Below are 56861 nucleotides of genomic sequence, written 5' to 3'. Positions count from 1 at the left end.
TGAGGTCCTCGACCAGGCCGTAGAGCTGGCGGATGCGCCGCGCATGCAGGCGCAGCATGGCTTCCGAGAACTCCACATGCATGGACAGGATTTTCTTGAAGTCGGTCTTGGACACGCACAGCAGCGTGGTCTCGCCGTGCGCATAGGCATCGTGCGTGCGCTTGTCCCCGTCCAGGATGGCCACGTCGCCGAACCAGATGCCCGGCTCCACATAGTCCAGCGTGATCTGCTTGCCCGTGATCGAGGTGGAGCTCACGCGCACCGCACCCCGGGCGCAGGCGATCCATTCCTCGGGCGGTTCTCCGCGTGCGCAGATGAGCGTGCCATCTTTGAACCGTTTGACGTAAGCGCATCGAAGAATGTCGTGCCGAAGCGATGGAGAAAGTGATGAAAACCAGCGACCGGAATTGATCGCTTCACGTTCTTCGATGGTAAGAATCGGGTCGTCCATGGCCTGTCTTTTGCGTGACTGATGACGGTCACATTGTCGCGTGTGGGACCGCCGCGGCGCAGCATGCCGCCGGCGGGCCTGTCACTTCGGTGTCTGGGCCTGCCGAAAACGGGGCAGGGCGGCGAAAAAAAGGCGACCCGTCGTGCATCGGGTCGCCGGCTTTGCAGGGCTTATGGCTCCTCGTGCGTGAGGCTCAGCCCCAGCGCGCCACGGCGGCGCAGCCAGGGGCTGGGGCGGTAGCGCGGATCGCCGTAGACGGTCTGCAGGTTGAACAGAACCTCCAGCATGTTGGTGGGGCCCCAGCGGTCGCCCATGGCCAGCGGGCCCATGGGATAGCCCAGGCCCAGGGTCACGGCCTTTTCCAGGTCGGCCGGGCTGCCGATGCCCTGCTGGCAGATGTCGCTGGCGATGTTGACGATGGAGCCCACCACGCGCTGCGTGACAAAGCCGCCGCTGTCGCGGATCACGCTCACGGCCTTGCCGTCGCTGGCAAAAAGCGCATGGGCGGCATCGCGCATGTCGGTGCGCGTGGCCGGCGTGGTGGCCAGCACGCGGCGGCGCGTGTCGGCGTCGGCCAGCAGCATGTCGATGCCCATGGTGCGCGTGCAGTCCAGCCGCTCCACGGCAGCCACCGTGGTCACGTCCAGGCCCAGCGGCGCCACCAGGATCAAGGCCTGCTCGGTCGGTGCCTGCGCGGTTTCAATGCGCGCGCCCAGGCTCTTGAGCAACTGGTAGATCTCGTTGCGCCGGGCCGCGCGTGCCGACACCCAGACCGGTGGCAGCGTCTGCACCTGCGGCACGGCAGGCTCGGCAGGCTGCTCGGCGCGGCCTTCGGCATAGCGGTAAAAGCCCTGGCCGGTCTTGCGGCCCAGCAGGCCGGCCGCCACGCGCTGCGCGGCAATGGGGCTGGGGCGGTAGCGCGGCTCCTGGTAGTACTGGTGGTAGATGTGCTCCATCACGGCATGGGTGACATCCAGGCCGGTGAGATCCATCAGCTCGAACGGGCCGAGCTTGAAGCCCACCTGCTCGCGCAGGATGCGGTCGATGGTGGCGAAGTCGGCAATGCCTTCCTGCACGATGCGCAGCGCCTCGGTCACATAGCCGCGGCCCAGGTGGTTGACCAGAAAGCCCGGCGTGTCCTGCGCACGCACGGGCGTGTGGCCGAAGCTGCGCGCGAACTGCGCCAGCGTGGCGCAGGTGGCCTCGTCCGTGGCCAGGCCGCGCACGATCTCCACCACCTTCATCAGCGGCGCCGGGTTGAAGAAGTGAAAGCCGGCAAAGCGCTGCGGGTGCTCGAGCGCCGTGGCCAGCGTGGTGATGGACAGGGCCGAGGTATTGCTGGCGATGAGGGTCCCGGGCGCAACGATGGCCTCCAGCTCGCGCAGCAGCGCCTGCTTGGCATCCATGCGCTCGACGATGGCCTCGATCACCAGGTCGCAGTTCCTGAACGCATCGAGACCGTCCGCCACCGTCACCCGGGCCTTGCAATCTGCGGCCTGCTCACTTGTTATTTTTTGTTTCTTCTCAAGCAGGTCCCACAGCGCAAACAGCTGTTGCTGCGCTTGCGCGGCAGCGCCCGGGCGAGCGTCCTGCAGCAGCACGCCGGCGCCTGCCTGGGCGGCCAGCTGGGCAATGCCTTGCCCCATGATGCCTGCGCCTATCAATCCGACGTTCCTGATAGGGGAAATGTTGTTTTGGATCATGTACATAGAGGAGGTGTCCTACAGGTGTCTATGCAAAAATGCAAGCGTTCAAAGAAAGGCTGATGTGAGAATTTGTAGCACCATTCTCGGCGTCGCCCTGTCCTCCATGGCCTGGAACGCGTCCGCATTGTCGTTGGGCAGTCCCCGGGGCAACGTGGTGCTGGGCGCTCCGTTCGACCTGGTGGTGGGCTTGCAGCCCGATAGCGGAAATGACGCCGGCAGCTCCTGCGTGCGCGCCGAGCTGCTGGCCGGTGACAGGCCCATCGAATCCTCGCGTGTGCGCGTCAGCCCGACCACATCGGGCAAGGCCGTTCGTGTGCAGGCCAGCTACACGGTGGACGAGCCCGTGGTGACGCTCAAGCTCTGGGCCGGCTGCGAAGGCGGCGGCATCAGCCGCAGCTATACGCTGCTGGCGCAGCTGCCCGAGTCGGTGGATGCCACGGGCAATCAGCCCATCAATCTGCGGGAACTGGCGGCAGCCCAACCGGCGCTGGCGGCCGTGGGTGCCGGTGCAGCAGGTGCTGCAGGTGCAGCGGGTGCCGCTTCCGACCCATCTTCGACTTCCTCCCGCCCGGCCGCTGGCCGCAGCGCCCGGGCCGATTCCAGGCCCGCAGCGGTGCCCGTTGCCAAGGAACCGAAACCCCAGTCCAAGCCAAAGACACAGCCAAGGCCCCAGGCCAAACCCAAGGCGGCGGCCGAGAAATCGAGGCCGCCCGTGGGCGTGACCGCCCAGGCCCAGGCCGGGCAGTTGCAGGCGGGCCTGCGCATAGAACCGCGCCTGCGCATGGAGCCGGTGGAGGAATGGCTGGGCACGGGCGGCACCCCGGGCGCCGCTGGCGCAGCCGGGACACCCGGGACACCCGAGGGCGCCGCCGCATCTGCGGCTCCCATGTTCGATGCGGGCAGCGAGCAGCTGGCCGAGGCCAACAAGCGCGTGCAGGCGCTGGAGGCCGAAATGGCGGCCTTCAAGAAGCGCGACACCGCCGACCGTGGGCAACTGGCCCAGCTACGGGCCGAACTGGAGGCCATGCGCCAGGAGTCGGGCGGCTCGTCGTGGCTGTTCAATGCGCTGCTGCTGGCGCTGATCGCCGCCGTGGCCGTGATCGCATGGATGGCCTGGAAAATGCGCTCGGGCGCCTCGCTGTTCTCGCGCGAGCCGGATGCCTGGCGGGAATCGGTGGAGCGTTCGTCGCAGGACCCCGTGCCGTCGAGCCCGCCGCATTCGCACGATGACGGGATCAACACCCTGCCGCATTCCCTGGACCCCCATCGGCCCACGCGGCCCATGGCACCCAGCCTGCGTGAACACCGGCCTGCGCCGTCGCCGGATGATCGCCGTGGCCCGGATACCCTGGCCTCGCCCTATGTGCAGCGCGGCGCGCAGATGCGCCCTGGCGTGACGTACGAGCTGCATGAGGACGTGGACCCCGGCGATTTCGGCCCGGCCACCATTCCCGTGCCTGTGTCCGTGCAGGCCGAGCTGCCCGAGCCGGAGGGCGAGAAGACCGCAGCGCGCTCGCCTGCGCCCGAGGCCATCAAGGCCCGGCGCATGGTGCAGCCCGGCGAAATGTTCGACGTGCAGCAGCAGGCGGAATTCTTCATCTCGGTGGGCGAGCACCAGCAGGCCATCGAGCTGCTGCGCTCGCACATCGCCACGCATGAGGATTCCTCGCCGCTGGCCTATCTGGAGCTGCTGCACCTGTACTACACGCTGAGCCGCCGAGACGACTTCGACCAGCTGCGCGCCCGCTTTGCCAAGCATTTCAACGCCCGCGTGCCGGCCATGCCGGGCTTCACCGACAAGGGCAGCAGCCTGCTGCAGGGCTATCCCGAGCAGCTGGCACGCATCGAGGCGCTGTGGCCTGTGGACGAGGTCGAGGACTGCCTGGCGCACTACCTGTTCAAGCAGGACGGTGCACCCGACCCCGATGCGCCAGCCCCCTTCGACCTGGCCGCTTTCGATGACCTGCTGCTGCTGCTGTCCATCGCGCGCACCTCGCCCGCCGGAACGCGCGGCGAGCCCGGCCCGCGCGAGCGCACCACGCCGCGCATGGTGGCGGGCACGGCCGCAGCCGGCGCAGCCACGGCCGGCGCAGCCGTCCTCGCATCGGCCGCGGAACCCGCTCCCGCACCGGCCGCCGCTGCCGCCTTCATGGATGTGGATTGGATGGCCGAGCTGCAACCGCCTCCGGTAGAGGCCGCGCCGCAGCAGGCTGCCTCTTCCCTGTCGCCGCAGGATCCGGGCCTGGAGTTCACGCCCATGGACACGCAGGCGCTGTCCGTGGTCTCCGGTACAGCCGGTGAGAAGGCTGCCGACAGCCGCGCGCCGGACTCCCTGTCCGCGCCGCTGCAGTTTGAAATGCAGCCGCTGGACTTCGACCTGGATCAGGCAGGCCAGCTGCCTGCCGGCCAGGTGCGTGCCGTTCCGCTGAGCGAGACGCCGTCCTTCATCCACGATGCGGCGGCACCGCTGCTGGACATAGACCTCACCGCGCTGGGCGAGGATGAACTGCCCACGGTGGACGTGCCTTCGCGCTTTCCGCCCGTGGTGCTGTCGGCGCCCGGCTCAGGCCCCGTGGGCTTCAGCGAGCACAATCTCAAGGCGCCGCTGAGCATGGATCTGGCGCTGGAGAACTGGGAACTGCAACCGCCCGAAACCCTTCGCGATCACCGCGGCCTGGACGAGCCCTTGAGCCGCTCTGTGGACATGCTGCTGTCGCGCGAGACCGACCCGGCCTTTCGGACCACGCCACAGGCTCCGTCGCCGCAGGGTGACGGCAAGGAGCCGTCCAAGGACTGAGCCAGGTGCACATGCAAGAAAGGGAGCAGATGCTCCCTTTTTTGATGTGTGGTCCCGCAAAGGCTCAGTTCGCAGCCTGCATGCTGGCAAGCAACTGCTGCGCCGCCGCTTCCGGGTCCTCGGCATTGACCAGTGCCCGCACCACGGCCACCGAGCCCACGCCAGTGGCGCGCACGGCCGGGAACTGGTCGGCCGAGATGCCGCCGATGGCCACCAGCGGATAGCGCTGCATCAGGCGCACATAGGCACCCAGGCGCGCCAGGCCCTGCGGAGCCGTGGCCATTTTCTTGAGCGTGGTGGGGAAGACGGCGCCCAGCGCGATGTAGCTGGGCTGCACGGCATGGGCGCGCACCATTTCGGCATAGCCATGCGTGCTCACGCCCAGGCGCAGGCCCGAGGCGTGGATGGCCTGCAAGTCGGCGCCGGCCAGCGCGTCCAGGTCCTCCTGGCCCACGTGCACGCCATAGGCGCCGGCATCGATGGCCTCGCGCCAGTGGTCGTTGATGAAGAGCAGGGCGCCCGTGCCTTCCACGGCGGCCACGGCGGCGCGCACTTCGCGCGCGATGGCGTCGCGGTCCTCGGACTTGAAGCGCAGCTGCACGGTGGGCACACCGGCGCGGGCCATGCGGCCCACCCATTGCGCGTCGGGCAGCACGCCGTACAGGCCCAGGGACCTTGGGCACTCCGGGAAGGCCAGTGCGGGATCGGCGCCCTCCAGGCCGAAGTCGCGCGGATCGTCGGGCCATAGCGAGGCCTCGAAGCGGCCCCTGCGCAGCGTCTGCGCCTGCCAGGCACAGGCCAGCGTCTCGGCGTCGATGGCGATGAAGCCCAGGGCGCTGCAGGCCTGCAGCGCCGCAAGATAGGCCGGCTCCTGGCGCTGTGCCTGCGGCACGGGCTGCGAGGGCAGGGCGGAGCCTTCAGGGGCAAAGGTGGCGCCGTGCAGGCGCACGATGGCATCTGCCCAGGACTGGATGGAGTCGTTGCTCATGGCCGGTCTCCTCAGCCGTGGTGCCAGAACGGCGTGCCCAGCACGGGCGTGCTGGGCTGGGCGGCCGATTGCTCGGCCATGGCGCCGGCGCGGTGGGCGGCGTGGCCGGCATTCACGGCATCGGCAAAGGCGCCGGCCATGGCGACGGGATCTTCGGACAAGGCCACGGCCGTGTTCAGCAGCACGGCGTCATAGCCCCATTCCATGACCTGGCAGGCGTGCGAGGGGCGGCCCAGGCCCGCATCCACGATCAGCGGCACCTTCAGGCGCTCGCGCAGTGTCTGCATGGCATAGGGGTTGACGGGGCCGCGGCCCGTGCCGATGGGCGCCGCCCAGGGCATGACGGCCTGGCAGCCCACATCCACCAGGCGCTGGCACAGCACCAGGTCCTCGGTGGTGTAGGGCAGGACCTGGAAGCCGTCCTTGATGAGGATGGAGGCGGCCTCGACCAGGTTCAGCGTGTCGGGCTGCAGGGTGTAGTCGTCGCCGATCAGCTCCAGCTTGATCCAGGGGGTCTCGAAGACTTCGCGTGCCATCTGGGCCGTGGTCACGGCTTCCTGCACGGTCATGCAGCCGGCCGTGTTGGGCAGCACGGGCACGGCCAGCTTCTTGAGCAATTCCCAGAAGCTGGCACCGGTCTCGGCGGCATTGCTGCCCTGGCGGCGCAGCGAGGCCGTGACCATGGCGGGGCGGGCACGCTGCACGGCAGCTTCCAGCACGGCGGGCGAGGGGTAGCGGGAGGTGCCCAGCAGCAGGCGGCTGTCAAAGCGCTGGCCGTACAGGACCAGGCTGTCGTCGGAGGAAGGGGCGGAAGTCGTCATGGCGTGAGGCAATGGGAGAGTCGGATGGGGCATCAGCCGCCGGTCACCGGCGAGATCACTTCGAGGCGGTCGCCGTCGTTCAGCGCCTGTTCGGCATAGCGGGCCTTGGGCACGAAGACGGTGTTGATGGCCACGGCAAAGGGCGGGCGCGGCGCAAGCTGGGCCAGCGCGTCGGCCACGGTGGCTCCGTCGCTCAGTTCGGTCGCTTGCTGGTTGATGGTGATGTTCATGGCGGCTGAGGGGAAACGAAAGGCGGGTACGGGGGCTTGTTCGATCTTAGGCAGGGCCGGGGCTGGCGGCCCTGCATGCATGTCCGGTCTGTTGTGCGTGAAAGTGTCGTGCGTGCCGTTCAGGCGGCTGCCTTGTGCTGCGATGGCGCATGCTCGACGGCAACATCGAAGCGGCGGGCCAGTTCGGAATCACCGCTGTCGAGCAGCTCCAGCACCACGTCCAGCATGGCCGGCGCGATCATGAAGCCATGGCGGTACAGGCCGTTGACCTCCATCACGCGCGGCGCGCTCCAGCGCACGGCCGGCAGATTGTCGGGCAGGGTGGGGCGGCACTGGGTAGCGATCTCGACGATGCGGCCCTCGGCAAAACCCGGATGCACGGTGTAGGCGGCGCTCAGCAGCTCCAGCGTGGAGCGCACGCTGGCCGGCGACATGTCGTCGGACTCGATCTCGGTGGCGCCGATGACGAAGAGGTGGTCCTCCTTGGGCGCAATGTAGATCGGGTAGCGCGGATGGATCAGGCGCGTGGGCCGCTGCAGCGTGACCTCGGGCGCATGGATGCGAACCACCTCGCCGCGCACGCCGCGCAGCGCAGGCCACTGGCCGCGTGCGCCCAGGCCCCGGCAGTCCAGCACCCAGTCGGGCTGGCCCGGCGTGCCGGGACGGAAGTCGGCCAGGTCGCGCGGCTGGTTCCAGTGCTGCTCCACGCCCAGGCGGGTCAGCGTGGCGTGGAGCGCGGCCAGCAGCTGGCGGTTGTCCAGCTGGCCCTCGCCCTGCAGGTACATGGCCTGGGCAAATCGCCGCTCAAGCGCGGGCTCGCAGTCGTGCAGGGCCTGGTCGGCCAGCGGCTGCAGCGCGGGAAGGCTGGGGTTGATGCGGCGGTTTTTCTCCAGCAGGCCGAAAAAGCGCTGGGCATCGCCCGCGTCCTGGCGGTGCCAGAGGATGAGGGTGCCGTTTTGCTGGAAGAACACGGGCGCATCGAGCTGGGCCAGCAGTTCGGGCCAGCGTGTCAGGCCGTGCTGGCCCATGCGCACCACGCCGGGCTCGGTGATGGCCGATTCGGCCAGGGGCGCGAGCATGGCGGCGGCCACGCGGGCCGCTGCGCCATCGCCTTCGGGGCCGTGGGCGTCATATACGGCAATGCCGTGGCCGCGACGGGCCAGCGCCAATGCCAGCAGCCGGCCCATGAGGCCGCCGCCCAGAATGGCGATGCGGGAAGAAGCTTGTAGAACGGACATGTGCATCTGGTGGTCAAGTGCGCCCATGCCCGTGGGACTGCCGGCCGGCTGTCCGCGCACAGGGCATGTGCTGGACAAAACGCGGCGTACCACCCCGATTGATTGAAACTCCCCACGCCAGCATGACCTGGATCGGGTGCAGGGGCGCTGCGCGGCAAGGTGCCTGTGGTGCAGGCTTGTGCGGCAGGGGGCTGGTCGCCCCGGGGCCCCAGGGTGTTTCTCAGTCACGCATCGGCGAGGCGGGCCAGGCCCTGTTTCACCGACGGGACACCCCTGTTTCGTCCGTCAGCAGGCATTACAGCACATCCCGCAGCTGCCGGTATTGACCATGCGCATGGGTGATAATTTTCGCCCATGACTGCCGACCACTCCCCTTCGACCGCCGCATCCACCGAACCGGCTCCCGCCGCGCGCAAGCGCTATGCACGCGTGCTCATCATCGCGGGCTCCGACAGCGGCGGCGGCGCCGGCATACAGGCCGACCTCAAGACCTGCAGCGCCCTGGGCTGCTACGGCATGACGGCCATCACGGCCATCACCGTGCAGAACACGCTGGGCGTCAGCGGCATCCACGGCATTCCCGTGGACATACTGCGCGGCCAGATCGATGCCGTGGTCGAGGACATCGGCGCCGACGCCGTCAAGATCGGCATGCTGGCCACGCCCGAGGTGGTGCAGGTGGTGGCCGATGCCATCCGCCGCCACCAGCTGCGCAACGTGGTGCTGGACCCCGTGATGGTGGCCACCAGCGGCGACCGGCTGATTGCCCCGGAAACCGCCTCCGTGCTGGTGCGCGAACTGTTCCCCCTGGCCACCGTGGTCACGCCCAATCTGGACGAGGCAGCGCTGCTGCTGGGCCACTCCATTGACGGCATAGACGCACTGGACGGCGCCGTGCAGGAACTGCTGGCGCTGGGCGCGCGGGCCGCATTGCTCAAGGGCGGGCACTTGTCGGGCGATCTGGTGGTGGACCTGCTGGGCCATGGCAACGGCCAGCGGCTGCGCCTGCAGTCGCAGCGCATTGCCACGCACAACGGACACGGCACGGGCTGCACGCTGTCTTCGGCGATTGCCTCGCACCTGGCGCTGGGCCTGCCGCTGGAGGCGGCCGTGGCCCAGGCGCGCGAGTACATCCTGGGCGCGATTGCGGCCGGTGCCGATGTGTTCACGGGCGCCGGCCACGGTCCGCTGAACCACGGCTATGCGCCGCACGCGCAGGTCGTGGTCAACGGCTGAACGTGCGGCGCAGCGCCTGGTTCACCAGCCCCAGGTCAGGCTGCGCGCCACCCAGCCCTTTTGGCCGTTGTCGCGCTGGACATGGGCCCAGGAGCCCTGCTTCTTGAGCGTGCGCACCACCTCCAGCTCAGCCAGCTTGCCCACCACGCGGTGTTTCTGGCCCGGGCCTGCGCGCAGATTGGCGGTGCGCCCGGTCACCACCATGTGCGGGGTCTTGCCGGTCAGCGGCGCATGCACCCAGCCCAGCGTGCTCTCGTTGTCCCTGACGCGCAGCCACTGGCCCTTGCGCTGCACCACCTGCAGCGGATAGCCCTTGCCCAGTTCCCACAGCGTGGCCGAGCGCGTGGTGGGCTGCTGCCGCACATTGACGCTGGATCCCTTGACGCTGACGAACTCGCGCGCATGGGCGGCGGCCGGGGCCAGGGTGGTTGTGAGGACGGCGAGGGCGGTGGCGGCTGTGGCCAGCCAGCGGGCGGCATGGCTTTTGTTGCAAGACACGGGAACAGGTCTCCTTTCGTTTGAGAAAGGCTGGCGCGCGGAGACTTTCCGGCGCGAGCCCGGGGAAAGCGCGTGGGATCAGGCGATGTAGCTATAGTTCCTGAATGAAACTGACGTGCGACGCCCCGGCTTCATGCGCAACCGGGCAAGCTTGCCTTACGCTTGCCGCACAACCGTGTTTTCCAGGAGGGCTTGTATGCACCATGCTGTTTCCCGATCCGGCGCCCATGTCCGGCACGCTGCAATCCTGACGGCCTGTCTTGCCGCGGGACTGGCGGATGCGCAGGGACAAGAGACGCAGGCGCAGGAGGCGCAGGCTGTGGCCACAGCCGCCGAGGGCCGCGATGCGGCCAGGGCGCAGGAGGGTGCGGTGAATCGCCCGGAATTCGGTCCCGCGCTGCTGGCGGCCGCCCAGGCCGGCGAAGCGCTGCAGGTACGCGACTGGCTCAAGCGCGGCGCACCTGTCGATGTGCGTGACCGGCAGGGCAATACGCCGCTGCTGCTGGCCGTGCGCGGCAACCATGTGGAAGTCGCGCGCTCGCTGCTGGTCCATGGGGCCAACCCCAATCTCAAGAATGACCTGCAGGACAGTGCCTATCTGCTGGCCGGTGCCCTGGGCCGCCTGGAGATACTGCGCATGACGCTGTCGTACGGCGCCGATCTGCAAAGCACCAACCGCTACGGCGGCACGGCGCTGATCCCGGCCTGCGAGCGCGGCCACGTCGATACCGTGCAGGCCTTGCTGGCTGCCGGTGTACGGGCCGACCATGTGAACCGGCTGGGCTGGACCTGCCTGCTCGAAGCCGTTTTACTGGGCGACGGAGGCCCGCGCTACCAGGACATCGTCCGCCAGCTGATCGCGGCCAGGGCCGATCTCAATCTGCCCGACAAGGATGGCGCGACCGCCGTCGTCCACGCCCGCCAGCGCAGCCAGCATGAGGTGGAGCGCCTGCTGCAGGAGGCGGGAGCGCGCTGATCGGCGCAAGTGAAAACAAGTGAAAACGCCTGAAACCAGGGGTGATGCGCCAGATTCAGACGGGTCTGATTGCTTTGGAAAGGCTGCGTTGCAAATGATTCCCATTTTCAACGTGGATCTTTGCCATGCGCACAGCACATTTGCAATCTCGACCCTTCGTCTCCGGCCCCCAGTCGTGCCTTTTTTCGGTGTTCGCTGCGGCGCTGGTCACGCCCGCTTATGCGCAGGACGCCACTGCCGATGAGCGTCAGGTGCAGTTGGCGCCCTTGACCGTCTCCGGGCAGCGCTCCACCGGCTCGCGCACCGAGGCATCCGAATCGGCCAAGTACGCCAAGCCGCTGCTGGATGTGCCGCAGACCATCACCGTGGTGCCCGGGCAGGTGCTGCAGGAGCAAAACGCCCTGAGCCTGCAGCAGGCGCTGTCCAATGTGTCCGGCATTACCTTCAATGCGGGCGAGGGCGGTGCAGGCTCGGGCGACAGCATCAACATCCGCGGCTTCAGCGCCAACGCCAACCTGCAGATCGACGGGCTGCGCGACAGCGGGCAGAAGAGCCGAAGCGATCTCTTCAACACGGAATCCGTCGAGGTCATCAAGGGACCCAACTCGGTCTTCGGCGGCGCGGGCACCTCGGGCGGCAGCATCAACATGATCAGCAAGCAGCCCAAGGCCCATGACTTCACCGAGGCCGACGCTGGCCTGGGCACGGCCAGCTACCGGCGCCTCACGCTCGACACCAACAGGGTGCTGGCTGGCGGCAAGGCTGCCATGCGCCTGAACCTCATGGGCCATGACAGCGACGTGGCGGGGCGCGACACCATCTTCAAGCGGCGCTGGGGTGTGGCGCCCTCGCTGGCTCTGGGATTGAATTCGCCCACGCGCGTGACTCTCAGCTTCTTTCACCAGAACGATGACAATCTTCCCGACTATGGCGTGCCGGCCTTTCGCGGCAAGATGCTCGAAGGCGTCTCGCGCAATGCCTATTTCGGCTGGCGCAACCTTGATCGGGAAAAGATCGGCCAGGATGCCCTGACCGCGAAGATCGAGCATGACTTCGCCTCGGGCGCCAAGCTGCAGAACCTCTCGCGCTACTCGCGGCTGAGCCGCGATACCGTGATCTCGGCCTCGCATGTCGATCTGAGGGGCATGCAGCCTGGCTACTACCGGCCCGCAGGTCCGCAGGCCTATGGCCGCGATGCGGCCACCACCTTGTGGATCAACCAGACCAACCTGACCCAGCGCTTCGACACAGGCGTGCTGGGGCATACGCTGGTCACGGGCTTCGAGATCGCACGCGAGACCTATGACCGCACCACCTCTTCCTACAACATCAACCGGCAGTTCCCGGCCGGCGGCTATCCGCTGGCCCGCCCGCCCGGATACTGGACGGGCACCACGGACTTGCAAAACAGCGGAAGGAACGAAACCAGCCTGGACACCCGCGCGCTGTATGCCACCGACTCCATTGCGCTGGGTCCGCGCTGGGATCTGAACCTGGGCCTGCGCTATGACTGGATCGACGGGCGCTCCAACGCCACAACGGCCGCTGGCGTGCGCACCTCGGTGGACAGTTCCGACGGCCGGCTCAGCGGCCGCACCGCCCTGAGCTTCAAGCCCGCCGACAACGGCCGCATCTACCTGGCCTATGGCACGGCTTTCAACCCCTCCGCGGAATTCCTGGTCTCCAATGGTTTCGGCCTGGATGCGGCCACGGCCTCGCTGGCGCCCGAGAAGAACACCAGCCTGGAGCTGGGAACCAAGTGGGATGTGCGAGACCGCCAGCTGGCGCTGACAGCCGCGCTGTTCCAGGTGGACAAGACCAATGCCCGAGAGCAGATGGCCGATGGCAGCTATCTGCTGGCCGGTGAGCAGCGCGTGCGCGGGCTGGAGCTCGGTGCCGCAGGCAAGGTGACTCCGCAATGGGACCTCTTCGCCAACTACACCTTCATGGCCAGCAAGACCCTCAAGTCATTGAACGAGCCTGCGCGTGTGGGCCAGGCGCTGGGCAATACGCCGCGCCATTCGCTGAACCTGTGGACCACCTATGCGTTGCCGCAGGGCTGGACGGTGGGCTATGGCGCGCGCTTCGTCGGCACGCGCAATGTCACCTCGGCCGGCGACGGCAAGCTGTCCGCTTACTGGGTGCACAGCGCCATGGTCGGCTATGAACTCAACCGCCAATGGAAGCTCCGGCTCAATCTCGACAACATCGGCAACAAGGCCTATGTGGCCGGCGTGCGCCAGCGCCTGGGCGAGCAGTCGCGTTCTTCGGCCGTGGAGTACGGAGAGGGTCGCACGGTCAGATTGACCGCGCTCTACCAGTTCTGAGAAGCACGATGGCCTGGTCTCCGGTGCCGTGGGCGCCGGGACAGGATGAATCAGGCTTGAATCGGGCTGCCCCCAGGGGCAGCTTTTTTCTTTGGCGGCCACCTTGCCTGGGGGCAAAAAAAGAGCCCGCACAAGGCGGGCTGGTGATGGTCAGGCCGACGGCAAAAACCGCCGACACGCAAGCATCTTACTGGATCTTGGCCTTTTCGCGCAGCGATTCCTGGAATTGCGCCAGCTTTTGCTGTTGCAGCTGCTGCACGATCTGGGGCTTGACTTCCTCGAACTTGGGCAGTTCTGCCTGGCGCACGTCGTCCTGGCGGATGATGTGGTAGCCGAACTGGCTCTTGACCGGCTCCTGGGTCATGCCGCCCTTTTCGAGCTTGATCAGGGCTTCGGAGAACTCGGGCACGTAGTTGCCGGGGTTGGCCCAGTCGAGGTCACCGCCACGGGCACCGGATCCGGGGTCCTTGGACTCCTTTTTGGCGATGTCTTCGAACTTCTTGCCGGCCTTGATCTCGGCAATGATGGCCTTGGCGCGGTCTTCCGACTCGACCAGGATGTGGCTGGCCTTGTATTCCTTGCCGCTGTTGGCAGCGACGGCCTTGTCGTACTCGGCCTTGGCTTCGGCGTCGGTCACGGGGTTCTTCTTCTGGAAGTCTTCGAACAGCGAGCGGATCAGGATGGTCTGGCGGGCCAGTTCCATCTGCTGCTTGTAGGCTTCGCTGTTGGCCAGGCCGCGCTTGTTGGCTTCCTGCATGAAGATCTCGCGGGCGATGACTTCTTCCTTGATCTGCCCTTCCATCTCGGGCGTGACGGGGCGGCCGCTTTGCTCGATCTGCTGCTTGAGCACTTCGGCGCGTGCCTTGGGCACAGCCTTGCCGTTGACGACGGCGATGTTCTGGGCCGAGGCGGACAGGGCTGCGGTGCTCAGCACGGCGGCAGTCACCAGGCTGGTCAGAAGCTGTTTTTTCATGCGAATTCCAGAGATGAAGGAAAAATTGATTCTATAGCGTGGATACGCAACAGGCTCCGAATCTTCGGAGCCTGTAAAAGTTCAAAGAACCTCGATGGCGATGGCGTGAGCGCCCTGGTCAATGAATTCTTGCAGCGCATCATACACAAGGCGGTGGCGTGCCACGCGCGGCTTGCCTTGAAACAAAGGTGACGCAATGCGCACGCGGAAATGCGTGCCGAAGCCGGTGCCGTTGGCTCCCACATGGCCGGCGTGCTGGTGGCTTTCGTCGATCACTTCCAGGTGATCGGGGGCGAGGCGCTCGCGCAGCACGGCCTGCATGGCTTCGGCGGTGATGGGCAGTGGATGGGCGGGTGCGCTCATGGCTGCTTGTCCTGTTGCACGCCGGACGGGGGCAGGGCGTCGGGCGTGGCGGCGGCTGCCTCGCCCTTGTCTTCCTGCATGAAGCGGCTCATGTAGATGGCCTGTCCGATCACGAAGACCAGCATCAGCCCCATGCCGCCGAACAGCTTGAAGTTGACCCAGGTGTCGGTGTCGAAGCGGTAGGCGATGACCAGGTTGAGCGCGCCCATCACCGCGAAGAAGGCTGCCCAGCTCCAGTTCATGGTGCGCCAGGCGTTGTCCGGCAGTTGCAGTTGCGCGCCCATGACGGAGCGCAGCAGGTTCTTGCGAAATACCAGCTGGCCAATCACCAGGGCGCCGCCCATGAGCCAGTACAGCACCGTGGGCTTCCACTTGATGAAGGTGTCGTTGTGGGCGAGCAAGGTGGCGCCGCCGAACAGCACGATCACGCCCAGGCTGACCCATTGCATGGGCTCGACCTTGCCATGGCGCACGCGCAGGTAGGCGATCTGCGCGATGGTGGCGACGATGGCCACGGCCGTGGCCGTGTAGATGCCCCAGACCTTGAAGGCGACGAAGAACAGGATGATGGGGAAAAAGTCGATCAGTAACTTCATTGGAAGATTTCGATGGGCTTGGAGTCAGGCATGGTGCCTGAGCGCTTGGCAGGCGCATTGTGGCGCAGCCGGCGCGGCCCGGCATCGGTGCAGGGCCGCGCCGGCTGGGGTTTTTGCGGGCCTGGGGCCTAGGCCTTGGGCGGCTCGAATTCCAGCGACGCGGAATTCATGCAGTAGCGCAGCCCTGTGTCGGAGGGACCATCGGGGAATACATGGCCGAGGTGGGCGCCGCACTGGCTGCAGACAGTCTCGGTGCGCACCATGCCATGGCTGCGGTCCACGATTTCGGTGATGGCGCCTGGGATGGCGCGGTCGAAGCTGGGCCAGCCGCAGCCGGCGTCGAACTTGCTATCGGAGTCGAACAGCTTGGCGCCGCAGCAGATGCAGTGGTAGCTGCCATCGGCCCAGAACTGCTCATAGCGGCCTGTGAAGGGGCGCTCGGTGGCCGCGTGGCGCGTCACCTGGAAGGCGGCGGGCTCGGCGCCCTTGGCCTGCAGCTCGGCCTGCCATTCCTGCTCGGTCTTGTGGATGGGAAAGCTCATGATGAACAGCTGATCTCGATGGAGGAAGCCCAGTCGGGCGGGAAGCCTGCCCATTCGGCATGCTCGGCGTGGGGTGCGAACGGGGTCTGCAGCACGGCCAGCAGCTGGCGCACCGCGGTGAAGTCGCCCTGCTTGGCTGCGCGGATGGTGATTTCTCCCAGGTGGTTGCGCAGCACGAAGCGCGGATTCGATTCTTGCATCAGCGCGGCCGCTGCCGTGCCATCCACGGTCGCAAGCTGCCGTACGTAGCCTGCCGCCCAGGCGTCGAAGGCGGGCCGGTCCAGCACCAGGTCGCGCACGGGCTCCAGGTCGGGCTCGGTGCCGCCGGCTGTGGCCACGGCATCGGTCAGGCGGCTGAAGAAGATGGTGTAGTCCACGGCGTTGTCGGCCATGAGCTGCAGCAGCGGGTTCACCAGGGCGGCAAAGCGCGCCTCGGCAGGCGGCGTGCCGGGAGCATCTTCGGGCAGGCCCAGCTTGCGCAGCATGAGAGAGCCATAGGCCTGCGGAAACACCTGCTTGTACGACTCCAGCGCCGCAATGGTCAGCGCCTCTTCGCCGATCAGCGGCAGCAGGGCCTGGCCCAGGCAGTACAGGTTCCAGTACGCGACCTGGGGCTGGCGGTTGAAGGCGTAGCGGCCCTGGGTGTCGCTGTGGTTGCAGATATGGCCGGGGTCGAAGGCGTCGAGGAACTGGAAGGGACCGTAGTCGATGGTCAGGCCCAGGATGCTCATGTTGTCCGTGTTCATCACGCCATGGCAAAAGCCCACCGCCTGCCAGTGCGCCAGCAGCCGCGCCGTGCGCTCGCTCACGGCCTGCAGAAAGTTGGCGTAGGCGTTGCCGGCCAGTGCCTCGGCCGTGCGGCATTCGGGGTAGTAGCGGTCGATCACGTAGTCGGCCAGCTGGCGCAGCGGCGCCATCTGGTCGCGCGCCGCAAAGTGCTCGAAGTGGCCAAAGCGTATGAAGCTGGGCGCCACGCGCGCCACCACGGCGGCGGTCTCGATCTCTTCGCGGCGAATGGGGGCGGGCGATCCGGTCACGCTCAGCGCGCGCGTGGTGGGAATGCCCAGGGCGTGCATGGCTTCGCTGCACAGGAATTCACGGATGGACGAACGCAGCACGGCGCGTCCGTCGCCCATGCGCGAGTAGGGCGTGCGGCCCGCGCCCTTGAGCTGGATTTCCTGGCCCGAGGCGGTCTCGCCCAGCAAGATGGCACGGCCGTCGCCGAGCTGGCCGGCCCAGACACCGAACTGGTGGCCGCTGTAGACGCTGGCCAGCGGATGGCTGCCGGGCAGCACGGCATTGCCGGTGAGCGCCTGCAGGGCCTCATCGCAGGCCAGCCATTGCGGGTCCAGGCCCAGCAGCTCGGCAGTGCCGGTGCTGGTGGCGATCCAGTGCGGCTCGGGTAGCGGCGTGGGGCGCAGATGGGTGAAGAAGTCGGGGCCCAGGGCGGCAAAGCCATCCTGCCAGGAGATGGGAAGGCGCGGGGAGGTCGCCGGAGCCCGGCCTTCGGCGGCAGCGTGCAGGTTCATGCGGGAATTGTCCCCCAGCGCCTATGCCCCGTGGGACGCAAGGTTCATGCGCGCATTCACCGCATGCATTCACGCACGCAGTTGCTGCCGGTACTGGCCCGGCGGCATGCCGAACCATCGGCGGCAGGCGCGAAAGAGGTTGCTCTGGTCCACGAAGCCCAGCAGGTCGGCCACCTCGGCCAGGCTGTGGCGCGGCTCGCCCAGGTACTGCCGGGCCAGCTCGCGGCGGGTGTCATCCAGCAATTGCTGGTAGCTGGTGCTCTCGGCCTGCAGGCGGCGCTGCAAGGTACGGTCGGTCAGGCCCAGCACTGCGGCCACTTCCTCGCGGCGCGGCTCGCCCTGGGGCAGCAGGCGCGCAATCTCATGGCGCACGCGGGCGCCCACGCCGGCCTGGCCCAGCTGGTCCAGCTCGGACTCGACCAGTTTTTCGTGCAGGGCCAGCAGTTCGGGGTTGTGCGTCGGGATGGGCGCGAGCAGGTCGTCTTGCGACAGCAGGAAGCGGTTGGCGCGCTCGCCAAAGCGCGGCAGCAGGCCGAAGGCCTGTCGGTAGCGGGCCTCGTGCAGGGGCGAGGGCGCCTGGGCCATGAATTCCACGGCCAGCGGCTGGACATCGCGCCGCGTCAGCCAGCTGCACAGCACCAGCAGCGTGAGCACGGCGAACTCCACGCGCTGGCGTGGCACGGCGCGCGTGGCGCCGATGTGGTGTATGGACAGCCAGTGGCCGCGCGCATCGCGCTCCAGCGTGAAGGCGGTGGCGTCCGAGATCACGGCCATGTGGCGCTCCAGGTCACGAAAGCCCGCCAGCAGGTGCGGGCTCGAAGCCAGCGAGTAGCCCACCAGGTCGATGTTGCCGTGGCGCGCGGCCAGCTGCCGGTCCAGGCCCAGCGTGGGATTGGCCGACTGCGCCACTGCCAGCTCCCACAGCCGGCTCACGCGGTCCACATCGATGCGGGTCTGCGAATGCTGCAGTGCGGCAAGGTCGATGTTGGCCTCCTCACTCAGCCTTTCCACGGCCAGCCCCTCGGCGGCCATCATGTCCAGGATGCCCCGCACCCATGCGGCGGAGCTGCTGCGCTGCGTTGTCATGGCCGGGTTTTCCTGGGCCGTCCGGGGCGCCTTTTGCGTTCTGAAGTCACTTTTTTGGCTTGGTTGCGATAGCGGCGTGCGGGCGCGCTGTTCCTAGAATTTTTGCAGCGCGGCGAACGACTGCGCAGTGTGGCCCAAGGGCCGGGCACGGCCCATACGGGAAACCCCAAAATCATAGGAGACAAGCATGCGCACAGGACAGCGGTGGATGGCTGGCGGCATACGCCTTGCCGTGGCTTCAATGGCTTTGTGGCTCGCGGCCTGCGGCGGCTCGGGCGGCGGCGGCCCCGAGTTGCGCGAGACGGCCTACGGCCCCTTGCGCGGCGTGGACGACGGCGCCGCCACGGGCACCTATTACTGGAAGGGCGTGCCCTTTGCCCAGGCGCCCGTGGGCGCGCTGCGCTGGCAGCCGCCGGCCGAGCCCAAGGCCTGGGAGGGCGTGCGCGAGGCGCGCCAGTTCGGCAATGCCTGCCTGCAGATCGGGCGCATGTACGGCCCGGGCGCCAACAACCGCTTCGATGACACCATCGCCTCCACCCTGGGCCAGCCCGTGGGCAGCGAGGACTGCCTGACGCTCAACATCTGGCGCCCGGCCAGCGGTGCCGAGAAGCTGCCGGTGCTGGTGTTCATCCACGGCGGCAGCGCCATCTCGGGCTATACGGCCGATCCGCTGTATGACGGCGCGGCCCTGGCACGCGCTGCCAATGCCGTGGTGGTGACGGCCAACTACCGGCTGGACATCCTGGGCTACATGCACATGCCGCAGATGCAGGCCGGCGCGCCGGCCACGGGCAACTTCGCGCTGCTGGACAACCTGCAGGCGTTGCGTTTTGTGCAGCGCAATATCGCGGGCTTTGGCGGCGATCCGGGCAATGTCACGCTCATGGGCCAGTCGGCGGGGGCCACCAATGTGCTGGCGCTGCTGGCGGCCGAGTCGGCGCGCGGCCTGTTCCACAGGCTGGTGCCCATCAGCGGCGGGCTGTCGCTGCCGTCCAACCTGCCGGCCGGCGTGCTGGCCACGCTCAAGCCGGCTTCGGCCTACGCCACCCAGTCCGCGCTGCTGCTGGCCCATCTGATGGTGGCCGATGGGGTGGCTGCCGATGTGGCGGCTGCGGCCACGGTGGCTGCCGGCTGGACACCGGCGCAGATTGCGGCCTACCTGCGCGGCAAGGATGCGCGCGTGCTGCTGCAGACCCTGGTGGCCAAGGGCCTGACGGGCGCGGGGCCGATTCCCGACGGCCTGCTGCTGCCCACCGACCCCATGGCCGCGCTGGCTGCGGGCCGATACAACCGCATGCCCGTGATGGCCGGCTACACGGCCGAGGAGGGCAAGCTGTTCGCGCCCCTGCTGGCTGCGCTGGGCGGCAAGCCGGGCTTCAGGATCGATGATGCGGCGCGCTTTCGCATGATGCAGTCCTTCGACGCGCAGTCGCCCAATGCGCCGGGCCTGGCCGACATCATCGATGCTGCCTACCTGCCCGTCGACACGCCGGTCACCGGCTACAACGCCCGCATGGCGCAATTGACCCATCTGTTCGCCGATCCCAGCCGCGACCAGTTGCTCAATACGCTGCGCACCCGGCAGGCCGAGGTCTGGAGCTACCGCTTCGACTGGGCGCGCCAGCCCGCGCCCTGGAACACGGTCTACGGTGCGGCCCATGCGTTCGATCTGCCGTTTCTCTTCGGCAACTTCGGGCCATCCGTGTTCTCCCGCGTGACCAACAGCACGGCCAATGCACCGGGGCGGCTGGCGCTGTCGAACGCCATGATGGCCAGCCTCAAGGCCTTCATGCAGACGGGTGACCCGCAGAACGCGGCCCTGGGCCAGACATGGAAGCCCTGGCCGTCCAGCCTGGTCTTCGACGCCGAACTGGGCGCGACCAGCATCCGGCTGCAGTGAGCGATCAGGTGAGCGAGTAGATGAGCGAGCAGGGGCTTGCCGCGGCAAGCCCCGAGAGATAGCCAACAACAACGAAGGAGACAGGTACCCATGACAGCCAAGACCGTTTTCACACAGGCCTGGCGCTGGCCGCTGGCGGGGGCCATTGCGGCCGCCGCCGTGGGCCTGGCCGCCTGCGGAGGGGGATCGTCCGGCATGCCCGCGCCCATGGGGCCGGGCCAGCAATCGGGCTACATCACCCTGCCGGACGGCAGCAGGATGCGCTACTCGCTGCTGCTGCCCGAGGGACAGGGTCCGTTCCCGCTGCTGGTCGAGTACGACGGCTATATCTCGGGCTCGTACCCCAACATCAGCAGTCCCTGGACCAAGGAAGGCTATGCGGTCATGGGGCTGAACGTGCCGGGCACGGGCTGCTCCACGGGGGATGACAAGGTGTTTGACGCCAGCGTAGGTGCGGCCGGAGCCTTCGCCATCGAGTGGGCCGGGCGGCAGGCCTGGTCCAACGGCCGCATCGGCATGATCGGCTACTCGTACTCGGGCTACAACCAGCTGTGGGTGGCGGCGCACCGGCCCAAGGGGCTGATGGCCATCACGCCCAGCAAGAATGTGGGCGATCCCTACCGCGACGTGGGCTATCCGGGCGGCATTGCCAACATCGGTTTTCCGGCGCAGTGGTGGAACGGCTTCCCGCGCATTTGGCGCACGGCCGCCGACCTGGCGGCGAAGAACGGCGGCGACACGGAATGCGCCAAGACCGTGGCCGACAACATCGAGAAGATCAAGCGGCCCGAGCTGGATCTGATCAAGTGGCTGGACAACCCCTATGCCGATGGCCTGTACCTGGAGCGCAGCGCCATGCTGCAAAGCGGCAAGATCAATATCCCCACGCTGGGCACGCAGTCCTGGCAGGACGAGCAGATCGGCCCGCGCTCGGGCTACTACGAGGACACCATTGCGCCCGACAGGATGTGGCTGGTCAGCTCCAACGGCGACCACCACACGAACATCACCTCGGACCATATCGACCAGACGCTGAAGCGCTTCCTGGCGCGCTTCGTCAAGGGCGAGGACAACGGCTTCGACAAGGAGCCGCGCGTGCGCCTGCTGCAGGAGATGCAGACCACGGACGCCAAGGCCCCCAATGGCGGCGCCAAGCTCATGCCCACGGGCGAGGCACGGTTTGACCGGCTGCCTGTCCAGGTCAAGCCCCTGCGCCTGTGGATGCAGCCGGGCCAGGCGCTGGGCGACAGCGCACCCGCCTCAGGGACGGCTTCGTCCAGCTACCGCTATCCGGCCCTGAGCCCGCAGGTGAACAACCCGGCGGCCGAAGGCTGGCCCGCCGTGCCCGCTTCGGAAAAGGATGGCCAGCTGGTTTTCACCACGGCGGCCCTGCCGCAGGACCTAAGTTTTTACGGCGAAGGCTCGGCCGACCTGTGGCTCAGCGCCACGGCCGCCAATACCGACATCCAGGTCACCGTGTCCGAGGTGCGGCCGGACGGGCAGGAGATGTTCGTGCAGCGCGGCTGGCTGCGTGCGTCCAAGCGTGCCCTGGACACGGCGCGCTCCACGACGCTGAGGCCGTGGGGCGCGTTCACGCGGGACAAGGACGTGCCCATGGTGTCGGGCAAGCCCGAACTGCTGCGCGTAGAGATCCAGAAATTCGCGCATGTGTTTCGCGCCGGCTCAAGCATTCGCGTGACAGTGGATTCGCCATCGCAGACCGGATACTGGATCTTCGGCAACGACAAGACGCCGTCCACGAACACGCTGTGGCATGACGCGGCGCATGCCTCCAGCATCGTCCTAGGGTATATCCCATACGAGCATGCGAAGACGCTGCCGAGTTGCGACAAGACAATGCGTCAACCATGCCGGAAAAACGATGCGCCTGTCCCTGCGGGGATCGGACCCAGGGCGCCGGCCTGAGTCCACCCTCCATGCGGACAGCGGCATTGCGCACCAGGGCCTTGGCCTCGCGCGGATCCGCGGTCCGCAGTTCACGACGTTCACGAAGTTCAATCACCTTAGGAGCCTATAGATGCTGGGTCTGATGCAAAGCCAACCACTGTTGATCTCGTCGCTGATCGATTTCGCCGACCGCCACCATGGCGATGCGCAGATCGTCTCGCGCAGGGTGGAGGGCGATATCCATCGCTATACGTACCGCGACCTGGCACGGCGCTCGCGCCAGCTGGCGAACACGCTGGACGGCCTGGGCCTGCAGCCTGGCGACCGCGTGGCGTCGCTGGCCTGGAACGGCTACCGCCACATGGAGATGTACTTCGGCGTCAGCGGCTCGGGCCGCGTGCTGCACACGGTCAATCCTCGCCTGCACCCCGACCAGGTGGCGTGGATCATCAATCACGCGGAAGACCGCGTCATGTGCTTTGACCTGACCTTCCTGCCCATCATCCAGGCCGTGCATGCCAAGTGCCCCACCGTGCGCCAGTGGGTGGCGCTGTGCGATGCGGACCGCCTGCCTGCCGACAGCGGCGTTCCGGGCCTGGTCAGCTACGAGGCCTGGATTGCCGGCCAGTCCGACCAGTACCAGTGGCCCGAATTCGACGAGAACACGGCCTCCAGCATGTGCTACACCAGCGGCACCACGGGCAACCCGAAGGCGGTGCTCTACAGCCACCGTTCCACCACGCTGCACGCCTACGCGGCCGCGCTGCCCGATGTGATGTGCATATCGGCGCGTGACTCGGTGCTGCCCGTCGTGCCCATGTTCCACGTCAACGCCTGGGGCATTCCCTACTCGGCCGCGCTCACGGGCTGCAAGCTGGTGTTCCCCGGCCCGGCGCTGGACGGCAAGTCGCTGTACGAGCTGATCGAGGCCGAGGGCGTCACCTACGCGGCCGGCGTGCCCACGGTCTGGCAGATGCTGCTGGGCCACATCAGGCCGGGCGGCCTGCGGTTTTCCACGCTCAAGCGCACGGTCATCGGCGGCTCCGCCTGCCCGCCGGCCATGATCACGGCCTTCCAGGACGAGTTCGGCGTGGAGGTGCTGCATGCCTGGGGCATGACCGAGATGAGCCCGCTGGGCACGCTGTGCACGCTCAAGAACAAGCAGCTGCAGCTGCCCAAGGACGAGCAGATGAAGATCCTGCAAAAGCAGGGCCGCGCCATCTACGGCGTGGACATGCGCATCGTGGGCAGCGATGGAACGGACCAGCCCTGGGACGGCAAGAGCTACGGCGACCTGCTGGTGCGCGGCCCCTGGATCGTGGACAGCTACTTCAAGGGCGAAAGCCCGCTCATCAAGGATGCGCAGGGCCGCGGCTGGTTCCCCACGGGTGACGTGGCCACCATCGACCCGGACGGCTTCATGCAGATCACCGACCGCAGCAAGGACGTGATCAAGTCCGGCGGCGAATGGATCAGCTCCATCGACATCGAGAACATCGCCATGGCCCATCCGGCCGTGGCCATGGCCGCCTGCATCGGCATGCCGCATCCCAAGTGGGACGAGCGCCCCATCGTCGCCGTGGCGAAGAGGCCCGGCGCCGAGGTCACGCGCGAGGAACTGCTCAAGTTCTACGAGGGCAAGACCGCCAAGTGGCAGATCCCCGACGACGTGGTCTTCGTCGATGCCATTCCGCTGGGCGCCACCGGAAAAATGCTCAAGACCCGGTTGCGCGAGCAACTGGCCGGCTACCGGCTGCCGGGGCTGTGAGCCGCTGCGGGCCAGCCGCCGTGCCAGGGCATGCGGGGGCATGTGCTGATAGGGGCGGCCGGTCCGAGTCTCGTCGGCGATAGCCGCTAGGGGCAATCACCGATCGGTGCGGGGCAAGGGGACCATTACCCTGAGCCTCGCCCAGAAACCACCACAAGAGGAGACGCTTCATGAAGTTTGCGATCAAGGCATTGACGGCATCCCTGGCCCTGGCTTGCGCCACGGGCGCCATGGCCCAGAAGGGCGAGACGGTGAAGGTTGCGTGGATCGACCCGCTGTCCGGCCTCATGGCCGCGCTGGGTTCCAACCAGCTCAAGAGCCTGCAGTACATCGCCGAGGAGCTCAACAAGGGCACGGCCTCGGGCGTGAAGTTCGAGATCATCGGCATCGACAACAAACTCAGCCCGCAGGAAACCACGGCAGCCCTGCGCTCGGCCATGGACCAGGGCGTGCGCTACGTCTTCCAGGGCAACGGCTCGGGCCCGGCCCTGGCCATCATGGACGCGCTGGAAAAGCACAACGCGCGCAACAAGGGCAAGGAAGTCGTCTACCTGAACTATGCGGCGGTGGACCCGGACCTGACCAACAGCAAGTGCAGCTACTGGCACTTCCGCCTGGATGCCGACACCTCCATGAAGATGGAGGCCCTGACCACGTACATGAAGGACGTGCCGGAGGTCAAGAAGGTCTACCTGATCAACCAGAACTACTCGCATGGCCAGCAGGTCTCCAAGTACGCCAAGGAGATGCTCAAGCGCAAGCGCCCCGATGTGGAGATCGTGGGCGACGACTTCTCGCCTCTGGCCCAGGTGCGCGACTTCGCCCCCTACATCGCCAAGATCAAGCAATCGGGCGCCGACTCGGTGATCACGGGCAACTGGGGCTCGGACCTGGCGCTGCTGATCAAGGCCGCCAGCGACGCGGGCCTGAACAACGTCAAGTTCTATACCTACTACGCCATTGCCACGGGCGCGCCCACGGCCATGGGCGCGGCCGCCGCCGACAAGGTCTACATGGTGGGCTACGGCCACCTGAACCTGCCCGGCCCGCTGGACCGCATCACCAAGGGCTACAAGGCCAAGTTCAACGACGACATGTACACCGGCTCGCTGTACTCGGGCCTGACCATGCTGGACCAGGCCTTCCTGCGCGCCAAGACCACGGACCCGGCCAAGGTGGCGGCCACCATGGAGGGCATGAAGTTCAACAGCCTCAACGGCGAAGTCGAGATGCGCAAGACCGACCACCAGCTGCAGCAGGGCCTGTTCATCTCGCGCTGGGAAAAGGCCGGGGGCAAGTACCCGATGGACTCGGAGAACACCGGCTACACCTTTGTGCCCGTGAAATATTACGAGCCCTATGTGGCCAGTACCCCCACCTCATGCCAGATGAAGCGTCCTTCATGACGCCCAGGCAGGCTGGCTGACTTCGCAAGGGGCGCGAGGCGCCCCTTTCTTTTGCCTGAAATCGGTCAAAACACGGGTTCATGGGCTGATCGATGGCGATCTGTCGCCAATGTGTCCCGGACTGCGGCGAAGTCGCATGCGCGATAGTTTCTAAGGCATTCCCCGAAGGGAAATTGTCATTCAGGCGTTAGTCTGGCGCCAATACAGATATCCGAATCAACCGGAAAAAGGAGACAGAAAAATGAAGTGGATCGTGCATTCGGTGGCCGCCTCGGCCATGCTGGCCTGTGCCTCGGGCGCCTGGGCGCAAAAGGGCGAGACGGTGAAGATTGGCTGGATCGACCCGCTGTCGGGCCTGATGGCCGCCGTGGGCACGAACCAGCTCAAGACCTTCCAGCTGATGGCCGAGGAGTTCAACAAGAAAAATGCCTCGGGCGTGAAGTTCGAGATCATCCCGCTGGACAACAAGCTCAGCCCGCAGGAGACCACGGCCGTGCTGCGCTCGGCCATGGACCAGGGCGCACGCTACGTGGTGCAGGGCAACGGCTCGGGCCCGGCCCTGGCCATCATGGATGCGCTGGAAAAGCACAACGCGCGCAACAAGGGCAAGGAAGTCGTCTACCTCAACTACGCGGCCGTGGACCCGGACCTGACCAACAGCAAGTGCAGCTACTGGCACTTCCGCCTGGATGCGGACACCTCCATGAAGATGGAAGCGCTGACGACCTATATGAAGGACGTGCCCGAGGTCAAGAAGGTCTACCTGATCAACCAGAACTACTCGCACGGCCAGCAGGTCTCCAAGTACGCCAAGGAAATGCTCAAGGCCAAGCGGCCCGACGTGCAGGTGGTGGGCGATGACTTCGCGCCGCTGGCCCAGGTGCGCGACTTCGCGCCCTACATCGCCAAGATCAAGCAATCGGGCGCCGATACGGTGATCACGGGCAACTGGGGCTCTGACCTGTCGCTGCTGCTCAAGGCGGCCAATGACGCGGGCCTGAACAACGTCAAGTTCTACACCTACTACGCCTTCGGCTCGGGCTCGCCCACGGCCATGGGCGCGGCGTCCGACGGCAAGGTCTACACCGTGGGCTACGGCCACTACAACATGGGGGGGGCCATCCAGCCGCTGATGGCCGAGTTCAAGAAGAAGATGAACGACGACCTCACGCAAAGCTCGATCTACCACGTGTTCGCGCTGCTGGATGCGGCCTTTGCCAAGACCGGCGGCACTGACCCCGTCAAGGTGGCAGCCGCGCTGGAGGGCATGAAGCTCAAGAGCTTCAACGGCGAAGTGGAGATGCGCAAGACCGACCACCAGCTGCAGCAGGGCCTGTACATCACGCGCTGGGAAAAGGCCGGCGGCAAGAACCCCTATGACGCCGAGAACACGGGCTACACCTTCGCCCCGGTGAAGTACTACGAGCCCTACGTGGCCAGCACGCCCACGTCCTGCCAGATGAAGCGTCCGTCCTGAGAGCGGCCCGCACCGCTTCCTGTCCCCAACGCACCGAAACCAAGGCCTTTCGATGACGCTTGAGTTCTTCACCATATCGCTGCTCAACGGCGTGAGCTATGGACTGCTGCTGTTCATGCTCAGCTCGGGGCTGACGCTGATCTTCAGCATGATGGGCGTGCTCAACTTCGCCCACACCAGCTTCTACATGCTGGGCGCGTACTTCGGCTACACGCTCAGCGGCATCATCGGCTTCTGGGGCGCGCTGTTCGTCGCGCCCCTGCTGGTGGGCGCGCTGGGCGCCATGTTCGAGCGCTACAGCCTGCGCCGCGTGCACAAGTACGGCCATGTGCCAGAACTGCTCGTGACCTTCGGCCTGTCCTACCTCATCCTCGAGGTGGTGCAGCTGGTCTGGGGCCGGGGCACCGTGCCCTACGGCCTGCCGCCCGCGCTGCAGGGCCCGCTGTTCACGCTGTACGGCACGCAGTTCCCGCGCTCGCGCTCCTTCGTGATGCTGGTGGCAATGTTGATGCTCGTGGCCGTCTGGCTGCTGCTGACGCGCACGCGCATCGGCCTGGTCATCCAGGCCGCGCTCAAGAACCCCGAGATGGTGGAGGCGCTGGGCCACAACGTGCCGCGCGTGTTCATGATGGTGTTCGGCGGCGGCTGCGCGCTGGCGGGGCTGGCCGGCGTCATCGGCGGCAACACGTATGTGACCGAGCCGGCCATGGCCATGTCGGTCGGCTCCATCATCTTCGTGGTGGTGGTGGTCGGCGGCATGGGCTCGCTGGCGGGGGCCTTCGTGGCCTCGCTGCTGATCGGCGTCGTGCAGACCTTTGCCGTGGCCATCGACTGGTCGCTGGCCAGCCTGCTGACCTCGCTGGGCAGCCCGGTCGGCGAGCAGACCTTCGGCTGGCCGCTGCTCAAGCTCACCATTTCCCAGGTCGCGCCCATCCTGCCCTACCTGTTCCTGGTGCTGATCCTCATCTTCCGGCCCAAGGGCCTCCTGGGCACGCGGGGAGATTGACACCATGTCCTCGATCACCAAAACGACCATGACATCCACTGCCGCAAAAGGCGCTTCGGGCGCTTCAGGGGCTGCGGGCGCGGGGCGCCACTACAGCTTCCAGCCGCTCAACATCGGCCGCATCCTGATCTGGGGCGCCTTCGCCCTGGCGCTGATCGTCGCGCCGCTGGTGTTCACCAGCAGCCTGGCGCTGACCATGCTCAGCCAGATCGGCTATCTCATCATCATCTGCCTGTCCTACAACATCCTGCTGGGGCAGGGCGGCATGCTGAGCTTCGGCCATGCGGTCTACACGGGGCTGGGCTCGTTCATCGCCATCCATGCGATGAACCGGGCCAGCTCCGGCGACTGGGGCATTCCGCTGGTGCTGATTCCCGTCATCGGCGGCCTGGGCGGCATGTTCTTCGCGGCCCTGCTGGGCTATGTGACCACCAAGAAGTCGGGCACCACCTTCGCCATGATCACCATGGGCATCGGCGAGCTGGTGGCGTCCATGGCGCTGATGTTCCCCGAGTTCTTCGGGGGCGAGGGCGGCATCACCACCGACCGCGTCTACGGCAAGCCCTTCTTCGGGCTGACCTTCGGCTCGGGCATGGAGGTGTACTACCTGATCGCCGCCTACTGCTTCGTCTGCACGGCCGCCATGTTCGCCTTCACGGGCACGCCGCTGGGGCGCATGCTCAACGCCGTGCGCGACAACCCCGAGCGCGTGGAGTTCGTGGGCTACAACACGCAGCGCGTGCGCTACTTCGCCTTCATCATCGCGGGCTTCTTCGCGGGCGTGGGCGGGGGGCTTGCGGCCATCAATTTCGAGATCATCACGGCCATGGACAGCGTGAGCGTCATGCGCTCGGGCTCGTACCTGCTGTTCACCTTCCTGGGCGGCGCCACCTTCTTCTTCGGACCCATCATCGGCGCCGTGCTGCTGGTGCTGGCCTCGGTGCTGCTGTCGGAGCTGACCAAGGCCTGGCTGCTGTACCTGGGTCTGGTGTTCCTGCTGATGGTGATGTATGCGCCCGGTGGCGTTGCCAGCCTGATCATGATGAACCTGCGCGTGGCGCGCTTCGGCAAGTGGCGCCGGCTGGCCCAGCCCTACCTGGCCATCGCGGCCAGCGCCCTGGTCATGATCGTGGGCGGCGCGGCCATCGTCGAGATGATCTACCACCTGCAGCTCAATGCGGCCCTGGGTCCCCAGGTCTCGTTCATGGGCGTGCAGCTCGATACCAGCTCGGCCTCCACCTGGACTCTGGCCGTTGCCGTCTTCGTCGTGGGCCTGGGCCTGCTGGAAGTGGCCCGGCGCTGGTGCCTGCGGCGCTGGGAGCGTATCCAGGAAGAGATCGAAGAAGCCATCAAGCGCGGGGAGGGCTGAACCATGTCCAGCATTGCAATCGAACGACCAGGCACTGCCGCCGCTGCCGCGACCGGCGAGGCCACCTACGCGCTGGAGCTGCGCGACCTGTACAAGCGCTTCGGCAAGGCCGAGATCATCCGCGGCGCCCAACTGGCCGTGAAGCCGGGCGAGCGCGTGGCCATCATCGGCCCCAACGGCGCGGGCAAGAGCACGCTGTTCAACCTGATCAGCGGCCGCTTCGAGCCCACCAGCGGCCAGGTGCTGCTCAACGGCCAGCGCATCGACGGCAAGAAGCCCTATGAAATCAACCGCATGGGGCTGTCGCGCAGTTTCCAGATCACCAATATCTTTCCCAAGCTCAGCGTGTTCGAGAACCTGCGCTGCAGCGTGCTGTGGAGCCTGGGCTACCGCTACAGCTGCTGGCGCTTCCTGTCCAAGCTGCGCGATGCCAACGCCCGCGCCGATGAGCTGATGGAGATGATCGGCCTGCACAGAAAGCGCGACACGCTGGCGGTGAACCTCACCTATGCCGAACAGCGCGCGCTGGAGATCGGCATCACCATCGGCGGCGGCGCCGGCGTCATCCTGCTGGACGAACCCACGGCCGGCATGAGCAACAGCGAAACGGCCCACTTCATCCAGCTGATCAAGAAGGTCACCGAAGGCAAGACCCTGCTGACCGTGGAGCACGACATGGGCGTGGTCTTCGGCCTGGCCGACAAGATCGCCGTCGTGGTCTACGGCGAAGTCATCGCCTACGACACGCCCGAGGCCGTGCGTGCCAATCCACGCGTGCAGGAGGCCTATCTGGGCTCGTCCGTGGCGGATCAACAAGCTGGTGCACATTGAGGGAGCGCGGATGCTGAACATCAACAACCTGCATGCCTACTACGGCAAAAGCCATGTGCTGCATGGCGTGGAATTTTCCGTACAGCCCGGCGAGATCGTCGCGCTGCTGGGGCGCAATGGCTCGGGCCGCTCCACCACGGCCAAGGCCATCATGGGACTGGTGCACTGGGAGGGCGCGCTGGAGTGGAAGGGCCAGAGCCTGACTGGCAGAAAGGCCTACGAGATCGCTCACCTGGGCCTGGGCTACGTGCCCGAGAGCCGCGACGTGTTCCCCAATCTCACCGTGCACCAGAACCTGCTGCTGGGACAGAAGGGAAAGGGCCGGGACAGCCGCTGGGGCTTCGACGACATGTACGCCATGTTCCCGCGCCTGAAGGAGCGCCAGCACACCGAGGCCGGCGTGATGTCGGGCGGCGAGCAGCAGATGCTGACCCTGTGCCGCACGCTGATGGGCGACCCCGACCTGATCATCATCGACGAGCCCACCGAGGGCCTGGCTCCCAAGATCGTCGAGCTGGTGGGCGAGTACCTGCAAAAGATCAAGCAGCGCGGCGTGTCCGTGCTGCTGATCGAGCAAAAGCTCACCATTGCCATGAGCATCTCGGACCGGGCCCTGGTCATGGGTCATGGGCGCATCGTCTTCGACGGCACGCCCGACGGGCTGCGCGCCGATCAGAAGGTGCGCAAGGAGTGGCTGGAGGTCTGATGCCGTACAAGGCTGGGCATGCTGCCCGGCAGGCGGCCTGGACCACGGCGCTTGTCCCGCTTGGGACAAACCGCAGTGGCGCCGGCCCGCGTTTTTTTTACAATCAAAATCGCACGATCGTTCTTTTTCTATCGCATAGGGGACAACAGCATGACTGCTGAATACAAAGTGGACGGTGCCATCGCCGTCATCACCTTGAACAATCCGCCGGTCAACGGCCTGGGACTATCCACGCGGCGGGGCATCGTCGAGGGGCTGGACAAGGCGTACGCCGACCCAGCCGTCAAGGCCATCGTCATCACGGGCGCCGGCAAGGCTTTTTCGGGCGGTGCCGATATCAACGAGTTCGGCAAGGAAGAGGCGTATCGCGAGCCGCACCTGGTCTCGCTGATCAACTCCCTGGACCAGGGCAGCAAGCCCGTGGTGGCCGCCATCCATACCGTCTGCATGGGCGGCGGGCTGGAGCTGGCGCTGGGCTGCAACTACCGCGTGGCCGCTCCCGGCACCCTGGTGGCCCTGCCTGAAGTCAAGCTGGGCCTGCTGCCCGGTGCAGGCGGCACGCAGCGCTTGCCGCGCGTGCTGGGCGTGGAGACCGCGCTGAACATGATCGTCAGCGGCGAGCCGGTCAAGAGCGAGCTGCTGGCCTCCATCCCCGGCCAGAAGCTGTTCGACAAGATGGCCGCCTCGCCCGAGTCCCTGCTGGACGAGGCCAAGGCCTTTGCGCTGGAAGTGGCCGACAAGCACGCGGCGGGTGGTCCGCTGCCGCGCGTGCGCGACCTGCCCTGCAAGCATCCCCAGGGCGACGCCTACTTCCAGTTCGCACGCAACATGGTCAAGGGCATGGCCAAGAACTACCCGGCCCCGGCCCGCTGCGTGGACACGGTGGAGAACGCCGCGCGCAAGAAGTTCGACGAGGGCATGGCCCTGGAGCGCGAAGCCTTCATGCAACTGATGTGGTCGCCCGAGTCGCGCGCACTGCGCCACCTGTTCATGGCCGAGCGCGCGGCCTCCAAGATCGCCGACGTGCCCTCGGACACGCCAGTGCGCGAGATCAAGACCGTGGGCGTCATCGGTGCGGGCACCATGGGCGGCGGCATCTCCATGAACTTCCTGAACGCGGGCATCCCCGTGACCATCCTGGAGACCAAGCAGGAAGCGCTGGACCGTGGCGTGGCCACCATCCGCAAGAACTACGAAGCCCAGGTCAAGAAGGGCAAGCTCACCCAGGAAAAGTACGACCAGCGCATGGCCCTGCTGAGCACCACGCTGTCGTATGACGCGCTCAAGAACGCTGACCTCATCATCGAGGCGGTGTTCGAGGAACTGGGCGTCAAGGAAACCGTGTTCAAGCAACTGGACGAGGTGGCCAAGCCTGGTGCCATCCTGGCCTCCAACACCTCCACGCTGGACGTGGACAAGATCGCCGCCTTCACCAAGCGCCCGCAGGACGTGGTGGGCATGCACTTCTTCAGCCCCGCCAACGTGATGAAACTGCTGGAAGTGGTGCGCGGCAAGCACACCGCCAAGGACGTGCTGGCCACCGTGATGAAGCTGGCCAAGAAGATCAAGAAGACCGCCGTGGTCTCTGGCGTGTGCGACGGCTTCATCGGCAACCGCATGATCGAGCAATACTCGCGCCAGGCCGGCTTCCTGCTGGACGAAGGCGCCACGCCCGCCCAGGTGGACAAGGCCATCGAGAAGTTCGGCTTCGCCATGGGCCCGTTCCGCATGGGCGATCTGGCCGGCAACGACATCGGCTGGGCCATCCGCAAGCGCCGCGCCGTCGAGCGCGCCGACATGAAGTACAGCCGCACGGCCGACAAGCTGTGCGAGCTGGGCCGCTTCGGCCAGAAGACCGGTGCGGGCTGGTACGACTACCAGGCGGGCAAGCGCGACGCCATCCCGTCCGAGCTGGTCAACCAGATGATCGAGTCGCATCGCAAGGAGCTGGGCATCACCCCGCGCAAGATCTCCGATGAGGAAATCGTCCAGCGCCTGGTCTTCGCCCTGGTCAACGAAGGCGCCCACATCCTGGAAGACGGCATCGCCGGCAAGTCGGGCGATATCGACATGGTCTACCTGACCGGCTACGGCTTTCCCATCTGGCGCGGCGGCCCCATGCACTATGCGGGCGAGGTCGGTCTGTTCAACGTGGTCCAGGCCATGAACCGCTTCGCCAGGAACCCCAACGACGACGCCGATTTCTGGCAGCCAGCCCCGCTGCTGGCAAAGCTGGCGGCCGAAGGCAAGCAATTCAGCTGAGACGTGCGGCGCACGAACTTTTTGCGAACCACCGCAAACCCGCCATACAAGGAATATCCATGACATCCGCCGTGATCGTTTCCACCGCCCGCACCCCCCTGGCCAAGAGCTGGAAGGGTGCCTTCAACATGACCCATGGCGCCACGCTGGGCGGCCATGCCGTGCAGCACGCCGTGCAGCGCGCAGGCGTTGACCCCGCCGCCGTCGATGACGTGATCATGGGCTGCGCCAACCCCGAAGGCGCCACCGGCATGAACATTGCGCGCCAGATCGCGCTCAAGGCCGGCCTGCCCATCACCGCGTCGGGCATGACCATCAACCGCTTCTGCTCCTCGGGCCTGCAGACCATTGCCACCGCATCGCAGCGCATCATCGCGGGCGAGGGCGATGTCTACGTGGCCGGCGGCGTGGAATCCATCTCCTGCGTGCAGCAGGAAATGAACCTGCACATGATCCAGGACCTGGCCCTGGCCAAGCAAAAGCCCGAGATCTACTGGAGCATGCTGCAGACCGCCGAACAGGTCGCCAAGCGCTACGGCATCGGGCGTGACGCCATGGACGAATACGGCGCCGCCAGCCAGCAAAAGGCCTGCGCGGCCCAGGCCGCCGGCCTGCTGGATGCCGAGATCGCCCCCATCACCGTGACCATGGGCGTGGCCGACAAGGTGCGCGGCCTGATCACCAAGGAAGTGACCTGCAGCAAGGACGAGGGCGTGCGCGAGGGCACGACCAAGGAAGGCATCTCGGGCATCCGCCCCGCGCTGCCCGGCGGTGTGATCTCGGCCGGCAATGCCAGCCAGTTCTCCGACGGCGCAGGCGCCTGCGTGGTGGTGAGCGAGGACTATGCATCGCGCAACAACCTCAAGCCCATCGGCCGCTTCCTGGGCTTTGCCGTCGCCGGCTGCGAGCCTGACGAAATGGGCATCGGCCCCGTCTTCGCGGTGCCCAAGGTGCTCAAGAAGCTGGGCCTGACGGTGCAGGACATCGACCTGTGGGAGCTCAATGAAGCCTTTGCCGTGCAGGTGCTGTACTGCCGGGACAAGCTGGGCATCCCCAACGATCGTCTCAATGTGAACGGCGGCGCCATTGCCCTGGGCCATCCCTATGGCGTGTCGGGCCAGCGCCTGACCGGCCATGCCCTGATCGAAGGCAAGCGCCGCGGTGCCAAGCGTGTCTGCGTGACCATGTGCATCGGCGGCGGCATGGGTGCCGCCGGCGTGTTCGAAGTGCTGTAAGTACAGGTGGCGGCTGCGGCCGCCACCGCCTGTTCCCGTTACTCCTGTTGGCCGCACGCGCTCCCTCTGGCGGCGCCTGCGGCTTCTTTTTTGATTCCGGACCCCACCATGCGCCTGCGTTCCACCATCGATTTCCTGCTCTATGAATGGCTGCGCGCCGATGCGCTGGGCGAGCGCGAGCGCTTTGCCGACCATTCGCGCGACACCTTCGATGCCGTGCTCGACACCTGCGAGCGCATCGCCCGCGAGAAATACGCTCCCTTCAACCGCACCGTGGACACGCAGGAGCCGCAGTTCGACGGCGAGAAAGTCATCCTGCCCCGGTGCACCCACGATGCGCGCCAGGCCTATGCCGACTCGGGCATGCTCAGCGCCGCCCAGGACTACGACATCGGCGGCATGCAGCTGCCCTACACCGTGGAGGCGGCGGCCAACAGCTTCTTCGCGGCGGCCTCCATCAGCATCGGCTCCAACATGCTGACCTCGGGCAATGCCAACGCCATCATGGCCCACGGCACGGACATGCAAAAACAGGTCTTCGCCGCCAACGAATTCAACGGCCGCTGGGCCGGCACCATGTGCCTGTCCGAGCCCCAGGCCGGCTCCTCGCTGAGCGATATCGCCACCCGTGCCGAGCCCGATGGCGCCGACTTCGAGAGCGATGCGCTGGGCCCGCGCTACCGCCTCAAGGGCAACAAGATGTGGATCAGCGCGGGCGATCATGAGCTGACCGAGAACATCGTCCACCTCGTGCTGGCCAAGATCCCGGGGCCGGACGGCAAGCCCGTGCCCGGCGTCAAGGGCATCTCGCTGTTCATCGTGCCCAAGAAGCTCGTGGACACCGAAGGCCAGCTGACCGGCGAGCGCAACGACGTGGCCCTGGCCGGCCTCAACCACAAGCTGGGCTGGCGCGGCACCACCAACACGCTGCTGAACTTCGGGGAAGGGCGCTTTCCCGTGCGCGGCGGCGCCGGGGCCGTGGGCTACCTGGTCGGCAAGCCCGGCGAGGGCCTCAAATGCATGTTCCACATGATGAACGAGGCCCGCATCTCCATCGGCATGGCCGCCACCATGCTGGGCATGGCGGGCTACCACGCCAGCCTGGACTACGCGCAGAACCGCCCGCAGGGCCGGCCGATCAAGGGGGCGCCGGGTGCAGCCGGCAAGGATGCCACGCGGCCCCAGTCGCGCATCATCGAGCACGCCGACGTCAAGCGCATGCTGCTGGCGCAGAAGTCCTATTGCGAAGGCGCGCTGGCGCTGAACCTGTTCTGCGCGCGCCTGGTCGATGAGCAGCACACCGGCACGCCCGAATCCGTGGCCGAGGCCCGGCTGCTGCTGGAAGTGCTGACCCCCATCTCCAAGAGCTGGCCCAGCGAGTTCTGCCTGGAGGCCAACTCCCTGGCCATCCAGATCCACGGCGGCTACGGCTATACGCGCGACTTCCCCGTGGAGCAATACTGGCGCGACAACCGCCTGAACATGATCCACGAAGGCACGCACGGCATCCAGGCCATGGACCTGCTGGGCCGCAAGGTGCTCATGGAAGGCGGCAAGGGCCTGCAGCTGCTGGCCACGCGCATCAACGACACCATCCAGCGCGCCATGGCCCGGCCCGAACTGGCCGGGCATGCCAATGAACTGGCCAAGGCGCTGCAGGAAGTCGGCGCCACCACCAAGGCCGCATGGGCGACCGATGACCCGCAGCAGGCCCTGGCCAATGCCGTGCCGTATATGCAGGCTTTTGGCCACACGGTGCTGGCCTGGACCTGGCTGGACGTGTCCCTGGCCGTGCTGGACAAAGACCCGGGCCTGACCGCCCCCGCCAACGCTGGCCGCATGGCCGCCATGCGCTACTTCTTCGGCTACGAACTGCCGAAGATCGGCGCCTGGCTCAAAGTCGTGCGTGAGCGCGACATGACTTGCGCGCAGATGAGTGAAGAGGCGTTCTGAGGGAGTTGGCAGCACGGCTGCCGGAGGATGCAAAAAAGCGCGGACCATGTGGTCTGCGTTTTTTTATTTCAGGGATTTTCAGGACCGCTGGCGAGCCTGGCTTGCTCCATGACCCACTCCCTGGATTTTCCGCGAACGCACCATTCGGGCTTTTTGACCCAGTCTGTGAAATATATGGTGGGATGCCCTTCCAGAATATTGCAACGTGTATAGCCCAGCTTAGGCATCGCATAGTACTGCAGCGGAGTAATAAATATCAAAGAAACCAGTGCTGAAGAAATTCCAAGGGTGAAAATTATTGATAGTGCTTTATCGAATTTTCGTAGAATACTGTCGTTGCAGGGGATGGAATTCAGCACCGATACCAGTGCTAACGTAATAAAAATGAAAGGAGTCATGAAGATTGTTGGTGCGCCCGGCATGATTCTTATAGTTGGCGCGAGAGCATTTATGTCTTTCAGCATCGGGATTGTTTCCGCAAAGGAAAACCATAAACATCCGATGGATAGTAGAATGCTGATGGGTATTCCAAATATTGCAGATTTCCGAATATTTTTTACATCTCTCATATTTATTTTAAGGAACTGATTTTCTTTTGATTTGTCGCGAAGTATCTTGTGAAGTTGATTTTTTGGTTGGATCGTGATCCTTGGGTGATGCTTGCGTGCTGATAGATGGTAGCTGCCTTTATTGAATTGGGTTTTGATCTAGCTTATATATGCCTGGTGCTTTTTCATTGTTTACAGACTTTAGGGCTGTAATAACGTTTTGTTTTATTTTCCATCGCTGATCTGTGTAGTTGAGAAGTGCTCCAGTGGCAAATATGGCTAACGCCATCGCTCCTAGCGGAAAAATGACCAAAGTAGTAACGCTTGCAGTTAAGGCTCCCGCGCTTATTGCAATCATCGTCGCCAATCCCGCCTTGACCGCCTCCACTCCAATCCCACCCACAAGATCATGCATGGTCTTCTCGTCATTGAAGATGAAGTCCAGTGTCTCTATTCCGGTGCCCACCACCAGGCTCAGAAGGAACCCGCCCTTGGCCACATTCTGCAGACCGCGAATACCCAGGCCCATCTGGACCATGCGTGGATTGGCGGCAAGGAATCGCGTGCCTTGCAGCAACTGGCGGCGAAGTCCCGCGTAGCCCGTGATGATGATATAGGTGCCTGTGGCGGTTGTCTTGATATAGGAGCGGGCACCGGCCAGGCCCAATGCAATCAGCGTTTTGGTGATCAGGTACGCGTCGCTGACCATCAGGGAGGCGGGAGCGACCCAGGGTTTGCCTGCATTGGGGCTGGCGGTGTGTGTCCAGTATCGCCCAAGCGCACTGTGGGCCAGCATGGCATGCAGCGTGGCCGCCAGGCGAGGATTGTTGCGCGCCTTGTCGCTCAGTATGTCTGCGTATTCCTGTGGCGTGAGCACAATGGCATCGATCTGTTTCTGCTCCATTTGGCGAGCAAGCATGTCGGCATAGCCGATCTGATAGAAGGTGGCGGCAATGGAGGCTGGCATGGTGTATGGAGACGCTGGATCAGAAGCGGAATCGATGATTCCAGCCAATGCGCCTTGATCAATAAAGGCAATTTGACGGAAATGAGTGGTTGCAAGCAGGCGAATAATCCGCTGTCAGTGTCCAAGCGGGTTTCTGATGTTTGCTGTGCCAAGAGTCCTCATTTGATTTCATGGCCTGCACGAGGTCAATCAAAGAAGTCGCCCGCAGATCATTTTCAGAATTTTCCTTAGGACAATTCCTAAAATCAGGTTTGAAATGCCAGGTGAATAGAGATGCTGCCAATGAGCGTTTGGTCCCAGGCAGCGCCATTCGCCATGGGCGGTATTCACGGGGCACAAGCGCAGGCTGCCCGGCTCGGCCACGGGCATTTGCGGTGAAGGATGCGGGAGAGGTGGTCCGTACCGCCGCTGCGCTTGCGGGCAGGCTGTTGGACCGGGGTATGGGCTAAGGTCTTATCGTGCCGAATGCTTGCAGACGAGGACTCAGGGACCGGGTGTCAGCGCATCGGAAGCCTTGCAGGCGCTGAAGGCCGCCTGCCGGAGGGCGCATGCCTCAAAGATCCAGTCCGAGATAACGCGTGCCCGGCACGGGATTGAAGCTCACCGGTTCCGCATCCACAAAACCCAGGGACTCATACAGCCGCTGCGCAGCCTGGAACTCGGGCAGCACGTCCAGGCAGATGCGGGTGTAGCCCGCATGCCGTGCGGCGTCCAGGATGCCTTCCACCAGGCGGCGCCCCAGGTTCTCGCCGCGTACCGTGGGGCGCACGTAGACACGCTTCATTTCGCCTGTCTGCGCATCCACCTGGCGCAGGGCGGCGCAGCCCACGGGCTGGCCGTCTTTCCAGGCCAGCAGCACGCAGCCCTCGGGTGCGGCGTACTTGCCGGGCAGGGCGGCGAACTCGGTCTCGAAGTCCTGGAAGTCCAGGCTCACGGTGGGGCTGGCCACGTATTCCCGGAAGATGCGGACCACGGCGTCGAGGTCTTCGGGAAAGTGGGCGGGGCGGATATCGGTCATGTAAAGGCGTGTGCATGGCCCTGATGAAGGGCCCTGTCGTGCAAACAAAAAAGGGGCCAAGAGTAGGCCAGTATTTCAGGGATTTGGTTCGATCAGGCTTTGAGCGGCAGCTCCTTCTCTCTATCGTTGCTCGCACTTGCGCTTTTCCTGGGAAGCCTGCATGCCCGCATCCAAGCACTTGCTTCTCTCCACATGGTTCAGGACCAGCGGACCCAGCCAAACCGCCAATGCTGTCAGCGCCAAGGGCAGCACCACCAGCACCCACAGCATCCACTTCGCCTCACGCCGGAAATGCCCGGAGATTCCTGCGTTGGGCGATGCGGGATCTTTCATGGCGATGGCACCGCCTCAACTGCACAAGCGCAGATTGGTGCGCGCAGCCTTGAGCATGGGCAGCACCACATCGGCATCGGTGGGTGGATAGGCCTCGCGCAGTTCCTGATCCGTCTTGCCGGCTTCCTCGGCCAGCGGGGCCAGGGTCTGGCGGCAGGCGGCTGCATCGCCCGAGCGAAGCTGCGCCAGCGCCAGGTCGTTGCGCAGCCAGCCCTTGGTAACGCCGGTCAGCACCTCATCGCAGTCCTGCAGCACCGGCGCCAGCGTGGTCAGCGCCAGGCGGTAGTCCTTGGCGTCGTACGCGCGCTTGAAGTTTCTGCGCGATGCGGCAATGGCCTTGTCCGTGCAGCCGGGTGGGGGCCGAAGGTAATCGCCGCCAAACCAGGCCCGCATGCCGCAGAAGTCCCGGCATGCATCGGCGGTGGCCGTGTCGACCCCGACGCGCTGACCGGCAGGCGTGAAGTCCACGGCGCAGGCCGAATTCGCCATCCTGGCCCGGCCGTTGGTGATGGTGCCTTCCAGCTCACAGGTATGGCCGTTGGCACCGACGGTCTGGATATGGAACTTGCCATTGGCCCGCACCACCAGATCGCCACCCCCGCCCTTGCGCACATAGGTGCCTGCTGAGGGCGTGGTGATCTGTGCGCAGGCCAGGCCGATGTGGCAGGTGAGGACCAAGGGCGACAGGCGGAGCAGGCAGTTGGTGAGTTGCATGGGCAGGGCTTTGGATTTGCGGCGTGTACGAGGGCGCAGGAATTGCAGCGAGTGTATCGATCAAGGCCGTTTTGCATGGCGGGTTCGTTTGTCTGCGGACGGTACGGCGCCGTGCCCAGCTACAGTGATCCAGAATCTTGCAGCTCACCATGGACATTACAAAGCACATCAATCCAGACCACTATCTGGAAACCGAACAAGGTCGCCTGTTCACCCCGGAACGCAGTGCTGCCGCATGGGAGTTGGCGTACCGGGACTTGGACAAAGCACTGTCTGCCGGCTCGCCCGCGACCAAGCTCTATGTGGTGGTGGGGGTGCAAGCTGCAGGCAAGAGCAGCTGGATTCAACAGAACGCCGCAGCGTTGGGCGGTGATGCGGTGTTCTTTGATGCCGCCCTTCCGAAGACGGTGCATCGTGAGCGTGCCATTCAGATCGCCAGATCTCATGGGGTGCCGGTAGTCTGTATTTGGCTCAAAGCCGATTTGCAGACCGCCTTGTGGAGGAACACGCAGCGGCGAGCCGATCACCAAGTGCCGGAGCAGGCCATTCGCAGCGTGTTTGCCATGTTCGAGCCGCCGAGTGAGCAGGAAGGGTTCGCGGTAGTCCATATCGACGACACCGAGCCAGCTCCATCCGGCCCATGGGGCCGCGCCAGTTCCCGTCCCTTCAGGATCTCGACCAGCAGGTGATTGTGGGCTGGCGAGCTTGCGAGATGGCGTTGGCCGTAGGCGGCCGCTGGGATATGGATGAATCAGGTCGGCAGCACTGGGTACCTGGCGAAGCAGTCTGGAGTCATCCGCAGGTGCCCTATCTCCAGTTCATCGAGATTTGGCTCCAACTGATGGAAGGACGTGTCTGGTCAATGCTTTCCCGTATCGACGATGGCAGCGGGTTTCACGGCCTGTACCTTGTGACTCCAGAGGCGTCTGAGTCGGGTCCCGGCGTGCCTGCATCCATTGGTTACCGTGACCGACTGCTGGCTGAGTTGCCCTTGGGTCTTGTGCGGATAAAAGACATGCGCCGGGATGCAGATGGCTTTGTCGTGGAGATGTGCATGCACATCGGCCAGAAAGTGGTTCGGTTCCTGTCAGGGGAGGTCTATGAGCGGGGTCAGGGCCTGTTTGAAGTCATAGAGCTTGATGAATCGATACTCGTCCAGATAGAAAGCTAGATGCAGCGAGGCATTGGGCAGCAATCGCTGATGTGCCTTTTGCCGTCGGTATGTCCTGATGTGGAAAGCGCGCAGAGACAGGCTCCTCACAACGCCAGATGCAAAGCCTCCCCCGTCCCCTGCGCAGGCACGGCGCAGCAGATCAGGGCCTCGCCTGCTGGCACGGCGAAGGAAGGTGGCGAGGCATAGGTCACCCCGCCCTGCAGCACACGCGTGCGGCAGTCGCCGCAGCTGCCGCCCCGGCAGCCGAAGGCGGGCTCCAGCCCCCGGGCCTCGGCCACTTCGAGCAGGCTGCCGTCGCCGGGCTTCCAGCGCGCTTCCTTGGCCGAGTCGGCAAAGATGATGCGGACAGGCTGTGTGGCGGGTGCCGGCAGTTCGGCGGCGGGGGGTGCACCGGCCATGGAGCGCTTCAGGGCCGAGGGACCGAAGGCTTCTGCGTGGATGCGCTCGTCGGGCACGTTGCGTTCGCGCAGGCCGTCATAGGTGGCCGGCATGAAGGCGTCCGGGCCGCAGAGGTAGAAGTCGTAGTCGTCCCAGGGCAGGGTGGCTTTCAGCAGGGCCATGTCGATGTGGCCCTCATGGTCGTAGTCGCGGCCGGCCTTTGCCGTGCCGGGCTGGCTGAGCGTTCGCACCCAGTGCACCTCGGCATTGCCGGCCTTCACCAGTTCGGCAATCTCCGTGTCAAAGGCCCGTTCGCTGCGCGTGCGAGCCGCCTGGAACAGCCAGGTGGGCCGCAGGCTGCGGGTGCGCCGGCCTTCGTGGACGATGTGGCGCAGCATGGCCAGCAAGGGCGTGATGCCTATGCCCGCGGCCAGCAGCACGGCGGGGCGGCGCAGGGCCGCATCGGCGGTGAAGCTTCCAGCGGGCGGGCGGGCCTCGACCAGATCGCCGGGCTTCAGGCCATGCAGATGGCTGGATGCGCGGCCTTGCCTCTTGACGCTGATGCGCAAGCGCCCGTCCGAAGGCGCCAGCGACAGCGTATAGGTGCGCTGCAGATGGCTGCCGTCCGCCAGCGTGAGGCGCAGCGGCAGGTGCTGGCCGGCCAGGGGAGCCACCGTGGCCATGCCATCGGCCGGCTCCAGGTAGAGCGAGCGGATGGTGGAACTCTCATCCACGGCCTGCGCCACCCGGAACGGTCGCCACTGCCGCCCCAGCCGGGCGGCGGCCAGGCGCTGGCTGGCATCGGCCCAGCTTCCGGTCATCTGCAGGTGGGGCGACCAGCCGTCGGCCGCCATGCTCCAGCGCAGCGGCAGGGCGTCGGGCCGGCGCACGATGCGGCGGGGCTTGAAGGTCCACAGGCGCTCGGCGCCCTCGAAGGCGGCGATTTCCGGGGAGTCGAGGATGACGCTGGCCTCGCCCGTCATCTGCAGCATTTCCCCGGTTTCGGAGTCGATGAACAGCAGGCCCGCCTTGGGATTGACCAGGAAGTTGCCCAGGGTCATGAAGAACAGGTTGCCCGAGAAGTCGGGGATGGTCAGCGTTCCATCGGCGTCGATCCGCACAAAGCCCGGCTTGCCGCCACGGTGGGAGACATCGACCTGGCGCAGGCCATCCTCCCCATCAACGTAGGACGCCACGTAGAACGTATCCGCCTGCGTAATCAGGGCCTGTGCGCGCGGGTCCAGCGATGCCAGTTCGACCGCCGGCACCTGCGTAGGCTCCCCGGCAGGCCGGACAAACCGGACGCTGCGGTTCTGGATATAGCGCGGGCAGTTGCCGAAGCTCTGGACTACGCCGATGTCGAAGGCGCCCGCCCCATCAACGCCCGCCTTGCGCCGCACCGTGCCGTTGAGCCGGTTTCGCCGGCGCGTCATGGGGTCCATGCCCAGCAGGCCCACGGCATGGCCGTCGCCCAGGCCCGGCTCGGCCGGGTCGGCCGCATCGCGGCCCGCCGCCACATGCAGGGTCGATGGATCGGGAGAGTGCAGGAAGCCCGGCTCGCCGGCCCGTACCGTGGCCCAGGCGTCGCCTTGCGCATCCACGCTGCCCAGCACCACGAAATGCAGCAGCGGGTAGAACTCGCGGTGCTGGTCCAGCAGGAAGGGGCGCACAAACTTGCGGCCCGGCATGTCCATGCGGTCCACGACGCCAACGCTGTGCTGGATTGCCAGTTCGCCCGCATGCCAGGGCGAGGCGGGGTTTTGCAGGGGTTGCGGGTGCATGGTGCGCTCCTTTGCCGGGGTTTCAGGTGAGGTGTGGCTCAGGCGCTCAGGCCCGCAGGCCGGCCGGTGTCTGGGCGAATGCCACGAAGCCCGGCAGCGCCTCGATGCGGCCGAGCCAGGCGCGCACTTCGCGGTAGGGTTGCAGGTCCACATTGCCCTCGGGCGCGCTGGCGATGTAGCTGTACAGGGCCACGTCGGCAATCGTGGGCGCGCTGCCGGTGAGAAAGGGGCGGGTGGTCAATTGCGCCTCGATCTTGCCGAGGATGGCGTGGGCGCGGGCTATCACTTCCTCGGCCTGGAAGGGGGCCTTGAACACCGTGACCAGCCGGGCCGCCGCCGGGCCGAAGGCGATGGGGCCGGCGGCAATGCTCAGCCATTTCTGGATCTCGGCCTCGGCCCGGGCGCCCAGGGGCATCCAGTCCTGGCGGTCCAGCTTGCGCGCCAGGTAGACCAGGATGGCGTTGGAGTCGGCAATCACCGTGCCGTTGTCGTCCAGCACCGGCACCTGGCCCAGCGGGTTCAGCGCCAGGAACTCGGGCTTCTTCTGCGCGCCGTTGGCCAGATCCACGTGGACCAACTCATGCTCCACGCCCAGCAGGCCGAGGAAGAGGCGGGCGCGATGGGCGTGGCCGGACAGGGGAAAGTGGTAGAGCTTCATTGCGGTTCCTTGGGGGTGGTGAAGGCGCCGGTTGTCGGCGCCACGGGACGTATCCTCCTTCTCCGTCCGCATCTTTAGAATCCCCGGCGATGGCAAGTCACTCTTGCGGGAACGCGAACAAAGCGCCGGCGCAAACCTGGGCAGTCCTGCGCGGGCCGCTCGCAGCCGGGCAGACATACGACACAGACAAGGCAGGCACAGATGGATCGCTTCCAGTCCATGACGGCATTTCTCGCAGTGGTGGACACGGGCGGCTTCGCCTCGGCCGCACGTCGGCTCAAGGTCTCGCCCTCGGTGGTGACGCGCGCGGTTTCCGACCTGGAGGAGCGCCTGGGCGTGCGCCTGCTCACGCGCACCACACGCTTCGTGCGCGTGACCGAGGCCGGCACGGCCTACGCCGACAGCTGCCGCCGCATCCTGGCCGAGCTGGAAGAGGCCGACGAGCATGCCGCCAGCGCCCACGTCGCACCGCGCGGCCGGCTCACGCTCACGGCGCCCGTGAACTTCGGGCGCATGCACGTGCTGCCCGTGGTGCACGACTACCTGGGCCGGTTTCCCGAGGTGGACGTCAACTGCTGGTTTGTGGACCGCGTGGTCAGCCTGGTGGACGAGGGCGTGGACGTGGCCGTGCGCATCGGCGATCTGCCCGACTCCTCGCTGCAGGCCATCCGCGTGGGCAGCGTGCGGCAGGTGCTGTGCGCTTCGCCCGCATACCTGGCCAGCCACGGCGTGCCCCAGCGGCCCGAGGAGCTAGCGCAGCACACCACCATCACCGCATCCGGCCTCACCTCCACGCCCGAATGGCGGTTTCTTGAAGGCGACAAGGCCCTGGCCGTGCGCCTTCAGCCGCGCCTCATGTCCATGACCAACGAGGCTGCGGCAGACTGCGCCCTGGCCGGGCAAGGCATCACGCGCCTGCCGCTCTACCAGATCGCCAAGCCCGTGCAGGACGGCGCACTGCGCCTGGTGCTGGAGCCCTTTGAGCGGCCGCCGCTACCGATTCATGTGGTGCACCGGGAAGGGCGCCATGCCGCGCACCGCGTGAGGGCGTTCATCGACATGGCGGTGGATGCGCTGCGGGTGGCGGCGTTGAAGTGGTAGCGGGGCCGAGACTTCGCTACCGCACGGCCGTGGCCTCGACCCAGACCGTCTGCCCCGGATGGTGTTCCTCAATGGTGGACACGGCATCGTCGATCAAAACGCGGTCCTCCAGTGAGTAGGCAAAGCGGCTGAGGTTGGGCCATTGTCGGGCGGCGTAGTCGGCCTCGGAAATCGCATCGCTGCCGCACCAGACGGAGTCGTTTTCGGTGGCGGCGCGAAGTGCCTGTGCCAAGCCGGTAGACGTGATCGCCAGGAAGATCATGGGCATGTGGTCCGGATGTTGACGGTTGGACAGTTTGCCTTCGATGGCCAGTCCGCCGAGCCAGCCTGGATCAAACAAAATTAGAATGATAGTCATTCTCGTTATCGATTTATCACCTCCCCCCGGCCATGCCCACCCCTTCCGCTTCCTGGACCGCTGCGCGCTGGCACCAGCTTTTCTGTGCCTGCCAGCAGCAACTGGTGGCCTATCTGGCCGGCAAGACCGGCAGCCGTGATGAGGCGCAGGAACTGGCCCAGGAAACCTGGCTGCGCCTGGCCGATGCGCCGCCGCAGCTGCCCGATGGCAGCTCGCCCACGCTCGAAGCCGCGCGGGCCTACCTGTTTGCCACGGCCAAGCATCTGGCCATAGACCGGCTGCGCCAGCGCGGTGCGCAGCAGCGCTGCATGGACGACTGGGCGCAATTGCAGCCCGAGGCCGAAGGCGATGTGGCCGACCGCGCCATGTACCGGCAGGCACTGGCTGTGGTGGAGCGCACGATTGCAGACCTGCCCGAGCGCATGCAGGCCGCCTTGCTGGCCCACCGCCTGCATGGCGAGCGGCAGGCCGACATCGCCCGGCGCCTGCAGGTCTCCCTGAACACCGTGGAGCGTGACCTGATGCAGGCCGATGCCTGCCTGGAAGCCGCCTTGCTGCGCTGGCGCGGCGGGGTGGAGGCGGGCTTGCAGGCCTCTTCCAGAAAGCGGCGGCGGCGTGCCCTTGGCGCACTGCTGGGCGTGGCCGGCATGGCCTGCGCGGCCTGGCCCGCCTGGCAGATGTGGAGCCGCCGCGTGCTGTGGCAAGGTGAACTGGCCAGCGCCACGGGCGTGCAGCGCAGCCTGGAGCTGCCCGATGGCAGCGTGCTGCGCGTGGACGCCGCCAGCCGCGTGGCGCTGGCCTACCGTGCTGACCTGCGACAGGCGCGGCTGCTGGAAGGCGCCGCCTTCTTTGCCGTGGCGCGCGATGCGGCACGGCCCTTTGTGGTGGAGGCCGGCCCCCTGCGCGTGACCGTGCTGGGCACGCGTTTTGGCGTGGAACTGGAGCCCGATGCGTTGCGCGTGCAGGTGGAGTCGGGCCAGGTGCGGGTGGAGCATGCGGCCACCGGACGCAGCCAGTTGCTGCAGGACAGCCAGTCGCTGCGCATTCCCCTGGACGGCGGTGCGGGAGATGCCGATGGCGCTGCCTGGCAGCCGCAGCTCCAGCAACGGCCCGCGGCCTGGCGCGAGGGCGAACTGGTCTTCGAGCAGGAGCCGCTGGGCCGCGTCGTCCACCGTCTGGGCCGCTACACGCGGCGCCGCCTGGTGGTGGAGGAGGGCGCGGCGCAACTGGCCATCAGCGGCCATGTGCGCATTGCCCAGACCGAGCGATGGTTGCGCGGGCTGCCGCAGTTCGCCCCGGTGCAGGTCAGCGTGCTGGACGACGGCGGCCTGCGGATTGCGCGGCGCGGCGGGCGCGCGGAGCCGTGAAGTTTTTTTCAGGGTTTTTGGGAGTGACTCGTATTTGCATATGAAAGGCCGGGCGCCCTGCCTGTGCCGGCGATTCGCAATGAGCCTGTCTTCCAGAAAGTCCTTATGTCCGCTCCCAAGTCCTCCCGATTCCGATTCCGATTCCGCCTCCGCCGCACAGCGGTTTTTCATGCATGTGCAGGCCTGGTGCTGGGCCTGCAACTGCAGTTGGCCGCCGCGCAATCGGTGTCCTTCGACGTGCCGGCCCAGCCGCTGGCCCAGGCGCTGAGCCTGTTTGCGCGCCAGGCGGGGCTGCAGCTCACCTACTCCTCCGAACTGGTGCAGGGCCGGCAGGCCCCGGCGCTCAACGGCAGCCACGATGTGCGCCAGGGCCTGGCGGCATTGCTGCAGGACAGCGGCCTGCAGGGCCGCATCGAGGGCGGCACGCTGACGCTGCTTCCCGCTGCGGCCAACGCGCCTGAGAATGCGCACCGCCTGTCCGAGATCACCGTGACGGCCGGTGACCAGTATGTGAGCCTGCTGCCCGCACCCTACGCCGGCGGGCAGGTGGCCAAGGGCGTGCGCCTGGGCGTGCTGGGCAATACCGGCAACATGCAGGCGCCGTTCAGCACCACCAGCTACACGTCCGAGGCCGTGCGCAACCAGCAGGCCGGCACCATTGCCGAGGCGGTGAACCGCGACCCTTCCGTGCGCTGCACCGTGCTGCCGGGCGGCAACGTGGACAACCTCTATATCCGGGGCTTTCCGATCTGGGAAGGCAACTCGGGCGAGATCGCCTTTGACGGCATCTACGGCATTGCCCCCAACTACCGCGTGCGCACCGAGTACGTGGACCGCATCGAGGTGGTCAAGGGGCCCGGCGCGCTGCTGTTCGGCATGTCGCCCAACGGCTCCGTGGGCGGGGTGATCAACATCGCTCCCAAGCGCGCCAACGAAGACGTGGCGCGGCTGACCACGGGCTGGACTTCGGACAGCCTCTGGCGAGCCCACGCCGACGTGGGCCGGCGCTTTGGCGACGAGGCCCAGTACGGCATTCGCGTCAACGCCAGCAAGTACGGTGGCGATACGTCCATGGACCATCAAAACACCGACGGCCATGTGCTGGCCGTGGCGCTGGACTACGAGGTGGAGCGCTTCCGCGCCACGTTGGACCTGCTCTCGCAGGACGAGCGCATCGACGGCGTGGGCCGGCCCATCATGCCCACGGGGCTCACCTCCATGCCTGCTGCGCCGGATGGCCGGCGCAACGTGACCCAGCCCTGGGAATGGTCCAGGAACCGCGAGCGCGCCGTGCTGCTGCGCACCGAGCTGGACCTCACGCAGCAGCTCACGCTGTTCGCCAACATCGGCCAGTCGCGCGCCAATGTGGACCGCATCTATGACTCCGCCCCGCGCCTGACCAGTGCTGCGGGTGCCACCAGCATCACGCCCACCTATGCGGTGTTCGACGTGGACCGCAGCACCATCGACGCGGGCCTGCGCTCGCGCTTTGCGCTGGCCGGTGTCAAGCATTCGGTCACGCTGCAGCTGGCCAGCTACCGCGAGGATTTCCACCGTGCGCTGCAGGCGGGCTCGGCGGTGGCGTCCAATATCTATGCGCCTGTTGCCCATGCGCCGCAAAGCATTGCGCGGCCTTCGGCCATTCCGCGCATTCATGACAACCGCAACACCAGCCTGGCCCTGGTGGACACGCTTTCGCTGCTGCAGGACAGGCTGCAACTGTCGCTGGGCCTGCGCCACCAGGCCATCAAGTCCACCAACTACAACGTGCTCACAGGCGGCACCGCCAATGTCTACGACGAGAGCGTGACCACGCCCGCCGTGGGCGTGGTCTGGCGCCAGGCGCCCAACTGGAGCCTCTACGCCAACTACATCGAAGGCCTGAGCAAGGGCGACATCGCCCCGCCCGCCGCCAGCAACTACGGCGAGGTGCTGCGCCCCTACAAGAGCCGCCAGTACGAAGTGGGCAGCAAGTACGACTTCGGCAGCTTCATGGCCACGGCCGCCCTGTTCAGCATTGAAAAACCCAGTGGCGGCCTGGATCAGGGCGTCTACAAGACCAACGGCGAGCAGCGCAACCTGGGCATGGAGCTGTATGCCTACGGCGAGGCCGCACGCGGCCTGCGCCTGCTGGGAGGCGTGACCTGGCTCAAGCCCGAGATCACGCGCTCGGCCACGCCTGCGCTGGTGGGCAACCGGCCCATTGGTACCTCGCGCCTGCTGGCCAACCTGGGCGTGGAATGGGATGTGCCCGCCCTTGAGGGCCTGACCCTGGTCGGCGACCTGGCCTACACCGGCGCCCAGTTCGTGGACCAAGCCAACCGCCTGCGCATCCCGGGTTGGACACGCACCGACCTGGGCCTGCGCTACGCCACCCGCATCGCAGGCCGCAAGACCACGCTGCGCGCCACGGTGCAGAACGTGGCCGACCGCAAGGCCTGGGCCGGCGTCACGTCCTGGGGTGCCGTCTCGCCGATGATTCCGCGCACCTTCGTGGTGTCGGCTTCGGTGGATTTCTGAGGTCGGCGCGGTGGCTGGGCGGGCCGCGCTCTATGCTTGAGGCATGAACGCAAGCAAGACCCTGCTGATCGTCTACCACTCCATGACCGGCGGCACCCGCCAGATGGCCGAGGCCGCGCGCGACGGCGCAGCGGCCGAAGGCCAGGGCGTGCAGGTGCGCCTGCTGCACGCCTGCGAGGCCGGCCCGGACGATGTGCTGTCCGCCGACGGCTACCTCTTCGCCACCCCGGAAAACCTGGCCGCCATCAGCGGCCAGCTCAAGGACTTCTTCGACCGCAGCTACTACGCGGCGCTGGACCGCATCAATGGCCGGCCCTATGCCAGCCTCATCTGCGCCGGCAGCGACGGCCAGAATGCGGCCCGCCAGATCGCCCGCATCGCCACCGGCTGGCGCCTCAAGCCCGTGGCCGAGCCCCTGATCATCTGCACCCACGCCCAGACCACCGAAGCCATCCTGGCGCCCAAGCAGATTGCCGCAGCTGAGCTGGAGCAGTGCCGGGCGTTGGGGGAGGCGATGGGGGCGGGGCTGGCGCTGGGGGTGTTTTGAGGGTTGCCAGCATCTTGGGTGCCCTACATTTCTTGGTGGCCCGGTCGCCCGGTGTGGCTCAGCCGAACAGGCGCGACCAGAATCCGCCTTTTCCACCCACCTGCTGCCGGGCTCCCTGCATGTGGGCGCGTATGCCGAGCAATTGGGCATCGTCCGGATCGTGGCGCAGGGCGATCTCGACCAGTTCAGGCTGAAGGTGCGAGGCCTTGAGCTGGCCCAGGGCCCTGAGGGCGGTGACCTTGTGCGCATGAACGAAGCTCATGCTGCGAACTTCCCATTGCGCTTGCTGTTGCTGAGACGAAAGCTGCGCATAGCGGCGCTCTGCTTCGGCCACGATGTCGAGGACGTCCTGGTGGTGGCTGGTCTCGTTGAGATAGGCGCACGCGGTCTGCGCGCAGTCCAGATACAGGCCGGTGTCAAGCGCGTAGTCCTCCATCAGCAGCAGGGACAGGTCGGTGGCTTGCTTGCGGTTCCCCAGTTGCCGATAGGCATGGCGCAGGTTTTCCAGCAGGGCCTGGAAACAGGTCTGCTGCAGCCCGGCTTCGAGGACGGCGGCCGCCTGCTCGTACTGTTCCTGCGCGTTGTACAGCACGCCCAGGTTGTTGCAGCACATGGCATAGGTGTGGATGTCCAGCGCGGCGGGCGCGGCCTCCTGGCCGTTTGCCGGCGTGCCGGCGCTGGCGAAGCGCTCCAGACAGCGTTCGTAGAGTGTGGTCTGCAGGCGCTCGATTTCCTGCAGGGCTGCTGCATCCGTGTCGGGGCGCTTCCACTTGCCCACGGTCACGCCGGCCGTGTAGTAGTCGGGTGCCGCCGGGCTATCAGCCAACTCGGGATAGGAAAAGATGCTGCGCCAGGGCACGGCATGCTCCATCTCGAAAATGCGGGCTTGCAAGTCCGCCTGGGGCTGCAAGGCATGAGACTTGCGGTAGGCGGCCAGCGCGGGCTCGGGTTCGTCCAGCCAATAGTGGGCACTGCCCAAATAGCGGTGTCCATAGGCATTGCCTGGTGACATTGCCAGTGCGCGCTGCGCCCATTCGCCGACCTGGCGCAATGCCGCACTGCGGTCCTCGGTGAATTGGTCACTGGAATCGAGATACACCAGGCACAGCATCAGCCATGACCATTCGCTACCCTGGCCTGATTCGGCAGTGGCCCGAATGCTGGCCAAGAGGCTGGCAATCGCTTCATTGTCCAGATGGCTGAAAACCGTGGTGCCAGACCATAGCGCATGCATTCGCGCGTGGTCGCCCTGGCTGAGGGCATGCATTCCTTGGGAAATCAGTCGTTCCATGGTCTGTTGGGAATATTGTGGGAGGCGCCATCGTATCCGCTGTGTTTGACAGGAGGATGGGGCACCACTCAATGGGAGCGATAAGACGCCCGTGCAGACAATGTCTGAACAACAGGTCAAAGCCCCGTCAACTGCGGCAATGCCTTCTCGCAGGCCTTGCGGCACAGGTAGCGCAGGTCCTGTTCACCATCTTCACTGCGCAGGTAGCCGGCGCCGGCGGCGTTGATGTTCCATTCATAGACCTTGCCCGAGCGCAGCAGCCGTCCGCTGAAACTGCAGGGCAGGATGATGGATTCCTCGTGGAAGCTGCCAGCCGAGACTTGCTTTGCCGTCGCGAAATAGCGGGCCACGTCGGTGGCGTCCAGGCTGACTTTCTCGCAGCCCATGGTCTCGCCCGTGCCTACGGAACGGGTGACCGGGCCGATGACGGAAATGGGCGCCGCCTTGGCCGCGTGTTTGTGCGTGGGCGTGGATGTGGATGTAGATGAGGCCTGCAGCGGCGCATGCAGGCACAGCATCACGGCAGCCCAGGCGGCAATGCGCAGGCTGCGAGAGGGATTGTTGAAAAGCTGGCTGGATGGCATGGCTCAGGCTCCCGTGAAGATGTAGCGCAGCAATTGGGCGCCTTCGGTCGCTTCCTTGCGGGCAATGGCGCCGTGGGAGTAGACATCGGACAGCAGCTTGAGCTTGTAGTGGTCCACCAATTGCTGGGTCAGCCATTTGGTCTGGAACAGCTGCGATTGGGTGGGCGCCTCGTAATCCTTGGTCGATGGCAGGAAGCGGCCCACCACCTCGATGCCCACGGAGTCGCTGTTGGCCGGATAACGCAACGGATAGGCCTTTGTGTTCTCGTGCGATGACACATTCTTGGCCCGCTTGCTGAAGCTCAGGCCCTTTTGGTGCAGCAGGGCATTGATGTTCTTGAGTTCCGTGGGATCGCAGGTGCTCTCGTTGACGCAGCGCGGCTGAAGAATTCCCACATGCCAGCAGATGCGCTCAAGGCTGGCCGTCTGGTAGATCTTGCCGTCCTTCTCGATCAGAAAGTGCGCCCCCGTCTTCTGGCCGCTCTTGTAGGCATTGAGCACGCTGGCGGCCGTGGACGAGTCAGTGCGGTGCAGCACGATGGAGGTGACGGACAGCAAGGCGCCGTGCTCTATGGACGGATAGGTCTTGACTTCGACGCTTTTGTCTACCATCAATCCTTTTTCGATAGTGGCCAATTATTTCTCCCTCTTTATTCCGACTGGTTGGTTGCGGCTGGCTGGAAAACCGGCACAGCATACAGGTTTATTAGATAGAAATAATTCGAAATGTACGACAGACTTTGTTGATTGAAATATGTTGAAACAATTGACTTGGGTTCATGAAGGATTGATGAATCGCAGAAATGTCCTGCATTCCGTCACGCCCAGTGGCAGCGAAGTGCACCGGCCTGCGCGGTGACCCATGAAAGCGCCGCAATTGGATGCGCCGGCAGCAGACCAATGGCAAGGTCGAGAAGTTCATTCAGTGGATGCTTCGCGAATGAGACTATGGCTGGGCGTACCTGAACTCAGCCGAGTGGACTAATGCCTTTTCTATCTGGCAGCACCTACAACAGGCAGAGATTGCACAGCGACATCGGAGGCGTCGTCCTGATGTCCAGGCTCAAATCTGCAAACAACCTATTGTCGGTTCACGTCTAGTTGTATTAGATAAATTTCGCCTTGCAAGCCGCAGGTGCAGTCCTGGATATGGTGCCGGTACCTGATATCCAGTCTGTCAAGGACGCTTTCGCAGGCCGGGAAGTTGCATCCGTGCCTGAGCTTTTGCAGTCGTCTTGCTAACAGGTTTGAAGAAGACCCATCAGCCAGCGCGCAGAACGTCCGGACAGCAGCCATTGGGCGCCATTAAAGCAGCGATCCTGGGCAGAAGGGGCAGCTTGTCCAGCATCATGGCGGCGAGCAAGAGGGCCAGGGCGGCGGCGCCGCGCAGCACGCGGCCTCAGACGGGGAGATTTCGCTTCAGGCAGAACATGGACGGGCCTTTATAAGTATTGGCTTTGCCTGGAAGCCGGTGGTCACCAAGAAGGTTCAGAGATTTCAACGGTTTCTATGGCTGGCTCAGATTGTCCTGGTGTTCCCGCAACGCAGTCTTGGGGTGTCGGCTTTCAGTTATTTCCACCAGCCGGCCGCCAGCACTGCTGCCATGGTGCTGGCCATGCCGGCCCATTGCGTGGCCCATGGCCCGACGGTGAAGCGGGTCAGGTCTACCAGCAATATCATGGCCGGATAGATAAAGGAAAGTGCGGCAGGCTGGATCGGGCACGCACCGCATCCGGCACGCGAAGTATCCGTGCCGCCCCTCTGCGTAGAGATCGTGCGTAGAGCCACATTCAGCGGGAGAGCAAGATGAAGAGATGCACGTGGGAGGGCATGGTGAAATGTGCATACGGTACAAGGCGCTTGCCATAACCTCGTCGCCCCGTGAAATCAGTTGTCCTATTGTTGTGCCCGGCGAACTGAGGCAGTGCACCACCATATTTGCGGCAGATGCCCATGTCATTGGCTGGCCTGAAAGTGAGATGTTGTATCTCTTCGTCGATCGCACCGATCGTATTCATAGAGAATCTCTTTCATCAACATGACCTCAACATGACCATCTCCATGAGGGACGTGAGATGCATGGTCGTGCCATTCGCCCTCGATACCCCCACTTCGCCTTTGGTAAGGAAACGATGAGTGAATGGGGCTTGCATTGCATTCGTGCTTGTGGCACCCACAGTCAAGGCTATAGATTGTATTGTGGTGAGTGAGTGCTTATTTTGCATGTTGAATAATTATTGGCTTGCTAACTGTTTGTCCAGGGAAAAAATGGGGGTTTGCAAAAATCTTCATACCGAGTTAGGCTTGTCGCCTCGACGCAGTTGAGAAAAATACGACAGAGCAATGATGCTTGTTCGGTGTCTTAAGTGAGTGTGCCAAATAATTTTTGAAACTCAGTGGGAATGGTATATGGGAAAATATACTGAGCGCATGAAATGAAAGGAGTTGAAAAAATTTAGTCGGTGTGGTTTTAAAATTATTGTACTTGAGGAGATTTCCGTAATGAAGATTGCATATGTTGGTTGTGCGGTAGTTTTTGCTTCTTTCTTGTCGTCGAATGCATTGGCGGAAGGGTGGATCGGTTCCACGTCCAATACCTATACCGATGGCGCTCACATAGAAGGATGGGCGTGTAATCCGGCAACGCCTGGCGTTTCCGGATGGGTTCACTTCTGGAGCGGTAGTGCAGATAATAAATTCCTAGGTGCTTTGCATGCAAATATCCCACGCGAGCAGGCGGTAGGAAATATATGCGGAGACTCCGGTGTGCACGGTTTCAGTGGAACTCTGGATGTGCCATATGCCGAACGTGATGGGAAAAGGCATAAAATCGTAGCCTACTTCATCAACGAAAATGGACAGCCACCGTTGTTGCTGCAAAACCATGCCTATATGTGGCTGGATGGCGGATATACGTTGCAGACAAGAACTGAGTGTAATGGAGCCAATCCTGCGCCGGGGCATTGGGTCAAGAAAGCTGTTGGCGGAAAGTGCACACTGCACAGTAGTGTAGGCGGTATCACGTGGGCTCTGAACACGACACATGCCTTCATCAGCAATGCGCCCTCGGGCTACCAGCTTGAGGCCTGTGAGCCAGGTCCTGCCGGATGGACGACTCTGAGCACAAACCCCTCATCCTCCAATTGCATGAGGATTGATCCTTATGCGAACATTGTTACCAGCCCCAGCTACATCATCAAGAAAAATTGATGATTGACAGTTTCCGGTTGATCTGGTTTCCTTAAAATCCGTGGTAACTTCAGGATCTTGGGGCAAAGACCTTTGTCTCTGATCCTGCAGTTACTCTATTGCACGAATTTCGCAGGGTGCATGCTATTCCGCACGGTAAATTTGAACTCTCTCGTCTATTTTGAGAATCCGCTATTGGGGTAGTGGATTTCTCTTGACGAGGATGATGGTTTTGGGGTTTTGATGTCGATCATGTTTTTCCGATCAGGCCGAAAACGATTCTGATCCTGCTCCGGAAAACCTGGGCGTTCGCACCAGATTACGTTCGGCTTGTTTGCGCTGGACCGTTAGGACTGGCCCGTGAGCCGGTGCCCCAGCACCGCCACCACAATGCAGCCCATCCCGACCCACTGCGCCGCCGACGGCACGGCGCCAAACCAGGCCAGGTCCACCAGCAAGGCCATGGCGGGGTAGACGAAGGACAGTGCCGCAATGGCGGGCGCCGGCAGCCGCTGGAATGCGGCATACATCACCGTGTACATGAAGGCCGTATGGACCAGTCCCAGGGTCAGCACCATGGAGGCGGCGCGCGCTGACAGCAATTGAGGGCTGGCTGCGGCGATATGGGTGAGCAGCGGCAGGGCCCACAGGCTCAGCACCAGTCCGCCCGCCAGCATCTGCAGCATGGCGATCTGGGCCGAGGGCATGTGGCCCAGGCGGCGCGTGGCGACCGTGGTGCCTGCGTAGAGAGCGGCGGCCAGCAGGGCCAGGGCGACGCCTATCCAGGCGCCTGTTCCAGCATGCGATGCATCCATGCCATCCAGCCCGACCAGGCCGCTGCTCAGCGCCACCCCCTGCAGGGCCAGCAGCAGCCAGGGCAGCTTGCGGCGTTCGACGGGCTCGCCCTGCAGCGCCGACAGGGCCAGCAGCATGAAGGGCTGCACGTGGTAGACCACGGTGGCCACGGCGATGGAGCTGTAGTGGTAGGCGCTGAAGAGGGCGACCCAGTTCAATACCAGGGCGATGCCGCCGCCAGCCAGCCACAGCCATTCACGGCCTTGAGGGGCGACCCATTCGCGCCGCCAGGCCAGCCACAGGCCCAGGCCCAGTGCGCCCAGCACGCAGCGGGCGAATACGACCAGCAGCGGCGGCAGCGCGCTTTCCACGACGAGCAGGCCGATGGTGCCCGACAGCGCCATGGCCAGCAGCATGCGCCAGGTGCCGCCCTGGCTGGTTCGGGGCCGCGTGGTTGAGGTTGCAGAGGTGAGGCTGGGGCTGTGGGACATGGTGTCGATTCCTTGGCGCGCTTCGGTATGGAGCGCATGGCCGTATCTTGCGGACCTTGCAATCAATCAACAATCCATGAGTCATTCAAATTAATATTGCCTGCCATGCAACAAAGACCGGAGTAGCGCCTTGCCCGATACCGCCATGCCCCTGGATGAAATGCTGGTCTTCGCCCGTGTGGTGGAGCACCAGAGCTTTGCGGGCGCGGCCCGGCAGCTGGGGCTGACGACCTCGGCCGTGAGCCGCAGCGTGGGGCGGCTGGAGGCGCATTTCGGGCTGCGGCTGCTGCAGCGCACCACGCGCTCGCTGTCGCTGACCGAGGCGGGGGCAGAGATCCATCAGGCCTGCCTGCGGCTGGTGGAGGATGCCCAGGCCGTGCAGGCGCTGGCCGGCCAGTTGCGCCAGCAGCCGCGCGGGCTGCTGAAGATCAGCGCGCCGGCCGTGCTGGGCGATCTCTGGCTGTCGCCACTGCTGCCGGGTTTTTGCGCGCGCTGGCCCGAGGTACAGGTGCAGGTGGACATGACGGACCGCATGGTGGACCTGGTGGCCGAGGGGCTGGACCTGGGCCTGCGCATCAGCGTGCCGGGCCAGATCGCGCCTGGGCTGGTGGCGCGGCCGCTCAAGACCATCCGCTATGTGCTGGTCTCCACGCCCGGCTACCTGGCGCGGCATGAGGCCATCGGTGCGCCTGAGCAGTTGCTGGCGCATCCCTTCATCAGCCTGGGCTACGGCCAGTTCCAGAACGAGGTCGAATTGCGTTCGCAGCGCGCTGGGCACCAGCCGGCTGCGCCCGCTACGCGTCTGCTGGTGAATACGCCCATCACCATTGCCAGCAGCCTGGGCATCATCCAGGCGCTGCAGCAGGGGC

50 protein-coding genes (2 of these 50 cut by a window edge) are annotated in these 56861 nt (G+C 65.4%); 24 read left to right on the top strand and 26 right to left on the bottom strand.

Translation table 11 applies throughout. The features are described 5' to 3' along the window. A protein-coding gene (locus ACRSCF_RS16700; RefSeq protein WP_012205125.1) for a Crp/Fnr family transcriptional regulator crosses the window boundary here: on the bottom strand, positions 1-451 show its 5' portion. 269 nt of this gene lie to the left of the window's left edge; 451 of the gene's 720 nt are visible here — the first part of the coding sequence; the start codon lies at positions 449-451; its stop codon lies beyond the left edge, outside the window. Between the two features lie 170 nt (positions 452-621). After that, a complete protein-coding gene (locus ACRSCF_RS16695; RefSeq protein WP_016446720.1) occupies positions 622-2160 on the bottom strand; it encodes a 3-hydroxyacyl-CoA dehydrogenase in 1539 nt (512 codons plus the stop codon). Between the two features lie 121 nt (positions 2161-2281). On the opposite strand from ACRSCF_RS16695, the gene ACRSCF_RS16690 reads away from it, so the two are divergent. Next, the gene (locus ACRSCF_RS16690; RefSeq protein WP_244386136.1) at positions 2282-4954 is read left to right on the top strand and encodes a type IV pilus assembly protein FimV; all 2673 of its coding nucleotides are present in this window, start codon (positions 2282-2284) and stop codon (positions 4952-4954) included. 64 nt (positions 4955-5018) lie between these two features. Here the strand turns inward: ACRSCF_RS16690 and thiE are convergent, their stop codons facing one another. The 4 genes from thiE to ACRSCF_RS16670 form a co-directional block, all read right to left on the bottom strand. After that, positions 5019-5942: a thiamine phosphate synthase gene (thiE, locus tag ACRSCF_RS16685; protein WP_244386134.1), complete on the bottom strand. Its 924-nt coding sequence runs from the start codon at positions 5940-5942 to the stop codon at positions 5019-5021. A gap of 11 nt (positions 5943-5953) precedes the next feature. After that, the gene (locus ACRSCF_RS16680; RefSeq protein ID WP_016452920.1) at positions 5954-6763 is read right to left on the bottom strand and encodes a thiazole synthase; all 810 of its coding nucleotides are present in this window, start codon (positions 6761-6763) and stop codon (positions 5954-5956) included. 32 nt (positions 6764-6795) lie between these two features. Next, positions 6796-6993: a sulfur carrier protein ThiS gene (thiS, locus tag ACRSCF_RS16675; protein ID WP_012205130.1), complete on the bottom strand. Its 198-nt coding sequence runs from the start codon at positions 6991-6993 to the stop codon at positions 6796-6798. A gap of 119 nt (positions 6994-7112) precedes the next feature. Continuing rightward, positions 7113-8231 carry an FAD-dependent oxidoreductase gene (locus ACRSCF_RS16670; protein ID WP_082254125.1) on the bottom strand — a complete coding sequence of 373 codons (1119 nt, stop codon included), beginning with the start codon at positions 8229-8231 and terminating at the stop codon, positions 7113-7115. 354 nt (positions 8232-8585) lie between these two features. Between ACRSCF_RS16670 and thiD the strand changes: the two genes are divergently transcribed. Continuing rightward, positions 8586-9467: a bifunctional hydroxymethylpyrimidine kinase/phosphomethylpyrimidine kinase gene (thiD, locus tag ACRSCF_RS16665; RefSeq protein ID WP_034363990.1), complete on the top strand. Its 882-nt coding sequence runs from the start codon at positions 8586-8588 to the stop codon at positions 9465-9467. 21 nt (positions 9468-9488) lie between these two features. Here thiD and ACRSCF_RS16660 read toward each other — a convergent pair whose 3' ends face one another. Beyond that, entirely contained in the window at positions 9489-9965 is a 477-nt protein-coding gene (locus tag ACRSCF_RS16660) for an SH3 domain-containing protein (RefSeq protein ID WP_034363988.1), read from the bottom strand. Positions 9966-10161: 196 nt separating this feature from the next. Between ACRSCF_RS16660 and ACRSCF_RS16655 the strand changes: the two genes are divergently transcribed. Both ACRSCF_RS16655 and ACRSCF_RS16650 read left to right on the top strand, forming a co-directional pair. Beyond that, entirely contained in the window at positions 10162-10941 is a 780-nt protein-coding gene (locus ACRSCF_RS16655; RefSeq protein WP_034363986.1) for an ankyrin repeat domain-containing protein, read from the top strand. A gap of 125 nt (positions 10942-11066) precedes the next feature. Continuing rightward, positions 11067-13268 (top strand): TonB-dependent receptor, encoded by a 2202-nt coding sequence (locus tag ACRSCF_RS16650; protein WP_034363984.1) that lies wholly within the window; start codon positions 11067-11069, stop codon positions 13266-13268. 187 nt (positions 13269-13455) lie between these two features. On the opposite strand, the gene ACRSCF_RS16645 is transcribed toward ACRSCF_RS16650, so the two are convergent. The 6 genes from ACRSCF_RS16645 to ACRSCF_RS16620 all read right to left on the bottom strand — a co-directional run bounded on the left by ACRSCF_RS16645 (position 13456) and on the right by ACRSCF_RS16620 (position 18357). Further along, a complete protein-coding gene (locus tag ACRSCF_RS16645) occupies positions 13456-14241 on the bottom strand; it encodes a foldase protein PrsA (protein WP_016446742.1) in 786 nt (261 codons plus the stop codon). 81 nt (positions 14242-14322) lie between these two features. Then, positions 14323-14604, bottom strand: coding sequence for a BolA family protein (locus ACRSCF_RS16640; protein WP_013802780.1), 282 nt, complete (start codon positions 14602-14604; stop codon positions 14323-14325). Next, positions 14601-15200, bottom strand: coding sequence for a septation protein A (locus ACRSCF_RS16635; RefSeq protein ID WP_017406454.1), 600 nt, complete (start codon positions 15198-15200; stop codon positions 14601-14603). The genes ACRSCF_RS16640 and ACRSCF_RS16635 overlap by 4 nt, the downstream gene beginning before the upstream one ends. A 128-nt stretch (positions 15201-15328) precedes the next feature. Further along, complete coding sequence (msrB, locus tag ACRSCF_RS16630) at positions 15329-15742, bottom strand: peptide-methionine (R)-S-oxide reductase MsrB (RefSeq protein WP_034363982.1); 414 nt, start codon at positions 15740-15742, stop codon at positions 15329-15331. Then, the gene (locus ACRSCF_RS16625; protein WP_244386132.1) at positions 15739-17271 is read right to left on the bottom strand and encodes a protein adenylyltransferase SelO; all 1533 of its coding nucleotides are present in this window, start codon (positions 17269-17271) and stop codon (positions 15739-15741) included. Before ACRSCF_RS16625 ends, msrB begins: the two co-directional genes overlap by 4 nt. Positions 17272-17340: 69 nt before the next feature. Then, positions 17341-18357: an AraC family transcriptional regulator gene (locus ACRSCF_RS16620; protein ID WP_244386130.1), complete on the bottom strand. Its 1017-nt coding sequence runs from the start codon at positions 18355-18357 to the stop codon at positions 17341-17343. A 187-nt stretch (positions 18358-18544) separates the two neighbouring features. Here ACRSCF_RS16620 and ACRSCF_RS16615 point away from each other — a divergent pair, with 187 nt between their 5' ends. The 12 genes from ACRSCF_RS16615 (at position 18545) to ACRSCF_RS16560 (ending at position 36178) form a co-directional block, all read left to right on the top strand. Then, entirely contained in the window at positions 18545-20257 is a 1713-nt protein-coding gene (locus ACRSCF_RS16615; protein WP_244386128.1) for a carboxylesterase/lipase family protein, read from the top strand. 90 nt (positions 20258-20347) lie between these two features. After that, positions 20348-22183 carry a CocE/NonD family hydrolase gene (locus ACRSCF_RS16610; protein ID WP_034363980.1) on the top strand — a complete coding sequence of 612 codons (1836 nt, stop codon included), beginning with the start codon at positions 20348-20350 and terminating at the stop codon, positions 22181-22183. A gap of 112 nt (positions 22184-22295) precedes the next feature. Beyond that, positions 22296-23933: a 3-(methylthio)propionyl-CoA ligase gene (locus tag ACRSCF_RS16605; RefSeq protein ID WP_016446749.1), complete on the top strand. Its 1638-nt coding sequence runs from the start codon at positions 22296-22298 to the stop codon at positions 23931-23933. A 170-nt stretch (positions 23934-24103) separates the two neighbouring features. Further along, positions 24104-25339, top strand: a complete 1236-nt coding sequence (locus tag ACRSCF_RS16600; protein WP_016452910.1) for a branched-chain amino acid ABC transporter substrate-binding protein — start codon at positions 24104-24106, stop codon at positions 25337-25339. A 241-nt stretch (positions 25340-25580) separates the two neighbouring features. Then, positions 25581-26816: a branched-chain amino acid ABC transporter substrate-binding protein gene (locus ACRSCF_RS16595; protein WP_043790376.1), complete on the top strand. Its 1236-nt coding sequence runs from the start codon at positions 25581-25583 to the stop codon at positions 26814-26816. 52 nt (positions 26817-26868) lie between these two features. Further along, on the top strand, positions 26869-27822 hold the full coding sequence (locus ACRSCF_RS16590) for a branched-chain amino acid ABC transporter permease (RefSeq protein WP_017405244.1): 954 nt from the start codon (positions 26869-26871) through the stop codon (positions 27820-27822). Between the two features lie 4 nt (positions 27823-27826). Next, the gene (locus ACRSCF_RS16585) at positions 27827-29191 is read left to right on the top strand and encodes a branched-chain amino acid ABC transporter permease (RefSeq protein WP_046238373.1); all 1365 of its coding nucleotides are present in this window, start codon (positions 27827-27829) and stop codon (positions 29189-29191) included. A 3-nt stretch (positions 29192-29194) separates the two neighbouring features. Then, positions 29195-30022, top strand: coding sequence for an ABC transporter ATP-binding protein (locus ACRSCF_RS16580; protein WP_013802770.1), 828 nt, complete (start codon positions 29195-29197; stop codon positions 30020-30022). A 10-nt stretch (positions 30023-30032) separates the two neighbouring features. Further along, positions 30033-30728, top strand: coding sequence for an ABC transporter ATP-binding protein (locus ACRSCF_RS16575; protein ID WP_016446753.1), 696 nt, complete (start codon positions 30033-30035; stop codon positions 30726-30728). Between the two features lie 150 nt (positions 30729-30878). Next, entirely contained in the window at positions 30879-32990 is a 2112-nt protein-coding gene (locus tag ACRSCF_RS16570; RefSeq protein ID WP_017405242.1) for a 3-hydroxyacyl-CoA dehydrogenase NAD-binding domain-containing protein, read from the top strand. 59 nt (positions 32991-33049) lie between these two features. Next, entirely contained in the window at positions 33050-34225 is a 1176-nt protein-coding gene (locus ACRSCF_RS16565; protein WP_016446755.1) for an acetyl-CoA C-acyltransferase, read from the top strand. Between the two features lie 108 nt (positions 34226-34333). Next, positions 34334-36178, top strand: coding sequence for an acyl-CoA dehydrogenase (locus ACRSCF_RS16560; protein ID WP_133073016.1), 1845 nt, complete (start codon positions 34334-34336; stop codon positions 36176-36178). 68 nt (positions 36179-36246) lie between these two features. Here the strand turns inward: ACRSCF_RS16560 and ACRSCF_RS16555 are convergent, their stop codons facing one another. From ACRSCF_RS16555 to ACRSCF_RS16535, 5 genes are all read right to left on the bottom strand, one after another. Then, positions 36247-36642 carry a hypothetical protein gene (locus ACRSCF_RS16555; RefSeq protein WP_223275197.1) on the bottom strand — a complete coding sequence of 132 codons (396 nt, stop codon included), beginning with the start codon at positions 36640-36642 and terminating at the stop codon, positions 36247-36249. Positions 36643-36865: 223 nt separating this feature from the next. Continuing rightward, on the bottom strand, positions 36866-37693 hold the full coding sequence (locus ACRSCF_RS16550; RefSeq protein WP_034363979.1) for a hypothetical protein: 828 nt from the start codon (positions 37691-37693) through the stop codon (positions 36866-36868). Positions 37694-38246: 553 nt separating this feature from the next. After that, on the bottom strand, positions 38247-38711 hold the full coding sequence (locus ACRSCF_RS16545) for a GNAT family N-acetyltransferase (protein WP_016446760.1): 465 nt from the start codon (positions 38709-38711) through the stop codon (positions 38247-38249). Between the two features lie 120 nt (positions 38712-38831). Beyond that, positions 38832-39044: a hypothetical protein gene (locus ACRSCF_RS16540; RefSeq protein WP_026062350.1), complete on the bottom strand. Its 213-nt coding sequence runs from the start codon at positions 39042-39044 to the stop codon at positions 38832-38834. A gap of 15 nt (positions 39045-39059) precedes the next feature. Next, the gene (locus ACRSCF_RS16535; protein WP_133073015.1) at positions 39060-39758 is read right to left on the bottom strand and encodes a hypothetical protein; all 699 of its coding nucleotides are present in this window, start codon (positions 39756-39758) and stop codon (positions 39060-39062) included. Positions 39759-39907: 149 nt separating this feature from the next. Here ACRSCF_RS16535 and ACRSCF_RS16530 point away from each other — a divergent pair, with 149 nt between their 5' ends. After that, entirely contained in the window at positions 39908-40447 is a 540-nt protein-coding gene (locus ACRSCF_RS16530) for an AAA family ATPase (protein WP_244386125.1), read from the top strand. Further along, positions 40399-40929: a hypothetical protein gene (locus ACRSCF_RS16525; RefSeq protein WP_324623370.1), complete on the top strand. Its 531-nt coding sequence runs from the start codon at positions 40399-40401 to the stop codon at positions 40927-40929. The genes ACRSCF_RS16530 and ACRSCF_RS16525 overlap by 49 nt, the downstream gene beginning before the upstream one ends. 86 nt (positions 40930-41015) lie before the next feature. On the opposite strand, the gene ACRSCF_RS16520 is transcribed toward ACRSCF_RS16525, so the two are convergent. Both ACRSCF_RS16520 and ACRSCF_RS16515 read right to left on the bottom strand, forming a co-directional pair. Continuing rightward, positions 41016-43091: a pyridoxamine 5'-phosphate oxidase family protein gene (locus ACRSCF_RS16520; RefSeq protein ID WP_244386106.1), complete on the bottom strand. Its 2076-nt coding sequence runs from the start codon at positions 43089-43091 to the stop codon at positions 41016-41018. Between the two features lie 46 nt (positions 43092-43137). Beyond that, entirely contained in the window at positions 43138-43749 is a 612-nt protein-coding gene (locus ACRSCF_RS16515) for a glutathione S-transferase family protein (RefSeq protein ID WP_034363977.1), read from the bottom strand. 201 nt (positions 43750-43950) lie between these two features. Here ACRSCF_RS16515 and ACRSCF_RS16510 point away from each other — a divergent pair, with 201 nt between their 5' ends. Then, positions 43951-44850: a LysR family transcriptional regulator gene (locus ACRSCF_RS16510; protein ID WP_034363976.1), complete on the top strand. Its 900-nt coding sequence runs from the start codon at positions 43951-43953 to the stop codon at positions 44848-44850. Positions 44851-44866: 16 nt separating this feature from the next. Here the strand turns inward: ACRSCF_RS16510 and ACRSCF_RS16505 are convergent, their stop codons facing one another. Continuing rightward, the gene (locus tag ACRSCF_RS16505; RefSeq protein ID WP_244386105.1) at positions 44867-45208 is read right to left on the bottom strand and encodes a hypothetical protein; all 342 of its coding nucleotides are present in this window, start codon (positions 45206-45208) and stop codon (positions 44867-44869) included. Between the two features lie 32 nt (positions 45209-45240). On the opposite strand from ACRSCF_RS16505, the gene ACRSCF_RS16500 reads away from it, so the two are divergent. From ACRSCF_RS16500 to ACRSCF_RS16490, 3 genes are all read left to right on the top strand, one after another. Beyond that, the gene (locus ACRSCF_RS16500; RefSeq protein ID WP_017405229.1) at positions 45241-46575 is read left to right on the top strand and encodes a sigma-70 family RNA polymerase sigma factor; all 1335 of its coding nucleotides are present in this window, start codon (positions 45241-45243) and stop codon (positions 46573-46575) included. 186 nt (positions 46576-46761) lie between these two features. Beyond that, entirely contained in the window at positions 46762-49095 is a 2334-nt protein-coding gene (locus ACRSCF_RS16495; RefSeq protein ID WP_432675065.1) for a TonB-dependent siderophore receptor, read from the top strand. Positions 49096-49138: 43 nt separating this feature from the next. After that, positions 49139-49642 (top strand): flavodoxin family protein, encoded by a 504-nt coding sequence (locus tag ACRSCF_RS16490; protein WP_017405227.1) that lies wholly within the window; start codon positions 49139-49141, stop codon positions 49640-49642. A 58-nt stretch (positions 49643-49700) separates the two neighbouring features. Here the strand turns inward: ACRSCF_RS16490 and ACRSCF_RS16485 are convergent, their stop codons facing one another. The 4 genes from ACRSCF_RS16485 to ACRSCF_RS16470 all read right to left on the bottom strand — a co-directional run bounded on the left by ACRSCF_RS16485 (position 49701) and on the right by ACRSCF_RS16470 (position 53535). Then, on the bottom strand, positions 49701-50753 hold the full coding sequence (locus ACRSCF_RS16485; protein ID WP_267178358.1) for a hypothetical protein: 1053 nt from the start codon (positions 50751-50753) through the stop codon (positions 49701-49703). 296 nt (positions 50754-51049) lie between these two features. After that, positions 51050-51517, bottom strand: coding sequence for a hypothetical protein (locus ACRSCF_RS16480; RefSeq protein ID WP_016452892.1), 468 nt, complete (start codon positions 51515-51517; stop codon positions 51050-51052). A gap of 3 nt (positions 51518-51520) precedes the next feature. Then, positions 51521-52129 (bottom strand): peptidoglycan recognition protein family protein, encoded by a 609-nt coding sequence (locus ACRSCF_RS16475; protein WP_016446773.1) that lies wholly within the window; start codon positions 52127-52129, stop codon positions 51521-51523. Between the two features lie 1178 nt (positions 52130-53307). Then, positions 53308-53535: a hypothetical protein gene (locus ACRSCF_RS16470; protein WP_126312190.1), complete on the bottom strand. Its 228-nt coding sequence runs from the start codon at positions 53533-53535 to the stop codon at positions 53308-53310. Between the two features lie 484 nt (positions 53536-54019). Between ACRSCF_RS16470 and ACRSCF_RS16465 the strand changes: the two genes are divergently transcribed. Continuing rightward, on the top strand, positions 54020-54727 hold the full coding sequence (locus ACRSCF_RS16465; protein ID WP_016446774.1) for a hypothetical protein: 708 nt from the start codon (positions 54020-54022) through the stop codon (positions 54725-54727). A 326-nt stretch (positions 54728-55053) separates the two neighbouring features. Here the strand turns inward: ACRSCF_RS16465 and ACRSCF_RS16460 are convergent, their stop codons facing one another. Continuing rightward, positions 55054-55992, bottom strand: coding sequence for a DMT family transporter (locus tag ACRSCF_RS16460; protein ID WP_244386103.1), 939 nt, complete (start codon positions 55990-55992; stop codon positions 55054-55056). A 145-nt stretch (positions 55993-56137) separates the two neighbouring features. On the opposite strand from ACRSCF_RS16460, the gene ACRSCF_RS16455 reads away from it, so the two are divergent. Continuing rightward, positions 56138-56861, top strand: the 5' portion of a protein-coding gene (locus tag ACRSCF_RS16455; RefSeq protein ID WP_244451707.1) for a LysR family transcriptional regulator. Its footprint extends 218 nt past the window's final position; 724 of the gene's 942 nt are visible here — the first part of the coding sequence; the start codon lies at positions 56138-56140; the stop codon falls past the right edge of the window.

Source organism: Delftia sp. 11MD (genome assembly GCF_050907895.1).
GTDB lineage: Bacteria > Pseudomonadota > Gammaproteobacteria > Burkholderiales > Burkholderiaceae_C > Comamonas > Comamonas tsuruhatensis.
Note: the sequence above shows the minus strand (reverse complement) of the source record. Positions and strands in the feature narration are given on the sequence as shown.

What these genes read in the sequence shown, in the direction of transcription:
- ACRSCF_RS16680 (WP_016452920.1), bottom strand. Translation starts at nt 6,763, where the DNA reads ATGACGACTTCCGCCCCTTCCTCCGACGACAGCCTGGTCCTGTACGGC.
- ACRSCF_RS16585 (WP_046238373.1), top strand. Translation starts at nt 27,827, where the DNA reads ATGTCCTCGATCACCAAAACGACCATGACATCCACTGCCGCAAAAGGC.
- thiS (WP_012205130.1), bottom strand. Translation starts at nt 6,993, where the DNA reads ATGAACATCACCATCAACCAGCAAGCGACCGAACTGAGCGACGGAGCC.
- ACRSCF_RS16550 (WP_034363979.1), bottom strand. Translation starts at nt 37,693, where the DNA reads ATGCCAGCCTCCATTGCCGCCACCTTCTATCAGATCGGCTATGCCGAC.
- ACRSCF_RS16610 (WP_034363980.1), top strand. Translation starts at nt 20,348, where the DNA reads ATGACAGCCAAGACCGTTTTCACACAGGCCTGGCGCTGGCCGCTGGCG.
- ACRSCF_RS16555 (WP_223275197.1), bottom strand. Translation starts at nt 36,642, where the DNA reads ATGCTGAAAGACATAAATGCTCTCGCGCCAACTATAAGAATCATGCCG.
- ACRSCF_RS16600 (WP_016452910.1), top strand. Translation starts at nt 24,104, where the DNA reads ATGAAGTTTGCGATCAAGGCATTGACGGCATCCCTGGCCCTGGCTTGC.
- ACRSCF_RS16645 (WP_016446742.1), bottom strand. Translation starts at nt 14,241, where the DNA reads ATGAAAAAACAGCTTCTGACCAGCCTGGTGACTGCCGCCGTGCTGAGC.
- thiE (WP_244386134.1), bottom strand. Translation starts at nt 5,942, where the DNA reads ATGAGCAACGACTCCATCCAGTCCTGGGCAGATGCCATCGTGCGCCTG.
- ACRSCF_RS16485 (WP_267178358.1), bottom strand. Translation starts at nt 50,753, where the DNA reads ATGCTGTGCCTGGTGTATCTCGATTCCAGTGACCAATTCACCGAGGAC.
- ACRSCF_RS16470 (WP_126312190.1), bottom strand. Translation starts at nt 53,535, where the DNA reads ATGAATACGATCGGTGCGATCGACGAAGAGATACAACATCTCACTTTC.
- ACRSCF_RS16595 (WP_043790376.1), top strand. Translation starts at nt 25,581, where the DNA reads ATGAAGTGGATCGTGCATTCGGTGGCCGCCTCGGCCATGCTGGCCTGT.
- ACRSCF_RS16510 (WP_034363976.1), top strand. Translation starts at nt 43,951, where the DNA reads ATGGATCGCTTCCAGTCCATGACGGCATTTCTCGCAGTGGTGGACACG.
- ACRSCF_RS16530 (WP_244386125.1), top strand. Translation starts at nt 39,908, where the DNA reads ATGGACATTACAAAGCACATCAATCCAGACCACTATCTGGAAACCGAA.
- msrB (WP_034363982.1), bottom strand. Translation starts at nt 15,742, where the DNA reads ATGAGCTTTCCCATCCACAAGACCGAGCAGGAATGGCAGGCCGAGCTG.
- ACRSCF_RS16560 (WP_133073016.1), top strand. Translation starts at nt 34,334, where the DNA reads ATGCGCCTGCGTTCCACCATCGATTTCCTGCTCTATGAATGGCTGCGC.
- ACRSCF_RS16655 (WP_034363986.1), top strand. Translation starts at nt 10,162, where the DNA reads ATGCACCATGCTGTTTCCCGATCCGGCGCCCATGTCCGGCACGCTGCA.
- ACRSCF_RS16540 (WP_026062350.1), bottom strand. Translation starts at nt 39,044, where the DNA reads ATGAAAGATCCCGCATCGCCCAACGCAGGAATCTCCGGGCATTTCCGG.
- ACRSCF_RS16670 (WP_082254125.1), bottom strand. Translation starts at nt 8,231, where the DNA reads ATGTCCGTTCTACAAGCTTCTTCCCGCATCGCCATTCTGGGCGGCGGC.
- ACRSCF_RS16545 (WP_016446760.1), bottom strand. Translation starts at nt 38,711, where the DNA reads ATGACCGATATCCGCCCCGCCCACTTTCCCGAAGACCTCGACGCCGTG.
- ACRSCF_RS16575 (WP_016446753.1), top strand. Translation starts at nt 30,033, where the DNA reads ATGCTGAACATCAACAACCTGCATGCCTACTACGGCAAAAGCCATGTG.
- ACRSCF_RS16480 (WP_016452892.1), bottom strand. Translation starts at nt 51,517, where the DNA reads ATGCCATCCAGCCAGCTTTTCAACAATCCCTCTCGCAGCCTGCGCATT.
- ACRSCF_RS16535 (WP_133073015.1), bottom strand. Translation starts at nt 39,758, where the DNA reads ATGCAACTCACCAACTGCCTGCTCCGCCTGTCGCCCTTGGTCCTCACC.
- ACRSCF_RS16525 (WP_324623370.1), top strand. Translation starts at nt 40,399, where the DNA reads ATGGGGCCGCGCCAGTTCCCGTCCCTTCAGGATCTCGACCAGCAGGTG.
- ACRSCF_RS16615 (WP_244386128.1), top strand. Translation starts at nt 18,545, where the DNA reads ATGCGCACAGGACAGCGGTGGATGGCTGGCGGCATACGCCTTGCCGTG.
- ACRSCF_RS16515 (WP_034363977.1), bottom strand. Translation starts at nt 43,749, where the DNA reads ATGAAGCTCTACCACTTTCCCCTGTCCGGCCACGCCCATCGCGCCCGC.
- ACRSCF_RS16565 (WP_016446755.1), top strand. Translation starts at nt 33,050, where the DNA reads ATGACATCCGCCGTGATCGTTTCCACCGCCCGCACCCCCCTGGCCAAG.
- ACRSCF_RS16625 (WP_244386132.1), bottom strand. Translation starts at nt 17,271, where the DNA reads ATGAACCTGCACGCTGCCGCCGAAGGCCGGGCTCCGGCGACCTCCCCG.
- ACRSCF_RS16640 (WP_013802780.1), bottom strand. Translation starts at nt 14,604, where the DNA reads ATGAGCGCACCCGCCCATCCACTGCCCATCACCGCCGAAGCCATGCAG.
- ACRSCF_RS16570 (WP_017405242.1), top strand. Translation starts at nt 30,879, where the DNA reads ATGACTGCTGAATACAAAGTGGACGGTGCCATCGCCGTCATCACCTTG.
- ACRSCF_RS16620 (WP_244386130.1), bottom strand. Translation starts at nt 18,357, where the DNA reads ATGACAACGCAGCGCAGCAGCTCCGCCGCATGGGTGCGGGGCATCCTG.
- ACRSCF_RS16635 (WP_017406454.1), bottom strand. Translation starts at nt 15,200, where the DNA reads ATGAAGTTACTGATCGACTTTTTCCCCATCATCCTGTTCTTCGTCGCC.
- ACRSCF_RS16580 (WP_013802770.1), top strand. Translation starts at nt 29,195, where the DNA reads ATGTCCAGCATTGCAATCGAACGACCAGGCACTGCCGCCGCTGCCGCG.
- ACRSCF_RS16695 (WP_016446720.1), bottom strand. Translation starts at nt 2,160, where the DNA reads ATGTACATGATCCAAAACAACATTTCCCCTATCAGGAACGTCGGATTG.
- ACRSCF_RS16460 (WP_244386103.1), bottom strand. Translation starts at nt 55,992, where the DNA reads ATGTCCCACAGCCCCAGCCTCACCTCTGCAACCTCAACCACGCGGCCC.
- ACRSCF_RS16465 (WP_016446774.1), top strand. Translation starts at nt 54,020, where the DNA reads ATGAAGATTGCATATGTTGGTTGTGCGGTAGTTTTTGCTTCTTTCTTG.
- ACRSCF_RS16505 (WP_244386105.1), bottom strand. Translation starts at nt 45,208, where the DNA reads ATGACTATCATTCTAATTTTGTTTGATCCAGGCTGGCTCGGCGGACTG.
- ACRSCF_RS16590 (WP_017405244.1), top strand. Translation starts at nt 26,869, where the DNA reads ATGACGCTTGAGTTCTTCACCATATCGCTGCTCAACGGCGTGAGCTAT.
- ACRSCF_RS16475 (WP_016446773.1), bottom strand. Translation starts at nt 52,129, where the DNA reads ATGGTAGACAAAAGCGTCGAAGTCAAGACCTATCCGTCCATAGAGCAC.
- ACRSCF_RS16520 (WP_244386106.1), bottom strand. Translation starts at nt 43,091, where the DNA reads ATGCACCCGCAACCCCTGCAAAACCCCGCCTCGCCCTGGCATGCGGGC.
- ACRSCF_RS16650 (WP_034363984.1), top strand. Translation starts at nt 11,067, where the DNA reads ATGCGCACAGCACATTTGCAATCTCGACCCTTCGTCTCCGGCCCCCAG.
- ACRSCF_RS16605 (WP_016446749.1), top strand. Translation starts at nt 22,296, where the DNA reads ATGCTGGGTCTGATGCAAAGCCAACCACTGTTGATCTCGTCGCTGATC.
- ACRSCF_RS16500 (WP_017405229.1), top strand. Translation starts at nt 45,241, where the DNA reads ATGCCCACCCCTTCCGCTTCCTGGACCGCTGCGCGCTGGCACCAGCTT.
- ACRSCF_RS16490 (WP_017405227.1), top strand. Translation starts at nt 49,139, where the DNA reads ATGAACGCAAGCAAGACCCTGCTGATCGTCTACCACTCCATGACCGGC.
- thiD (WP_034363990.1), top strand. Translation starts at nt 8,586, where the DNA reads ATGACTGCCGACCACTCCCCTTCGACCGCCGCATCCACCGAACCGGCT.